Source organism: Sphingopyxis sp. CCNWLW2 (assembly GCF_037095755.1).
Taxonomy (GTDB): Bacteria; Pseudomonadota; Alphaproteobacteria; order Sphingomonadales; family Sphingomonadaceae; genus Sphingopyxis.
This window is the reverse complement of sequence record NZ_JBAWKJ010000001.1, coordinates 2,032,070-2,087,581: the sequence shown is the minus strand read 5'-3', so window position 1 is coordinate 2,087,581 and position 55,512 is coordinate 2,032,070. Positions and strand designations below refer to the sequence as shown.

Below are 55,512 nucleotides of genomic sequence, written 5' to 3'. Positions count from 1 at the left end.
CCGAAGATTTCGATTTCGTCGAGCTTTACAGCTGTTTTCCGTGCGTTCCTAAGATGGCGCGGCGCATCCTCGGCTGGCCGTGGGACCGCCCCGCGACCGTGTTCGGCGGGCTGACGTTCGGCGGCGGGCCGATCGCGAACTATATGAGCCATGCGATCGTCTCGATGGTCGAAAGGCTGCGCACCGAGGGCCGTTACGGCTTTCTCTTCGCCAACGGCGGCTTCGCGACCGACAATCATTGCATCGTTCTGGGCAACCGGCCGATTGCGGCGGCGAGCTTTCCGCAGGATTTCGACTATCAGGCCGAGGCCGAAGCGAAGCGCGGGCCGGTGCCCGAGTTGGTCGAGGATTATGCCGGACCGGCGACGATCGAAAGCTATACGGTGTTTTATGGCCGCGACGGAGCGCCAAAGGCGGGTGTCGTGGTCGCGCGGACACCCGAGGGCAAGCGCACGCTGGCGCATGTGAATGTCGGCGATGCAGCGATGTTGGCGTTTCTCACCAACGGCACGCAGGAGCCGGTCGGCACGGCGGGTCAGGTCGTCGCGCTCGAAGAAGGCTTCGGCTGGCGGGCGTAAGCCTCTGCCCGCCCGCTTGCGGGAGGGGTCGGGGGTGGGCAGCGACGCCGCATTCGCCCACCCCGGTGCGACTAGCGGGCAAGCCCGCAAGTCTCGCTGCCCCTCCCGCAAGCGGGAGGGAAAACATCAAATCTCGAACGAAACCCCCTGCGCTAGCGGCAGCACATCCGAGTAATTCAGCGTATTCGTCGCGCGCCGCATATAGGCCTTCCAGCTGTCCGACCCCGATTCACGCCCGCCGCCGGTGTCCTTCTCGCCGCCGAACGCGCCGCCGATCTCGGCGCCCGAGGTGCCCAGATTGACGTTGGCGATCCCGCAGTCGCTCGCGACCAGGAACCTCTCGGCCTCGCGCATGTCGGTGGTGAAGATCGCCGACGACAGCCCCGCCGCGACATCGTTGTGCAGCTCGATCACCGCATCCAGATCATAATAGCGCATGACATAGAGGATCGGCGCGAACGTCTCTTCGAGCACCGGCCCGACCTGCCCCGGCATCTCGACCAGCGCGGGCTTCACATAGAAGCTCGCGCCCTCGCCGACGCGCTCGCCGCCATGGACGACGCCGCCCACAGCGCGCGCGCCGCCCAGCGCGTCCTGCATCATCTCATGGGCCGCGCGGTCGATCAGCGGCCCGACGAGCACGTCGGCTTCGAGCGGGTTGCCGACGCCGACGCTCGTATAGGCCGCCTTCAGCTTGGCGATGAAACCGTCGTAGATATTGTCGTGCAGAAACAAGCGCCGCGTCGTCGTACAGCGTTGCCCCGCTGTCCCCATCGCCCCGAACGCCACCCCGCGCAGCGCGAGGTCGAGGTCCGCCGACGGCGCGACGATCACGCCATTGTTGCCGCCGAGTTCCAGGATCGCGCGCGCAAAACGCTGCGCGAGCCGCGGTGCGACCGCGCGGCCCATGCGCGTCGAACCGGTGGCCGAAACGAGCGCGACGCGCTTGTCGTCGACCAGCGCCTCGCCCGCCTCGCGCCCGCCGATCAAGAGTTGCGCCAGCCCCGCGGGCGTATCGCCGAACCGCGCGACCGCGCGCGCGAAAATCGCCTGCGTTGCCAAGGCGGTCAACGGCGTCTTTTCCGACGGCTTCCACACGACGCTGTTGCCGCACACCAGCGCGATCGCCGCATTCCATGCCCACACCGCGACCGGGAAGTTGAATGCCGAGATCACCCCGACGACCCCCAGCGGATGCCACACCTCCATCATCCGGTGCCCCGGGCGCTCGGTCGCGATGGTCAGCCCGTAAAGCTGGCGCGACAGCCCGACCGCGAAGTCGCAGATGTCGATCATTTCCTGCACTTCGCCCGCGCCCTCGGACGGAATCTTGCCCGCCTCGATCGTCACCAGCTTCGCCAGATCGTCCTTCGCCGCGCGCAATTCCTCGCCCCACAAACGGACAAGTTCGCCGCGCCGCGGCGCCGGGACATTCCGCCATGCACGGAACGCCGCGCTCGCTTTGTCGAGCGTCTCATCGATCGCCGCGGCATCGACGACCTGCACCATCCCGAGCTGCTCGCCCGTCAACGGCGTCACCGATGGCATCGACCCGTCGGCCCATAGCGCGCGGTCGACGCCCAGCCTGTCGAGGAGTGCCCCTGTCTCCTGGCCCAGTCGAAGCATATAAAGTCCCTTCATCGGCGCGCGAGCGCCTTGCAGTTTGCGGCTCGCGGGTTATCGCTTCGCGCGAACAAAGCAAACCCAATAGGGAGAGTCGCCCGTGTCGTCCGAACTGCACCCCTCCGAACCATTCGTTCCCGTCCCCGCCGACGCGGCTGCCAACACGCATTGCACCGCGGCCGACTACGACCGGCTCTATGCGCAGAGCATCGCCGATCCCGATGCCTTTTGGGCCGAACAGGCGAAGCGCATCGACTGGATCACGTCGCCGACGAAGATCGCGGGCTGGTCCTTCGACCCGGTCGAGATCAAATGGTATGAAGACGGCGTCCTCAACCTCTGCCACAACGCCGTCGACCGCCATGTCGCAGCGGGACATGGCGACCGCACCGCGATCATCTTCGAACCCGACGCCCCCGACGGCGAAACGCGCCATATCAGCTATGCGGCGCTGCTCGCCGACGTCATCCGCTTCGCGAACACGCTGAAGAAGATGGGCGTCCAAAAGGGCGACCGCGTCACCATCTATATGCCGATGATCCCCGAGGGCGCGGTCGCGATGCTCGCCTGCGCGCGGATCGGCGCGGTGCACAGCGTCGTTTTCGGCGGCTTCTCGCCCGAGGCGATCCACGGCCGGATCGAGGATTGCGCGAGCGACTGGGTGATCTGTGCCGACGAAGGGCTGCGCGGCGGCAAGGTGGTTCCGCTCAAGGCCAATGTCGACAAGGCGCTCGAACGCGTCGATGTGAAGGCGGTGCTCGTCATCGCACACACCGGCGGCGACGTCGCGATGAAGGAAGGCCGCGACCATTGGTATGACGCGCTGTCGGCCGACGTCGGCGCCGACTGCCCGTGCGAACCGATGGATGCCGAAGATCCGCTGTTCATCCTCTACACTTCGGGATCGACGGGCAAACCCAAGGGCGTGCTCCACACCGTCGGCGGCTACAGCGTATGGACCGCGAGCACCTTCTATTATGGCTTCGACTATCGCCCCGGCGAGATCTTCTGGTGCAGCGCCGACATCGGTTGGGTCACCGGACACAGCTACGTCGTCTATGGCCCGCTCCAGAACGGCGCAACCACCCTGATGTTCGAGGGCGTGCCCAATTATCCCGGCCATGACCGTTTCTGGCAGGTCGTCGACAAGCATAAGGTGGGCATCCTCTACACCGCGCCGACGGCGATCCGCGCGCTGATGCGCGAGGGCGACGATTATGTGACGCGGCACGACCTGTCCTCGCTCCGCCTGCTCGGCAGCGTCGGCGAGCCGATCAATCCCGAGGCGTGGCGCTGGTATCATCAGGTTGTCGGCAAGGACCGCGTTCCCGTCGTCGACACCTGGTGGCAAACCGAAACCGGCGGCATCATGATCACCACCCTCCCCGGCGCGCATCCGATGCAGCCGGGCAGCGCGGGCCGCCCCTTCTTTGGCATCCGACCGCAACTGGTGGACGCCGAGGGCGGCGTGCTCGTCGATGAGCAGACCGGCGGCGCATCCGAAGGCAATCTTTGCATCACGCACAGCTGGCCGGGACAGGCGCGGACGATTTATGGCGACCATAAGCGCTTCGCCGAAACCTATTTCTCGACCTACAAGGGCAAATATTTCACCGGCGACGGCTGCCGCCGCGACACCGATGGCTATTGGCGGATCACCGGCCGGGTCGACGACGTGATCAACGTGTCGGGGCACCGCATGGGCACCGCCGAAGTCGAAAGCGCGCTCGTCCTCCACGACCTCGTCGCCGAGGCCGCGGTCGTTGGGTTCCCGCACGACATCAAGGGTCAGGGCATCTACGCCTATGTGACGCTGAACGCCGGGGTCGAGCCGACCGATGAAGTCGCCACGGCGCTGAAGCAGCAGGTCCGCACCGAAATCGGCCCGATCGCAACCCCCGACCATATCCACCTGACGCCCGGGCTGCCCAAGACGCGTTCGGGCAAGATCATGCGCCGCATCCTGCGCAAGATCGCCGAGAATGACTTCGGATCGCTGGGGGACACATCGACGCTGGCCGATCCGAGTTTGGTCGACGGGCTGATTGAGGGACGGAAGAACAAATAGCCGGCGGCGTTCCCCGGCGAAAGCCGGGGCCCACGCGATCGAGCGTTCCGCAGTCTGGACCCCGGCTTTCGCCGGGGAACAACTACTTCGCCAGCGCCTCGCACAGACCGTCGGTCGCCAGCGCGATGCGCGATTCCGCCGTTTCGCGATTGGCGGCGCTGTTCTCAACTCCGCGCGTTTCGGTGTTGAACGCCAGCAGGCTGCCGACACGCTGGTCGGGACAGAGGCTCAGATAGGCGCGAAAGCCGTTCTGATCGCCATTATGGCCGACAAAACGCACCGCCGCGCTGCGGTCGATGAAAAAGGACAGGCCGCTCTGCGTCGTCTTGGCCATGCGGCCCTGGGTGAAGTCATCGCCCGCGGCGATTTGCGGCGCCCACATTTCCTCGAGCGAAGACCGCTTCAGCACCAGATCATAGTCGGCTTGGCGCGCCGGATCGCCGAGCAGGAATGCCGCATATTTCGCCATGTCGGGCATCGGCGCGTTGAGCCCGCCGTTCGACACCGTCACCCCGGTATCGACATCGAACGGCGCCGCGACGCGCCGGCCGTCGCGGATATAGTAACTGTGCGACCGATGCGGCAGCAGGTGCGGCGGCGTGCGGTCGAAATAGCTCGCGTGCATCGCCAGCGGCTTCAGAATATTCTTGTCGATATAGACTTCATAGTCCTCGCCCGACAAACGCTCGATGACCTGCCCCAGATAGACGATGCCGGGGTTCGAGTAGCCGAAGCGGCTGCCGGGTTTGAACTCGACCCGCGTATACGGCAGCATCGCGGCCAACTGCGCCCAACCCTTCGGCTCGAACGGCTGCCAGTCGTGGTCGCGCCACGGCCAGGTCCCGCTGCGAAATCCCGCACTATGGCTCATCAACTGGCGCAGCGTGATCGCGTCCGTGTTGCCGTAGGGATTATGGACGGCGGCGAGTTCGGGCACATAGCGGGTGATCGGATCGTCGAGCGACAGCAGCCCGCGATCGCGGAGCTGCATGATCGCAATCCCCGTAATCGTTTTGGTGATCGATGCCCAATGATAGATGGTGTCGGCATCGACGGGGACATGCGCGTCGGCGTCCTGCTCGCCCAGATGGTCGGCAACAACGGACCGGCCGTCACGTACGACGTAGAAGCTGCTTCCCACGATCTTCGCCCGGCCGGTTTCGCTCCGGTGCAGCTCGCGAAAATCGCTGAGCGCCGCTTCAAAGCGCGACTCTTTGGCCGCCACCGGATTGGCTATCAGAACAAGTGCGGCAGCAATCCAACGCGACATGGCAATCCCCTGTGCATTCACGACGGGGCGACGGTGGCCGAAGGCGGTCAGAAATGGAAGTCGGGAAGCTCCGCGAGCGCGATGCCCAATGCCTCGGCCCAGCCGTCGGCGACGCTTTCGAAATAGGGGTCGTTGCGCTCAAACCGCCGTTCGCGCACCGTGGCAAAATCGTCGCGTTCATGCACGCGCAGGTCGATCGGCAGGTCGACGCCGGCATTGGCGCGGATCGTCGAATCGAACGAGACGCAAAGCAGCTTCACCGAGTCCTCGAACGACATCGCCGGGTCGTACGAGCGCACGATGATCGGCCGCCCATATTTCGTCTCGCCGATCTGAAAGAAGGGATTATCCTCGCCCGCCTCGATGAAATTGCCTTCGGGATAGATGAGGAACAGCCGTGGTTCGGACCCTTTGATCTGCCCGCCGACGATCAGCGACGCGCGGAACAGCGATTCGGCCGCGGGTCCCTCATCGCTGTGACGCATCACGATGTTGCGCAGCGTCTCGCCAACGATCGTCGCGACCGCGAACATCGACGGCGCAGCGAGGATCGAGGGTTGCCGATCTTGGGGCGCCTTGGTGCGCTCGTCGAGCAGGCTCACCACCGCCTGCGTCGTCGCGAGATTGCCCGCCGACATCAATGTGATCACGCGCTCGCCCGGCACATGCCAGCTGCGCATCTTGCGGACCTGCGAGATATCGTCGACGCCCGCGTTGGTGCGGGTGTCCGACATGAACACCAGCCCTTTGTTCAAACGCATGCCAACGCAATAGGTCATCGAATCCCGTTTTCCCCGCCCGGAAAGTCCCGATCGTCCAGCCCGCTTATTGCTGGACCTGCAATTGAACAACCAGATTTTCCTGCGCCGCACCATAGCGCATGCCGCGAACCGGGGCAGCGTCGCGATAATCGAGCCCCGTCGCGACGCGGATGTAACGCTGGTCGGGCGAATGGCCGTTGCTGACATCGAAGCCGATCCAGCCGATATGGTCGAAATGCGCCTCGGCCCATGCGTGCGTCGCATCCTGATGCGTGCGGTCGTTCATCATCAGATAGCCCGAGACATAGCGCGCCGGATGGCCGAGGTGGCGCATCGCCGCGATGAAGATGTGCGCATGGTCCTGACACACCCCGCCCTCGCTGCCGAGCGCCTGTTCGGCGGTCGTCTCGGCATCGGTAAAGCCGATCCGGTATGCCAGCCGGTCGATGATCAGCGCCGACAGCGCATGCGCGCGCTCGATATCGTTGCCATAGTCGCGGCCGAGCGTCGCGGTCAGCGAGCGGACATGCCGCCCCGCGCGCGTCAACGGCGTCGGACGCAGAAAGGTCCACAGCGGCATCGCGCCGCGATGCTGACCGATCACGCCGTCCCAGGTTTCCAGCTCGACCTCGCCATGACAGTGGATGACCAGCTCGCTCGATCCGCCCTGCACCGCGATCAGGTCGACGCCATTGCCATGATGGTCGGTGTAGTGAAGCTGCTGCGCGCCGCCCTCAACCTCGATCGTCCAACCGTGGACACGCTGCTGCCCCGGCCGGTCCTTCGGCGTCAGTTTCAGCTGCTGCAGCGCATAGCTGACCGGCGCATCATATTGGTAACGGGTGGTGTGTTCGACGCGCAGTTTCATTCCACAAACCTGTAATCGCGCTCGATCTGGCGCGCGAGCGCCGCATTGGCGCGAAGGAATCCGGTCACATATTGGTGCAGACCGCCGTCAAAAATCGACTGGATCGGCCCGGCGAGCGTTTCGTGGGCGAGCGCATGCGCCAGCCGCCACGCTTCGGTTTCCTCGCCATAATGCCGCTGCAACTGCGCCAGATGGTCCTCCATCCGCTCGCCGCAAAAGGCGAGGCTGCGTGGCATCTGGCGGTAGAGGATCAGGAATTCGGCAATCTTGAGCGCGCTGATCTCGGCCCCGTACAGCCAGCGATAGGCGCGATGCGCCGACACCGACCGCAGGATCGTCTCCCACTGCACATTGTCGATCGAGCTGCCGATATGCGCGACCGAGGGCAGCAGCAGATAATATTTGACGTCGAGGATGCGCGCGGTGTTGTCGGCGCGCTCCAGAAACGTGCCGAGCAGCGCGAAATGATAGCCGTCGTTGCGCAGCATCGTGCCATTCAATGCCCCGCGAACATGCGCGCTCTGCTGGCGGATCGTCGTCAGCACGTCGGGCAGATCGTCCTCGCGCACCGGCCGCTTCAGCAGCGCGACGAGCGTCATCCAGCTCGTATTGACCGCCTCCCACGTCTCGCGGGTCAGCGCGGTGCGCGCGGTGCGGGCATTGTCGCGCGCCTGTCTGATCACCGACATGATGCTCGACGGGTTCGCGGGATCGCGGAGCAGGAAATCGATCACGCGCGCCGAGCTGTAATCGCCGTGCGCCGCCTGGAACGCCTGATTGACCCCCGCGGTCACCAGCACCGACTTCCATTCGGCGGCCGCGGTGCTCGACCGCGTCAGCGCGATGCGGAACCCCGCGTCGATCAGGCGCGCGTTGTTTTCGCTGCGCTCGAGATAGCGCGCCATCCAGAAGAGCGAGCCTGCGGTCTTGCCGAGCATCAGTCTTCCAATACCCAGGTGTCTTTGGTGCCGCCGCCCTGGCTCGAATTGACCACCAGCGATCCCTTGGTCATCGCGACGCGGGTCAGGCCGCCGGGGGTGATCGTGATCCCCTGCGGCGACATCAGCACGAAGGGACGGAGATCAACGTGCCGCGGCGCGAGACCCTTCTTCGTAAAGATCGGCACGGTCGAAAGCGACAGCGTCGGCTGCGCGATATAATTGCCCGGGTTCGCCTCCAGCTTGGCGCGGAAGGCCGCGATTTCCTTCTTGCTCGCGGCGGGGCCGACCAGCATCCCATAACCGCCCGACCCGTGGACCTCTTTGACCACCAGTTCGGGAAGCCGGTCGAGCACTTCGCGCAGATGCTCGGGGTCCGAACAGCGCCACGTCGGCACATTGGGCAGCAGCGCCTTTTCGCCCGTGTAGAATTCGATGATGTCGGGCATATAGCTGTACAGCGCCTTGTCGTCGGCGATGCCCGTGCCCGGCGCGTTGGCGATCGTGATGCGCCCGGCGCGATACACGTCCCAGATGCCCGGAACGCCGAGCATCGAATCGGGGCGGAAATTCAGCGGGTCGAGATAATCATCGTCGACGCGGCGATAGATGACGTCGATCGCCTTATAGCCCTGCGTCGTTCGCATCGCCACGCGCCCCTCGATAACGCGCAGATCGTGCCCCTCGACCAGTTCGGCGCCCATATGGTCGGCGAGGAAGCTGTGCTCATAATAAGCGCTGTTGTGGATGCCGGGGGTCAGCACCGCGACCGTCGGCGTTCCCCCGCACGCGGGCGGCGCGCACGCGGCGAGCGATTTCAGCAGGTTGATCGGATAGTCGCTGACCTCGCGCACCGGCACCTTCGCGAACAGCTCGGGAAACATCTGGAGCATCGTTTCGCGGTTTTCGAGCATGTACGACACGCCCGACGGGGTGCGCGCATTATCCTCGAGCACATAGAATTCGTCGGCGCCGGTGCGCACGATGTCGGTGCCGCTGATATGCGTATAGATGCCGCCTGGCGGATCGAGGCCCATCATCATCGGCAGAAAGGCTTCGTTCCCGGCGATCAGCTCGACCGGGACGCGCCCGGCGCGCAAAATCTCCTGCCGGTGATAAATGTCGTGGAGGAAAGCGTTGAGCGCGCGCACGCGCTGCTCGATCCCGCGCGACAGGCGGCGCCATTCGCTGGCCGAAATGATCCGCGGCACGACGTCGAAGGGGATCAGCCGCTCGTCGCCGTCGGCGGCGCCATAGACGTTGAAGGTGATCCCGGTGGTACGGAACAGCGCCTCGGCCTGCTGCGCTTTGCGCTGGATGCGCGCCGCATCCTCGGCCTCGAACCACCCGCAATAGTCTCGATAGGGCGACCGGGTTCCGCCCTCCTGGCTCGTCATTTCATCGAAAAAGGAAATGCGCCTGCCCTTTCCACGCAACATGCCGTCATCCGCCGCGCGCCCGATGTCTTCGGTGCGCGCAGCCTACCCATGTTCCTGCTGCTGCGTTGCCCGACGGCTACGTGGCCACCGGGCTTGTGAAGGCAATGCTAATCGCGCCCGCTGGCCTTGGCAAGCGGGCGCGTGAGCCGCGGTGTTACCGTAACATCAAACACTTGCCGCGCGTCCAAGGCGCGCGGCGAGCGTGTCAGATCGCGCCGTGGCAGTGCTTGTACTTGCGGCCCGAACCGCAGGGGCACGGCGCGTTGCGGCTGATGTCGAGCGCCGCATAGGGATTTTCGCCCTCGGGCAGGTCCGGGCGCGGCGACTGCATCGGCGGCAGCGTATTTGCGATCACGCCCAGCTGACCGTCGTCGAGATCGGCGCTGTTATCCTCGCCCGTGAACGGATCGATGTGCGTCGTCAGGAAATCGGGCAGGTCGGGCAGCGGCAGCGCCTCGGGCTCTTCGAAGCGCAGGTCGATCCGCGCCACGGTGCGCGTCACATCCTCGCGGATATTCTGCAGCATGCGTTCGAACAGCGCGAAGGCTTCCTGCTTATATTCGTTGATCGGCTGCTTTTGCGCATAGGCGCGCAGGAAGACGACCTGACGCAGCGCGTCGAGCGTCGAGAGATGCTCTTTCCAATGATGGTCGAGCGTCTGGAGCAGCACCGATTTCTCGATCCCCTTCCATGTTTCCTCGTCGACCAGCGCGGCCTTTTCGGCCGCGACCGCATCGGCCGCCGCCTGAATGCGCTCTTCGAAGATTTCGGCGTCGACCGCGTCTTCCTCCATCCAGGCATCGATCGGCGGCGAAAGATCGAGGATATTCTCCACTCGCTCCTTCATCTGCTCGACGTTCCACTGTTCGGGATAGCTGCCCGGGGGGCACGCGTCGGCAACGATCGAATTGACCGTTTCGGCGCGCATCGCGGTCATCACCTCGTCGACGGTCTCGCTGTCGATGATCTCGCCGCGCTGTTCATAGATGACCTTGCGCTGGTCGTTCATCACGTTGTCATATTCGACGACCTGCTTGCGGATGTCGTAGTTGCGCGCCTCAACCTTCTTCTGCGCGGTCTCGATCGCCTTCGACAGCCATTTCGACCCGATCGCCTCGCCGTCCTCCAGATTCTTGTTCATCATCTTGGAGAACAAGGTGTCGGGACCGAAGATGCGCAGCAGGTCATCGTCGAGGCAGAGGTAGAATTTGCTGAGGCCCGGGTCGCCCTGACGCCCCGAACGGCCGCGCAGCTGGTTGTCGATGCGGCGGCTTTCGTGGCGCTCGGTCGCGAGCACGAACAGCCCGCCCGCGGCCAGCACCGCCTCGCGCTCGGCGGCGACCTCTTCGTGGATACGGGCGATCGCGGCGTCGCGCTCGGCGCCTTCGGGCAGGTCCTTGAGCTCGTCGCCGATGCGGAATTCTTCGTTGCCGCCGAGTTTGATGTCGGTGCCGCGGCCCGCCATGTTCGTCGCGATCGTCACCGCACCGGTGCGGCCCGCCTGCGCGACGATATGCGCCTCGCTTTCGTGGAAACGCGCGTTGAGCACGCTGTGCGGCACGCCATCCTTTTCAAGGAAGGACGACAGCAGCTCGGACTTTTCGATCGACACGGTGCCGACGAGCACCGGCTGGCCGCGCTCGTTCGCTTCGCGGATCGTCTTGGCGATCGCGCCGAACTTGTCGGTGATATTCTTGTAGAATTCATCCTCGTCGTCGACGCGCGCGATCGGACGGTTGGTCGGGATGTTGACGACATTCATCTTGTAGATGTCGAAGAATTCGGCGGCTTCGGTCGCCGCGGTGCCGGTCATGCCCGAAAGCTTGGGATACATGCGGAAATAATTCTGGAAGGTGATCGAAGCCAGAGTTTGATTTTCGGGCTCGATCTGCACGCCTTCCTTCGCCTCGACCGCCTGGTGCAGGCCGTCGGACCAGCGGCGCCCGTCCATCATGCGGCCGGTGAACTCGTCGATGATGACGACCTTGCCGTCCTTGACGATATAGTCGGTGTCGATGCGGAACATCTGGATCGCCTTCAGCGCCTGATTGACGTGATGGACGACCTGCGTGTTCTCGATGTCATAGAGGTTGTTGCCCTGGAGCAGGCCGGCGGCTTCGAGCAGGCGCTCGACATGCTCGGTGCCGTCCTCGGTCAGGTTGATCGACTTGGACTTTTCGTCCTTCTCATAATCATCCTCGGTCAGGTTGAGGACGACCTCGTTGACGCGAATATACAGCTCCGACTTGTCGTCGGTCGGGCCCGAGATGATCAGCGGGGTGCGCGCTTCGTCGATCAGGATCGAATCGACCTCGTCGACGATGCCGAAATTGAAGGTGCGGTGGACCATCTGCTGGCGGTCGAACTTCATATTGTCGCGGAGGTAATCGAACCCCAGCTCGTTGTTCGTCGCATAGGTGATGTCGCTGTTATAGGCGTCGCGGCGCTGCGTTTCGTTGAGGTTCGGGACGATGATCCCGGTCGTCAGGCCCAGGAAGCCATAGACGGTGCCCATCCATTCGGCGTCGCGCGTCGCAAGATAGTCGTTGACGGTGACGACATGGACGCCCTTGCCTTCGAGCGCGTTGAGGTAACAGGGCAAAGTCGCCATCAGCGTCTTACCTTCACCCGTCGCCATTTCGGCGATCTCGCCGCGATGGAGCACGACACCGCCGACCATCTGCACGTCGAAATGGCGCATGCCGAGCGTGCGGACCGCGGCCTCACGCACCGTGGCAAAGGCTTCGGGCAGGATGTCGTCGAGCGTCTCGCCGGCGGTCAGACGGTCACGAAACGCCTGCGTCTGCGCCTGCAGTCCGGCGTCATCGAGCGCCTGCATCGCGGGCTCGAACGCGTTGATCTTGTCGACAATCTTGCGGATCGAGGCGACATAACGGTCGTTGGACGAGCCGAACAGGCTCTTGGCAAGGCCAGAAAACATGGATTTTCCTTGGAATTAGAATGAATTGGCGGCGCTTCGACCGCGCGAACATATGAAAAAGGCCCCTTTGCGGGGCGGCGCCTCAAAAAAGGCGCTGAAACGCTGCTCTATTCGAGCGCGCGGTCGCTGCCGGTGAGCAGGCCGGGAAGATGCGGCGGGGCTGCCTTGCGCGGTTTGCCGCTCCCGCTGGAGGTGCGGCGGGTCGGGGCGGTCGTGGTCGGGCGGCGCTCGACGTCGCTCGTTTCGGCCTTGCCCGCGGTTTCGGCGAACATGACCAGCGACCCCATCGCTGCCGGAACGGCAGGCGCGGCAACGGCCCGGTCGGCGGTCGCCAGGCCGGTCAACAATGCCAAAAGGGTCAGCAACAGCCGCAAGAATCGCCCCTAACTACATCCGGAGCCCCGATTATTGCGCCCCGTTCCCTGAACATAGGGTGAAAGCGGCGCGGCGTCTAGGGGGCGGAGGTCGTCGCGGGAACGGCCAGTTCGGAGTTCAATCCGCGCACTTCGATCAGGAAACTCTTCGGCTTCTTGAAAAATTTACTCTTGCGATCGACCTTCAATCCGACCGTCTCGGCAAGCTCCATGACAAAATGGACGCAATTGAACTTATTAAGACTGTAACTCGGCTGCGCACGGTCGCGCCATTCGGCGACTTTCGCCATGATCCGCGCATAGGTCGCATCGTCGACCGTCACGTCGAACTGGCGATCGCTCTTGGCGATATAATCGGGTTCGGACGACTCCACCTTGCCCTTCACCGCCCCGAAGAGGATCGCGGGGCTGACCGAGACCGCGGTGAAACCGTAATTGGCGTCGACCACCTCGCCCGTCGCGTCGACCGTCCCCTTCATCACGATGAAGGCGTGCGGAAAGCGGTCGCCGAAATCATGGCTATAGAAACTCACGACCACCTCGGCGCGCGCCGGGGCGGTGAGGCCCGCGCACAGCATCAGCAACGACAGGAGGAAAAAGCGAAGGCCGCGGGTCATCATCGCCGCCCTCTTAGCGAGCCGTGCTTCGCCTTGCCAAGCCGCGATTGCCGCTTGACGGAAACGTCAACTTCGCATCTTGTCGCGCTGACATCAATGTAAGGAGGGACCCATGGCACGAAAGGCGATTTTCATCACCGGCGGCGGATCGGGGATCGGCCGTGCGGTCGCGCGCCATTTCGCCGGACAGGGCTGGTTCGTCGGCATCGCCGACGTCAACCGCGCCGGGATCGATGAAACCGCCGCGCTGCTTCCCGAAGGCGCGTCGTCGCGCCATGTGATGGACGTCCGCGATCGCGACCAGTGGCAGGCCGCGCTCGACGCTTTCGCCGCGCAGAGCGGCGGCCGCCTCGACGTCCTCTTCAACAACGCCGGCATCGGCACGGGCGGGCAGTTCGCCGATATGCCGCCGGCCGAGGCCGACCGATTGATCTCGATCAATTTCGGCGGCGTCGTCAACGGCATCTATATGGCGCTGCCGCTGCTCCGCGCGACCCCGGGATCGACGATCCTCAACACCGGGTCGGCGTCGGGATTCTATGGCGTCGCGGGCCTCGCGATCTATTCGGCGACCAAGTTCGCGGTGCGCGGCCTCACCGAAGCGCTCGAAATCGAATTCGCCAAACATGGCATCAAGGTGCGGTCGCTGATGCCGGGCTTCATCGACACCCCCCTGCTCGACCAGGTCAGCGCCGACAGCAACGAACCCGCGCGCACCCGCCTGTCCGCCAGCGGCTTCGAAATCGTCCCCGTCGAACGCGTCGCCGAGGCGGCGTGGGAAGCGGTGCATGGAACGAGCGTCCACACGACGGTCGGCAAGATGGCGAAGCGCCTGTCACGCCTCGCGCGCTGGTTCCCCGGGCTGATCGTCCGCCAGTCGAAAAAGATCGACGGGCTGGGCGCGGCGGGGCATTGAGTTAATCGGCATTGGCGTCGGCAGTGGACAATCCCACCTTCGTCATTCCCGCGAAAGCGGGAACCCAGTTGCGACGGCGGCTCGCTGGGTCCCCGCTTTCGCGGGGATGACGAAGTAAGAAGTGGAGCGACCACTTTCGGTCGCTACCGACTGTTACTTCCCCGACCCGCACGTCACCGAGCCGCTGCCGATATTGCGCACCGTACAGACCGGCTTGCCGAGTACGACGGTCTTGCCGATCCCGCGCGCGGTGATCGCGGCGCTCTTGACCGCGCGCAGGATGTGATCGCCGGCGCCCTCGCTGTCGCTGATCAGTTCGTCGACCGACAGCGCCCCCGCATCGACCGCGCCCGCTCCCGACAGCGTCATCTGCGCATTCTTTGTCGCGCCGCCAAGGGTCATCGTGCCGTTTCCGATCATCGCGACCTGCAACCGGTCGGCACTGATCTGGCCGACCACCAGTCGTCCGGGCCCGCGCAGTGCGACCATCGCGCGCTGCCCTTTAAGCCTGTCGATCTGGAGCGATCCCGCACCCGAAAGCGTCGCCGCGCGCAAGTTCGCGGCGTTAACGCGAACCGTCACCGGCCCGCGCGGCGCGCGGCGCTTTTCGTCGCCCGCGAACTGGCGTTCGCTGATCACCAGCTTGCCGTCGCGCGCTTCGACGCTCAGGCGGTCGAGCGCGTCCTGCGGCCCGGTCGCCACAGCGCTCACCGGTGCCCGCGTCACCACCTCGACCGTCACATCGGCGCTGACGTCGATCATCTCGAAACTGGTGAGGCCATAACGCTTTTCGGCGGCCCATGCAGGGCCGGCGGCAAGCAGGGCGGCGGCCGCGATCGCGGCGCATCTTGAGGCAAGCGTCATGGTGCCGCCTTACCCCGTCCGGGCGGGCGGCACCAGCATCGCATCATTCGCAGGTCGCGGTGCCCGAACCCATCTGCCGCGTCGAACAGGTCGCGCCGCCGGCCAGCGTCACATCGCCCGACCCGAGGATGCGAATATCGGCCGTGCCCGTCGCCTGCGCGTCGACATTGCCCGATCCGGTGACCGATACCTCGAGCGTCGTCGCGACCAGCCCGTCGGCGTCGATGTCGCCAGATCCGGTGACGCTGAGCTCGCCCGATCCGATCGTGCCGCCGCCAATCTCGATATCACCCGAACCCGACACGGTGATATCGGCGCGTTTGCCGGTCAGCTTCGCCACCTTGAGGTCGCCCGATCCGGTGACCACGGCTTCGACGGCATCGCCGTCGACATTGTCGGCGTCGATCGATCCCGACCCGGTCACGCGCGCGGCGGTCAGCCGGGGCATGGTAATCGCGATATCGACGTCATCCTCGTCGCGGCTCGAAAAGCTGAAGCCCTCGCGCTTGCGGCCGATCTTCAAATCGGGACCGTCGAGCTTGATCTCGAGCCGGTCGAGCGCCTCCTTGCGGCCCCGCGCGATGATCGAGAAAGCGTCGCCCTCGCGAATGGTGACATCGTCGGGGCCCGCGACTTCAACGCGGCTGAATCCGGTCAGCGCATAGCTCTGCGTCGTGATCGGCCCGGCGCTGGCCGGCGGCCCGCTACGCTCGGCCTGCTTCTCGTCGCTGGGCGCCGAGGCGTTGCAGCCCGTGACGAGCGCCAGCGGCAAAATCGCCATCATCCAGTTCCGCATTGTAAATCTCCTTCGTGTATTGCTTGCATAACACACGATCGCCGACGCTGTCCAGCGGTCTGCCATCTTGTCGCCACCTTCGGCGTCCAGAGGGCAATTTCTCCCCCGAAACCGAAAGCCCGACCATGAGCGTAGCCTTTCGCCGCGAGAGCGACGACGAGCATAAGGAACCCGAATATGAGCTGCCCATCGCGGTCGGCCCGAACCTGGTGACTCCGCGCGGGCTGCGCCTGCTCGGCGAGGAGGTCGCGCGGCTTGAGGGCGAGATCGCGGACACCGCCGACGAGGACGCGCGCAAGAAATTGCAGCGCCGCCTGCGCTATTTCCACACGCGGCAATCGACTGCCGAGGTGCAGGCACCGCCCGCGGACGGCAGTGTCGGCATCGGCAGCCGCGTGACGTACCGGCTGAACAAGGCCGAAAAGACGATCACGATCGTCGGCGGCGACGAAGCCGACCCGGCGCGGGGCCACATCGCCTTTTCCGCCCCGCTCGCTCGCGCGCTGATGGGCGCCGAGGCTGGCGAAAGCGTCGAATATCAGGACCGCGAGGATGCGATCGCGATCCTCGCCGTCGAAGCCGACCCGGAGACGCAGGCATGAAAGACAAGTTCGAACGCCACAAACAGCCGTGGACCCCGGCCGAGATCGACAAGCTCCACACGCTCGCCAAAAAAGGCATGCCGCTGAAGTCGATCGCGAAAGCGCTGACGCGCAGCGAGGAATCGGTGAAAATCCGCGCCAAGGCCGACAGCCTTTCGATCGCAAAGCTGCACTGAGCCACCATGTCCGCAACCGAATTTGACGCCATCGTGCTGGGTGCCGGCGCGGCCGGGCTGATGTGCGCCGCGGTCGCGGGCGCACGCGGCCGCCGCGTGCTGCTGCTCGACCATGCCGACGCGGTGGGCAAGAAGATCCTGATCTCGGGCGGCGGACGCTGCAACTTCACCAATGTGAATAGCGCGCCCGACCGCTTCCTCTCGGCGAACCCGCATTTCGCCAAATCGGCGCTCGCGCGCTACACCCCCGCCGATTTCATCGCGCTCGTCGAGCGCCACGGCATCGCCTATCACGAGAAAACGCTCGGCCAGCTCTTCTGCGACGGGTCGGCGAAACAGATCGTCGCTATGCTGCTCGAAGAAGCGGCGAAAGTCGGTGTCGATGTCCGCACCGGCCAGCCGGTGAGCGACGTGACGCACGCAGACGGCAAGTTCGCCGTCCGCTTCGGCGACCAGACCTTCACCGCCCCGGCACTCGTCATCGCGACCGGTGGCCCGTCGATCCCCAAGATGGGCGCGACGGGCTTCGCCTATGATCTCGCGCGCCAGTTCGGATTGAAGGTGGTCGAACCGCGCCCCGCACTCGTCCCGCTGACACTAGGCGGCGACGATGTCCTGTTCCGCGAGCTGTCGGGAATCGCCGCCCCGGTCGAAGCGCGCGCGGGCAAGGCTGCGTTCCGCGAAGCAGCTCTCTTCACCCACCGCGGCCTGTCGGGGCCCGCGATTCTTCAGGTCAGCAGCTATTGGCGCCACGGCGAACCCGTGACGATCGACCTCCTGCCCGAAGCGCCGCAAGGCTGGCTGCTCGAAGCCAAACGCACCCGCCCCCGCACCACCATGCGCGCCGCCTTGGGCGCCATGCTTCCCGACCGACTCGCTGAAACCCTCGCCGAACGCCTCGCGCTTCCCGGCGAACTCGGCGCCCAGACCGACCGCAAGCTCGCCGATGCAGGGGCGCGGCTCGCGGGCTGGATTTTCCGTCCCAACGGCACCGAAGGCTTCGCCAAAGCCGAGGTCACCGTCGGCGGAATCTCGACTGCAAACCTATCCTCGCAAACAATGATGGCCAAAACCGTCCCGAACCTCTATGCGGTCGGCGAAGCCGTAGATGTCACAGGGTGGTTAGGCGGCTATAATTTTCAATGGGCCTGGGCTAGCGGACACGCTGCCGGACAGGTGATTTAAGCCCATTGAGCCCCTTTTCCGTCGGCCCGTCACCGCACCGGTGACCGCCCATATTATTGAGATAAAAATGCCTTTCGAGAATCTTTCCCCCGTCCTTTCGGACGCCCTTGTCGCGCGCGGCTATGAAGCGCTCACCCCCGTCCAGACGCAAGTCACCGAAGACGAAGCCAAGGGCCGCGACCTGCTCGTCTCCGCCCAGACCGGCTCGGGCAAGACCGTCGCCTTCGGCCTCGCGATGGCCGACGAGCTGATCGAGGACGGCCGCCTGCCCTTCGCAACCTCGCCGCTCGCGCTGATCGTCGCACCGACGCGCGAACTCGCGCTGCAGGTCAGCCGCGAACTCGGCTGGCTCTACGCCAAGGCCGGCGCGCGCATCGCGACCTGCGTCGGCGGCATGGACGCCAGCAAGGAACGCCGTGCGCTCGGTCAGGGCGTGCAGATCGTCGTCGGCACCCCGGGCCGCCTGCGCGATCACCTCGAACGCGGCGCGCTCGACCTCACCGCGCTCCGCGTCGCCGTCCTCGACGAAGCCGACGAAATGCTCGACATGGGCTTTCGCGACGACCTTGAGGAAATCCTCGACGGCACCCCCGCGGCGCGCCGCACGCTTTTGTTCTCGGCGACACTCCCCAAGCCGATCGTCCAGCTCGCCAAGCGTTACCAGCAGGATGCCTTGCGCATCTCGACCGTCGGCGAAGACCGCGGCCATGGCGACATCGCCTATCAGGCGGTAACCGTCGCCCCCGCCGACATCGAAGGCGCGGTCGTCAACCTGCTCCGCCTGCACGACGCCGAAACCGCAATGCTGTTCTGCGCGACGCGCGACAATGTGCGCCGCCTCCACGCCAGCCTCGTCGAGCGCGGTTTTGCCGCGGTCGCGCTGTCGGGCGAGCATAGCCAGAATGAGCGCAACGCCGCATTGCAGGCGCTGCGCGATCGCCGCGCCAAGGTTTGCGTCGCGACCGACGTCGCCGCGCGCGGCATCGACCTTCCGACGCTCAGCCTCGTCATCCACGTCGAAATCCCGCGCGACGCCGAAGCACTCCAGCACCGTTCGGGCCGCACCGGCCGCGCGGGCAAAAAGGGCACCGCGGTCATCATCGTCCCCTATCCGCGGCGCCGCCGCGTCGACGGCATGCTGCGCGGTGCGCGCATCAACGCCGAATGGATGGACGCCCCGACCGCCGCCGACGTGCGCAAGCGCGATCAGGAACGGTTGATGGAAAAATTGCTCACGCCCGTCGAACATGAGCCCGAAGATCTGGAACTCGCGCAGCGCCTGATGGCCGAGCGCACGCCCGAAGACATCGCTGCCTCGCTCGTCCAGGCGCACCGCGCGCTGATGCCGCCGCCCGAGGATCTGCTCGACAACAGCCCGCGCGGCCGCGACGGTGCCGGCCGCCCCGAGCGCGGCGAACGTTTCGAACGTCCGGAGCGTGGTGGCGACCACCGCGAGGGCTTCGAGGACAGCGTCTGGTTCCGCCTCAATATCGGCCGCCACCAGAATGCCGACCCGCGCTGGATCCTGCCTTTGCTCTGCCGCCGTGGCCATGTGAGCAAGAACGAGATCGGCGCGATCCGCATCGGTCCCAAGGAAACGATGTTCAACATCCCGCGTGGCATAGCCGATCGCTTCGCCGAAGCGGTGGTACGCAGCGCCAACGCCGATGGCGAGGACGACAGCGGCGTGTCGATCACGCCCGCGCCCGACGGCCCGACCTATCCGCCGCGCCGCGATAAGGGTCCGCGCGACAACGCGCCCCGCAGCACGCTCGGCCGTGCGCCCGGCGGCGATCGCGGTTTCGGCGATCGTTCGGGTCCGCGCGGCCCGCGTGGCCCCGGCGGTCCCGGCGGCAACGAACGCTACAAGCCCAAGCCCTACGGCCAGCGCAGCCCGCGCCGTCCGTCGAAGTAGGCCATAAACCCCTCCCCCGACGGGGAGGGGCTTTTGTCGCACCGCCCTTGCGCTCCCAGCCGCGGCCCACCAGATGGACCGGACAGCAGGAGAGCGGCGCATGCAAGCGATCGAAGCCTTTATCGAAAGCCAGGGCGGACCCGAGGTCATCGACTGGCGCGAGGTAACGCTCGGCGACCCCGGCCCCGGCCAGGTGCTGCTCCGCCAGACCGCGGTCGGACTCAACTATCTCGACACCTATCACCGCGACGGCACCTACCCCGTGCCGCTGCCGAGCGGGCTCGGCGTCGAATCCGCCGGTGAAGTCATCGCCGTCGGCGCCGACGTCCACGGCCTCCAGCCCGGCGACCGCGTTGCCACCTTCGGCCCCGAGCGCACCGCCTATGCCAGCGCGCGGATTGTCGGCGCGGCGTCGCTGTTCAAGCTTCCCGCCGACATCGACGACGAAACCGCCGCCGCCGCGCTGCTGAAAGCCTGCACGGTGGAGATGCTCGTCGAACGCTGCGCGAAGGTTCAAGCGGGTTCGCCCGTGCTCGTCCACGCCGCCGCGGGCGGCGTCGGGCTGATCCTCGTCCAGTGGCTGAAGGCGATCGGCGCGACCGTCATCGGCACCGTCAGCACCGAAGCCAAGGCGCACACTGCGCGCGAAGCCGGCGCCGACCATGTGCTGATGTACAAGAGCGACGACGTCGCCGCGCATGTCCGCGAAATCACCGACGGCCAAGGCGTCCCCGTCACCTTCGACGGCATCGGCATGGCAACTTGGGAGGTCTCGCTGAAGGCCACCGCACGGCGCGGGCTGATCGTCAGCTATGGCAACGCCGGCGGCCCGGTGACCGGGGTCAATCTCGGCGTGCTGGCGCAGCACGGATCGCAGTTCGTCACCCGCCCGACGCTGTTCGACTATTACCACCTTCCCGGCGAACGCGCCGCGGGCGCCGCGCGCGTGTTCGAGATGATCGCCTCGGGTGCCGTGCAGATCACCGTCGGGCAGCGCTACGGATTGCAGGATGCTGCGCGCGCGCACGCCGATTTGCAGGCGGGGCGTACGATGGGGTCGACCTTGCTGATCCCGGAGCACAACTAAACCCCTCCCGCCTGCGGGAGGGGCAGCGAGACTTGCGAGCTTGCTCGCTAGTCTCAGCAGGGTGGGCAACTTCAACGTTGCCGGCCCACCCCCAACCCCTCCCGCAAGCGGGAGGGGAGCAATTAACTCTTCAACCGCTCCGCATGCCACGCGACATGCTCGGCCAGAAAGGTCGAGATGAAATAATAGCTATGGTCATACCCCGGCTGCATCCGGATTTCGGCCTTCTGCCCCGCGCGCTCGCACGCCGCGACCAGCAACTCGGTCTTGAGCTGCTCCGCGAGGAAATTATCGGCGTCACCCTGATCGACGAGCAGGTCGGGCACGCGCAGCCCCTGATCGAGCAGCGCGCACGCGTCATAGGCGTGCCACTCCTCGCGGTTGTTCCCGAGATAGTTGCCGAGCGCCTTCTCGCCCCACGGACATTGCAATGGCGCGACGATCGGCGAAAAGGCCGACACCGAACGAAAGCGGTCCTGATTGCGTAGCCCGATGGTCAGCGCACCATGCCCGCCCATCGAATGGCCGGTGATCGCCTGCCGCGTCAGGTCGGCGCTCGCAAAATTGCGCAGGACGAACGAAGGCAGCTCATCCTCGATGTACGAGCGCATCCGATAATTCTTCGCCCACGGCTCCTCGGTCGCATCGACATAGAAACCCGCGCCCAGCCCGAAATCCCACGCCGCATCGGGATCGTCGGGAACGCCATCGCCGCGCGGGCTCGTGTCGGGGGCGATGAAGATCACGCCATGCTCGGCGCACGCCGCGCGATATTCGCCCTTCTCCATCACATTGGCGTGGGTGCAGGTCAGCCCCGACAAATACCAGAGCACCGGAAGCTTGGCCCCCGGCGCATGGTCGGGAACGAACACCGCAAAGGTCATGTCGGTGCCGGTGGTCGTGCTCGCATGCCTGTACACGCCCTGCGTGCCGCCATGGCTGCGAACGGTGGAGAGGGTTTCGAGGGTCATGCGGACTCCTGAACGGGGATGGGCGCGACGACGGGCTGATGTCCCCAATGACGCAGAAGGTCGAGGATCGTTGCGCCGGGCAAGCCAAGCGTCGCGGTGTTGCGCAGCGGATGGACGTTGACCGTTTCCGCTATCGCCAGCACTTCGTCGAGCACGATGGTGATGCTCCCCGGCACAGCGTTGATCGCCGCGAGCGGCGTCACCGACCCCGGCGAAATGCCGAGCAATCGTTCCATATCCTCGGCCTTGCCGAAGCTCACATGCTTGCACCCGATCGCGGCGGGCAGCGCCTTCAGCTTGACGCGCGCGTCGGATGGCACGGTGACGAGCCAGAAGGCACCGCCCTTGTCCTTCAGGAACAGATTCTTGGTGTGCGCCCCCGGCATCGCGGCGTGCACCGCATCGCTCTCGGCAACGGTGAACACCGCCTCATGTTCGTGCGCGGCGAAGGGGATCGCGAGCACGCCCAAATCGGCCAGCAATCCCGCTTCGCCTCGCATCATATTATCGGCTCAGACGACGCGGTGGAGCGCGCAGAGCTTGTTGCCCGACGGATCGCGCAGATAGGCGAGGTACATGGCGCCGAAACCGCCTTCGCGAATGCCCGGCGGGTCTTCGATCGAAGTGCCGCCGTTGGCGACGCCGGCGTCGTGCCACGCCTTCGCCTGCTCGGGGCCTTCCATCGCAAAGCCGATCGTGCAGCCGTTGCCCGCGGTCGCGGGTTCGCCGTCGATCGGCGCACCGACGAGGAACAGCCCGCCATTGTACATATAGATCAGACGGCCCTTGTCGTCGGTGATCGCCGGCTTGCCGCCGATCGCCTGAAAGGTCGCGTCATAGAATTTCTTGGCGGCTTCGAGGTCGTTCGCCCCGACCATATTGTGACTGTACATCGCCTTTTGCTCCTCCTGATTCTGGTTGCGAATCGATACCTACTCCGCCCCTCTGACGAGGACCAGCCACGATTCCGTTTCCGGTTTACCGAAAACGATGAATCCTTCCGGGTGACCGGCCTAGCGGAAGACCACCGTCTTGCGGCCGTCGATCAAAACGCGCTGCTCGGCGACCCAGCGCACCGCCCGCGCCAGCACCTGCGCCTCGGTATCGCGGCCGATACGGATCAATTCGTCGACCGAATCGCGATGGTCGACGCGCTCGACCGCCTGTTCGATGATCGGCCCTTCGTCGAGGTCGCTCGTCACGAAATGCGCAGTCGCGCCGATCAGCTTGACGCCGCGTTCGTGCGCGCGGTGATAGGGTTTGGCGCCCTTGAAGCCGGGCAGGAAGCTGTGATGGATATTGATGCAGCGCCCCGAAAGCTTTGCCGACAGGTCCTGCGACAGAACCTGCATATAGCGCGCGAGCACCAGATGCTCGGCGCCCGCATCGGCCATGATCTGCAGGATCGCCGCTTCCTGTTCGGCACGATTGGCGTCGCTGACCGGCAGGTGATGAAAGGGCACGCCGTGCCATTCGGTCAGCCGCCGCTGATGCTCATGGTTCGACACCACCGCGGCGATGTCGATCGCGAGGTTGCCGGTCGACCAGCGGTGGAGCAGGTCATTGAGGCAATGGCTGCCCTGCGACACCGCGATGACAAAGCGCGGCTTGACGCGGCGGTCGCTGATCCGCGCGTCCATCGCGAAACGATCGACGATCGGCGCGAACGCGTCCTGTACGGCGGCGAGCTCGCCCGGAAAACGCGGCCCCGCACCGCGGAACTCGACGCGCATGAAAAAGCGCCCCGAATCGAGATCGGCATATTGCTGGCTGTCGAGGATGAAGCCGTCGCGTTCCGCGAGCAGCCCCGTCACCGCGGCAACGATACCGACCGCATCGGCGCAGCTGAAGGTCAGGACAAAGGCGGGCTGGTCCATTTCGGTCATGCCAGCCGGTGCGTCGCGCACAGCTTGTTGCCGGCGGGATCGCGCAGATAGGCGAGATAGACCGTCCGTCCTGCGGTGACCTGACGGATGCCGGGCGGGTCCTCGATCGCCGTACCCCCGTTCGCCACGCCCGCGGTGTGCCACGCATCGACGGCCTCGGTCGACGCCGCGGCGAAACCCAGCGTTCCGCCATTGGCTCCGCTCGCGGCCGCGCCGTTGAGCGGCTTCGTCAGCAAAAAGCGCCCACCGGCGTGCGAATAGATGAGCCGCCCCCATTCGTCGACGACCCCCGGCGGCACCCCGAGCGCGCCAAGTGCGGCGTCATAGAAACGACGCGCGGCTTCGATATCGTCGGCGCCCAGCGCCACATGACTGAACATGCCGGCCTCAGAACACCACGACGCTGCGAATGCTCTCGCCCGCGTGCATCAGGTCGAAGCCCTTGTTGATCTCCTCGAGCCCCATGACGTGGGTGATCATCGGATCGATCTCGATCTTTCCGGTCATATACATGTCGACGATCTTCGGCACATCGGTGCGGCCCTTGGCGCCGCCGAACGCGGTGCCGCGCCAGTTGCGCCCGGTGACGAGCTGGAACGGGCGCGTCGCGATTTCCTTGCCGGCCTCAGCGACACCGATGATGATCGAGGTGCCCCAGCCGCGATGACAGGCCTCGAGCGCGGTGCGCATCACCTCGGTGTTGCCCGTGGCGTCGAAGGTGTAGTCGGCGCCGCCGTCGGTCATCTGGACGATCGCCGCGACAACCTCCTCGCGGCTCATGCCCTTCGAATTGAGGAACTCGGTCATACCGAACTTGCGGCCCCATTCCTCGCGCGCGGGGTTGATGTCGACGCCAATGATCTTGTCGGCACCGGCGAGGCGCGCGCCCTGGATCACGTTGAGCCCGATGCCGCCAAGCCCGAACACGACGACATTGTCACCGACCTGCACTTTTGCCGTATTGATAACGGCTCCCACCCCGGTGGTCACGCCGCAGCCGATGTAACAGCTCGACTGGAACGGCGCATCTTCGCGAATCTTCGCGACCGCGATCTCGGGCAGCACGGTGAAGTTCGAAAAGGTCGAGCAGCCCATATAATGGAAGATCGGCTGGCCCTTGTACGAAAAGCGTGTCGTGCCGTCGGGCATCAGCCCCTTGCCCTGCGTCGCGCGGATCGCGGTGCAGAGGTTGGTCTTGCCCGAAAGGCAGCTTTTGCACTGGCGGCATTCGGGCGTGTAGAGCGGGATCACATGGTCGCCGGGCTTCACCGACGTCACGCCCGCGCCGACCTCGCGCACCACCCCCGCGCCTTCGTGACCAAGCACGCTCGGGAAGATGCCCTCGCTGTCGAAGCCGTCGAGCGTGTAGGCGTCGGTGTGGCAGATGCCCGTCGCCATGATTTCGACCAGCACTTCGCCCGCCTTCGGGCCTTCGAGGTCGAGTTCGACGATCTCCAGCGGCTTCTTCGCTTCAAAAGCTACGGCGGCGCGGGTCTTCATGGGCGATCTCCTTCTCGCCCGGCTATCAGCACTCCACGACGCTGACCGCAAGACCCCCTTTGGATGTTTCCTTATATTTGTCGCGCATGTCGCGGCCCGTTTGCAGCATCGTCGCGATCACCGTGTCGAGGCTGACGACGTGGGTGCCGTCGCCGATCATCGCGATGCGGCTCGCGTCGATCGCCTTGATCGAACCCATCGCGTTGCGTTCGATGCACGGAATCTGCACCAGCCCGCCGATCGGATCGCAGGTGAGGCCGAGATTATGTTCCATGCCGATTTCGGCGGCATTTTCGACCTGCGCGTTGGTGCCGCCGAGCGCGGCGGTCAGCCCCGCCGCCGCCATCGAGCAGGCGACGCCGACCTCGCCCTGGCAGCCGACCTCGGCGCCCGAGATGCTGGCGTTGCGCTTGTAGAGCGCGCCGACCGCGCCCGCGGCGAGCAGGAAGGTACGCACCCCGGCATCGTCGCCGCGATAGCCGCGCCGGTAGAAACGGATCACCGCGGGGATGATCCCCGCCGCGCCGTTCGTGGGCGCGGTGACGACCTTGCCGCCGGCGGCATTTTCCTCGTTCACCGCCATCGCCCACAGGTTGATCCAGTCCATCATCGCGAGCGGATCGGTCAGATTCGCCTCGTGGCGGTTGCGGATGTCGTCGGCGATCTGCGGCGCGCGGCGCTTGACCTTGAGCCCGCCGGGCAGGACACCCGTGCTGCAGCAACCCGCGTCGATCGACGCGTCCATCGCGCCGGCGATCGCGTCGAGCCCTGCCTCGACCTCTTCGAGGCTGCGGTGCGCGAGCTCGTTTTCGAGCATCATTTCGGCGAAGCTCTTGCCCGACGCCGCGCCCATTTCGAGCAGGTCGGCGCCCGAGGTGAAGGCGAAGGGCAGTTCGACCTCGTCCTCGGCGCCGCGGCTGTTGCGCCCCGCCTCATCCTCATCGACTACAAAGCCGCCGCCGATCGAGAAATACATGCGCTTGGCGAGGATCTCGCCATCGCCGTCGCGCGCGGTGAAGCTCACGGCATTGCTGTGAAACGGCTGGCGCTGGCGCATCTGGAAATGCAGGTCGCTTTTCGGTTGAAAGCGAGCGCGCTGGCGGCCGAGCAGGTAGATAAAGCCTTCGCTCTCGGCGCGGTCCCAATGCGCGCGGATCGCGGCAAGACTGGTGCTCGCGGGAATTTCGCCGGCGAGGCCCGCGACGATCGCGGTGTCGGCGGCGTGGCCCTTGCCGGTCAGCGCGAGCGAGCCATAGAGGTCGGCTTCGACATGCGCGACCTTGGCAAGCAGCGCCTGCTCGTCGAGCCAGACGGTGAAGCGCCGCGCCGCAACCATCGGGCCCACGGTATGTGAGCTCGACGGTCCGACACCGATTTTGAAGAGTTCGAAGAGGCTGATCGTCATGGCGGCGCTATAGAAGACGCGCCGCCATGAAGATAGGACATCAGGGCCAGATTATTTATGCCTCAGGCCGGATAGGTCCAGGTCGCGTCGCGCGCGAAATTCTCCGCCGCGAAGTCCCAGTTGAGCAGTTCGTCTACCACCGCGTCGACATAGGCCGGACGCAGGTTCTTGCGGTCGATGTAATAGGCATGCTCCCACACGTCGATCACGAGCAAAGGCTTGATACCCAGGGTCAGCTCGGTGCCGGCGTCGTGCGTGTCGGTGACCGACAGCGTGCCGTCGCGCGAGACGAGCCACGCCCAGCCCGACGCGAAATGGTTGACCGCGGTTTCCTTGAGCTTCTTCTTGAGGTCGTCGAGCGAACCGAAATCGCGTTCGATCGCGGCGAGCAGGTCGTCCTTGGGCGCGGTCTTGGTCGGGCTCAGGCTTTCCCAATAGAAAGCATGGTTCCACGCCTGCGCGGCGTTGTTGAACAGGCCCTTGTTGCCCGATCCTTCGGCATGGTGGACGATTTCCTCGAGCGGTTTCGACGCGAGGTCGGTGCCTTCGATCGCGGCGTTCGTCTTGTCGACATAGGCTTTGTGATGCTTGCCATGGTGCGTCGCCAGCGTGTCGGCCGAGATATGCGGCTCGAGCGCGTCCTGAGCGTAAGGGAGGGGAGGATGGGCGATCGTCATGGCAGTCTCCATTTTATTATTGAGGGGTTTGCGGCCTTAAACTCGGTATCGGACCCGCGGGTTGCAACCCTGTGACCGCAAATTTTGCGGTTATTTTTCAGGTCACCATTGCCTGCAAGGTCGCGATCCGGTCGGCCTCTTCGGCGGGCTTGTCGCGGCGGATGCGCGAAATGCGCGGAAAGCGCATCGCGAGCCCCGACTTGTGGCGCTTGCTGCTGTGGATCGAATCGAACGCGACCTCGAGCACGAGCGATTTCTCGACTTCGCGCACCGGGCCGAAACGGTTCAGCGTGTTGTCGCGCACGAACTTGTCGAGCCACTTCAATTCCTCGTCGGTGAAGCCCGAATAGGCTTTGCCAACGGGCAGCAACTCGCCCGCGTCGGACCAGCATCCGAAGGTATAGTCCGAATAGAAGCTGGCGCGGCGTCCATTGCCCCTTTGGGCGTACATCATCACGCAATCGGCGGTGAGCGGATCGCGCTTCCATTTATACCAGAGACCCGCGCGGCGCCCCGCCACGTAAGGGGCGTCGCGGCGCTTGAGCATCACCCCCTCGATCGCCGCATCGCGCGCGCCGGCGCGGCGCCCGGCGAGGTCGTCGAAATCCTCGGCGTCGATTACCTGCGACAGGTCGAAATGGCTGTCGGCGAGGCGTGGGACAAAGGCCTCCAGCCGCCGCCGCCGTTCGGTCCACGGCAGCCCGCGCAGGTCTTCGCCGTCGACCGCGAGCAGGTCGTACACGCGCACGAAGGCGGGATAGTCGGCGAGCATCTTCTTCGACACGACCTTGCGTCCGAGCCGCTGTTGCAGCGCATTGAAGCTCGCCGCCTCACCCCCCTGCACCTCGCCGCGCACGAGCAATTCGCCGTCGATCACGGCGTCCTGATCGAACGCCGCGACGAGCTCGGGGAACGCCCCGCTGATTTCCTCGCCGCCGCGGCTGTAGATGCGCGTCTCGCTGCCGCCATGGACGATCTGGACACGGATTCCGTCCCATTTCCATTCGGCAGCATAATCGGCGAGGTCGACGCTTTCTTCTTCCAAGGGATGCGCGAGCATGAAGGGACGAAAGAAGGCGACGTCGGCAAGGTCGGGCCGCTCCGCCCTTCCCTCGCCCCATGCGAACAGCGGCGCATAGGGCGGCGGGATCGCGTGCCACAACTCCTCGACATCGTCGACGGGCACATCGAACGCCTGCGCGAACGCCTGTTTCGCGAGCCGCGCCGACACTCCGACGCGCATCCCACCGAGCGCGAGCTTGAGCAGCGCATAACGCCCGTCGGCATCGAGCCGGTCGAGCAGCGACGCGACGATGGCGGGGGCATCGCTGCGGCTGGCGGCGGAGAGGGCGTCGACGGCTTGGGATACGGACAATTCTCCCTCCCCTTTAGGGGAGGGGCGGGGTGGGGCCTGTTCCGGTTCCGCACGATCGACATGCCCCACCCCAACCCCTCCCCTGAAGGGGAGGGGCTTATTTTCCGGCCAGAGCAGCGCCGCCGTCTCCGCCGTGTCGCCGACGAAATGCCGCGACAGGCGAAATAATTCCTCGTCCACCCGTGTCGCCAACAACGTCCGCACCGTCCCCGCCTTTACTGCGGGAAAGTCGAGGCTCTCGGTCAGCGCCGCGATCGCCCAGCCGCGGTCGGGATCGGGGGTATGTCGCAGATAATCGACAATCAGCGCGAGCTTCGTATTGCGCGAGCGCGTGTAGATCAGCCGGTCGATCAGGGCCGCGAAGCGCTTCACACTTCCTCCTCCAGATCGCGGCCGACGAGGTGCAGCGCGCGCGCCTTGCGCTGATGCAGTTCGCACCAGCGCAGCAGCCCATCCTCGCTGCCGTGGGTGATCCAGCTCTCCTTCGGGTTCACCTCTGAGATCGTCGTCGTCAGCTCGTCCCAATCGGCATGGTCCGAAATCACCAGCGGCAATTCGACCATCCGCTGCCGCGCGCGTTGGCGCACGCGCATCCAGCCCGACGCCATCGCGGTCACCGGATCGGGCAACCGCCGCGACCAGCGATCACCCAGCGCCGAGGGCGGTGCGAGGACGATCTGCCCCGCCATCTCGGCCTTGTCCGTCTCGCTAACCAGCCGCAGTTCGCCCAGGTCGACACCATGCACGGCGTATAGCTCGCACATCTTCTCGAGCGCGCCGTGGATATAGATCGGCGCATCCCATCCCGCCCCGCGCAGCTCTGCAATCACGCGCTGCGCCTTGCCGAGCGCATAGGCGCCGACGAGCACCGAGCGGTCGGGCTCGGCGCGCACCGCGCCGATCAGCTTGGAGATCTCGCCCTCGGTCGGCGGATGGCGGAAGACCGGCAAGCCAAAGGTCGCCTCGGTGATGAAAATATCGCACGGCACGACCTCAAACGGCGCGCAGGTCGGGTCGGGCCGCCGCTTGTAATCGCCGGTGACGACGATCCGCTCGCCCGCATATTCCATCAATATCTGCGCGCTGCCGAGCACATGCCCCGCCGGGTGAAAGGAAAAGCGCACCCCGCCGCGTTCGAACCCGTCGCCATAGTCAAACGCCTGATTGTGGCTCGCCTCGACGTCGACGCCATAGCGCAGCGCCATAATCGCCAGCGTCTCCGGCGTCGCGAACACCGCGCCATGACCGCTGCGCGCATGGTCGGCGTGACCGTGCGTCACCGCAGCGCGCTCGACCGGGCGCGAGGGATCGATCCACAGGTCGGCGGGCTTCACATAAAGCCCGCCCGAATGCGGTTCGAGCCAATGCTTGGCCTTCACCATCAGCACCCACCTGCCGGAATCGGAATCGCCGCCTTGTTCATATCGCCTGCATAGCACAACGAACAAAGAAGGAACAAATCCGGGCCCGCGCTAAGCCTCGCGCCACTTTGCGGGCAGCGCGATGTCGACCACCAGCCCGGTCGGCTCCCAGTGGCGCGCGATCGAGCCGCCCAGATTGTTGCGCACGCTGCGTTCCATCAGCAGCGTGCCGAAACTGGTGCGATCGGGCGGCCCGACCAGCCCCTGCGTCCCGGTTTCGGTCCAGGTCAGGCGAAACATCCGCGACTCGCTGCCCTCCGGATCCTGCGACCAGTGGATCTCGACACGGCCCGCGTCGGTCGCCAGCGCGCCATGCTTGACCGCATTGGTCGCAAGCTCGTTGAACACCAGCGCCATTGCGACCAGGGCATTTTCGGGGAGCAGCAGGTCGGGCCCCGACCAGCGGATCCGCGGAAAAGCCGCCTCGACCTCGCGCATCAGCGCGTGCATCGACCCGGTCATGAAATTGGCGCCGAGCAGGACATTCTGCGCGCGGTTGAGCGCGTCGAGCCGGCTGCTGATCCGTTCGACATAATCGTCGACGTCGCGCGCGGCGTGGCGGGTGAGCGAGATGATCGCGCTGACCGTCGCGAACAGGTTGCGCATCCGGTGGTGCAATTCGCGCATCAACAGATTGGCATTCTCCTGCCGGCTTTTCTGTTCGGTGATGTCGATGCTCACCCCGGTCAGCATCGCATCATCCGACCGCACGTCCCAGTCGCCGCGCACGGCATTCCAGCGCACCCCGCGCTCGGGATTGAGGACGCGATATTCGGCCGCATAGGGCGTGCCGTTCGCGATCGCTTCCTTCAGTATCTCGCGCAACGCGGCGCGGTCGTCGGGATGGACAAGGTCGAAAAATCCGTTGCCGGTCGCCAGCATCGCCTGGAATTCAGAGCCCCATAGTTCGGCGCCGGCGCCCTGCGTGCGCAGCCGGTCGGTCCGCGGATCATATTGCCAGGTCGCGATCCCCGAAAAATCGAGCGCGCGCTCGAGCGTCCGGCGTGCTTCGTCGCGCTCGGCGCCGATCCGGCGAAGGTCGGCCTCGGCCATGATGATCCCGGCGAAATCCCCGAGCCGATCGAGCTCGACATCGGTCAACGGTCCGCGCTCGTCGCGATCGATCAGGCACAGGCTGCCGAGGATCGCGCCGTTATAAGCGCGCAGCGGCACCCCCGCATAGAAGCGGATGTGCAGGTCGCCGGTCACCAGCGGATTGTCGCGAAAGCGCGGATCGCCCAGCACATCGGTCACCATCACCGGCCGCTCCTCGGCGATGACATATTGGCAAAAGCTTATCTCGCGCGGCGTTTCGGGGGTATCGAGGCCATAGGCCGATTTGAACCATTGGCGGCAATCGTCGACGAGCGAGACCAGCGCGATCGGCACACCGTACAGTTCGGCGACCATTTTCGTGACGCGGTCGAACGCCTGCTCGGGCGGGGTGTCCATGATGCGATATTCGCGAAGCGTGTCGAGACGCAGCCTTTCGGCACGTGCTGCAGCTTCGTCTCCCCCGTCCGCCAAACCTCGTCCCTCGCTGCCTCGCGATGCCGATGACCCGGCATCGCTCATGTCCCCGGGGCGCCGCTCTGCCATGAATATGGTCCCTACAAAAGCATGCTCGCGCCGCAACCGGAAAAGTAATTAAATTCCACTTACTTACGTCGCATTTTCATCGCGTCCCGGCTGACTCTACGCATTAGGGCGCGACAAGTTGCAACGGCCGGCGCCGCTCTTTCGGCGGCCAGGCGGAACCGACCCGCGCCGGGACGCGTATGACTTCACTCAAGAGGGAGCAATTTTGATGACATTGGGTGAGGAACTTCGCGGGCATCTCCCCTTCCTGCGCCGCTACGCGCGGGCTTTGACGGGCAGCCAGCAGCATGGCGACAATTTCGTCCACACGACGCTCGAAGTCATCGTCGCCGCCCCCGACGAATTCCACAGCGGCGACGGCACCCGGATCGACCTCTACCGCAATTTCCACCGCATCTGGGAAAGCGCCTATATCGACGAGGGCGAAGACAGCGATGAGGGCGAGCACCCGCTCGTCCGCGCCGCGCATCGGCGCCTCGTCCAGATCACCCCGCTCGGCCGGCAGATCCTGCTGCTCACCGCGCTCGAGGGATTTTCGGTCGAGGAAGCCGGTCTGATCACCGGTACCGACGGGCCGACGGTCGAAACATTGCTCGCCGATGCGGTCGGCGAACTCGACCGCGAATCGCAAACCTCGGTGCTGATCATCGAAGACGAGCCGCTGATCGCGATGGAGCTCGAACAGATCGTGCGCGATCTGGGCCACCGCGTCGCGGGCGTCGCGACCACCCACGAAGATGCGGTTGCCGCCTTCGAGGAAACCGACGCGGGGCTCGTCCTCGCCGACATCCAGCTTGCCGACGGATCGTCGGGGATCGACGCGGTGCAGGATATCTTGGCGATCGCGCCGGTCCCGGCGATCTTCATCACCGCCTTTCCCGAACAATTGCTCACGGGCGGCCGCGTCGAGCCGACCTTCCTGATTTCGAAGCCGTTCCGCGAAAATACCGTGCGCGCGGCGATCAGCCAGAGCTTGCTATTCACGCCGCAACTCGCGGCGTAACTGCCCGACTTCTCTCAATTCGTCATTCCCGCGAAGGCGGGAATCCCGCTTTATGCGTTTGCGATACGGGTATCCGTCCCACCAGGCGCGGTACAAAGAGCGGGATTCCCGCCTTCGCGGGAATGACGCAATATTGATCAGTCCCCGCCGGGACCGTTCGCGGTCAGCTGATCGACATTGTCCATGATCGTGCGGAACGCCTCGCTCGATGGCATCGCGTCGGTGCTGCGCCGCGGCATTTCGCCGCTCTCCAATATCGCCTGCAGCGCGGTACGGCCGCGCGACACGCGGCTTTTCATCGTGCCCACCGCGCAGCCGCAGATCGCCGCACCCTCCTCATAAGATAATTGCCCGGCGCCGATCAGCACCAGCGCCTCGCGCTGGTCGACGGGCAGCAGCATCAACGCGCGCTGAACATCGGCGAGGTTCAGGCTGTCGCCCTGATCATCGGGCGCGACGAGCAGCCGCTCGGCGGCGAGCTCGTCATATTCGGCGGTGAATTTCTTCCGCCGCATCTGCGACAGGAAACAATTGCGCAGGATGACAAAGGCCCAGCTCTTCATGCTGGCGGGGCCCGGCACATATTGCGCGCGCGCCTTCCACGCCTTCAGCATCGTTTCCTGCACCAGATCGTCGGCGAGGTCGGCGTTGCCGGTCAGGCTACGCCCGAACGCGCGCAGATGCGGCAGCATGGCCGCCAATTCGCGCTTGAAGCTGGCATCGTCGAGCGGCTGAGGCGTTTCGTCGCTAGTCACACAATCCTGATCGCTTGGGCGCACTGAAGCACCGCTGAATAGACCAAGGGCTTAGCGGGTTGAATCCATTATGGGAACCAAAAGCGCACCCAAAGAGGCAGTAACCGAAACCGGCCGGATCAGACATTGTGCTTTTATCGCAACACCGTTCGTCGAAAAAACAAGCAAGCGGGGAACCCCGGGCCGTTTTCGTCGTTGCTCCCGCATGGCTACGCAAGGCAACAATAGGATGAACGGCAAGGGCCCCCTCCCCCCGGGCGCCGATGCGCGCCGCACGCTGGGAAGCTTTCCCGGCACGACCGGCGACCAGTGGCATCGCACGCTGACCGGGCGGCAAGCGCCCGAGCCGGTCAGCGCGAAGCTGCGCATGATCTATGGTAATGTCGTCGCCGAAAAGCTGCCCGACAATATGCTCGACCTTCTTTCCCAGCTCGATCAGAAAAGTCCGAAGCAATAATGACCGGAACCACCGCCGCTGCTTCGCAGCCGCAGGCCGAAACCCTGTCCGACAGCGAATTCAAGACGCTGCTCGCTGGCGTCATTCCGCACCTTCGCGCCTATGGCCGCAGCCTGTCGGGCAACCCCGACCTCGCCGACGATCTGACGCAGGACACGATGGTCAAGGCGTGGGCGTCGCGCGAGCGGTTCGAACGCGGCACCTCGATCAAGGCGTGGACCTTCGTCATCCTGCGCAACACCTTCCTGTCACAGATGCGCCGCAACAAATTCGTCGGCGAATATGACGAGACCGCGGTCGAGCGCACGATGTCGACCCCCGCTGCCCAAGAAGACAGCGGCGAGATGGCCGACCTGCAGCGCGGGCTGATGGAATTGCCGCAGGACCAGCGCGAGGCGCTGATCCTCGTCGGCGCCGGCGGGCTGTCCTATGAAGAGGCAGCGAGCATCTGCGACTGCGCGCTCGGCACGATGAAAAGCCGCGTCTCGCGCGCCCGCGCCGCGCTCGAAGAGATTATGAACAGTGGCCAATTCTCGCAGAAGCGCGCCGACGCGCCGCCGTCGAGCGAAGCGGTCGACGCGATCATGGACAGCGTCGAGGCGATCACCGCACGGCGCGAAGCGGCGAACCGCTAAGCCCTATCGACTTTGCGATACGGGCGCGTCAGAACGACGCATCCGTCCCCAGCGAAGCGAGCCCCTTTCGATGAAAAACCTGCCGCATCTTGCCCTGATTTCCGCGCTGGCCGTCGCCGCCTGCTCGGCCGCCCCCGCGTCGACCGAAGCCGCGCCCGCGGACACCGCCAAGCTCGACGCCTCGGGCGCGCAGCCCGCGACGCCGCTCGCCGATGCACCCTTCACGGTGAAGGAGGTCGCGAGCTTCAACGAACCCTGGGCGATGACTTTTGTCCCCGGGACGCGCGCGGCGCTGATCACCGAACGATCGGGCAAGCTCAAACTGTGGCAGGAAAGCGGCCCGACGCTCGACGTCGCGGGTGTCCCCGCGGTCGCCTATGGCGGTCAGGGCGGGTTCGGCGACGTGATCGTCGCGCCCGACTTTGCGACCAGCGGCACGATTTACCTGAGCTGGGCCGAGCCCGGCCCCGGCAACACCTATGGCGCGGTGGTCGGCAAGGCGAAGCTGAAGCAAGGCGCCGCGCCCGCGCTCGAAGGGCTCCAGATCATCTGGAAACAGAACCCCAAGGTCACCGGGCAAGGCCATTATTCGCACCGCCTTCTCTTCTCGCCCGACGGCAAATATCTCTTCATCGGATCGGGCGAGCGCCAGAAATTCACACCCGCGCAGGATATGACGGGCAATCTCGGCAAGGTCCTTCGCCTCAATCCCGACGGCAGCATCCCGGCGGATAACCCCTTCGTCAGTGAAGGCGGCGTGACCGCGCAAATCTGGTCGCTCGGCCATCGCAACATCCTTGGCCTCGCCTTCGACGGCACCGGCAAGCTCTGGAACCAGGAAATGGGGCCGAAGGGCGGCGACGAGGTCAATCTGGTCGAGGCGAAGGCCAATTATGGCTATCCGATCGTGTCGAACGGCGACCATTATGACGGCAAGGATATTCCCGACCACCCGACGCGCCCCGAATTCGCGGCGCCGAAACTCTGGTGGAACCCGTCGGTCTCGCCGGGCGGGCTCGTCTGGTATGACGGCGATCTCTATCCGGGCTGGAAGAACAGCCTCTTGATGGGGGCGCTGTCGGGCGAAGGGCTGATCCGCATGCAGGTCGATGGCGACAAGCTCCACAAGTCCGACCGCTGGAATTTCGGCCAGCGCATCCGCGAGGTCGAGGTACGCGACGACGGCTCGGTCTGGCTGCTCACCGACGGCGAGGGCGGCAAGTTGGTGAGGCTGGTTCCGAAAAAGTGATATTTCTCCATCGTCACAAATTGTCGTGTCCCCGCGAAGGCGGGGACCCATCTCCGTTGGGTGCAACCTAGAGCCGGCGGGAGATGGACCCCTGCCTTCGCAGGGGTACAAATTCTGCTATAGGCCCGAACCATGATCCGCGGCTTCCTCACCCGGCGCGCCGAATGGCCCGCGCGCATCCCCGATCCCGACGCGCTGCCGCCGCTGACGTTGCTCTGGCGCGAGATTGGATCGCTGGCGCGCGCCATCGGAGCGCGCATCCGGCCGATGCCGCCCGAGCCCAATCCCGACAGCGAGCATCCGCCGGTGATGGTGCTCCCGGGCTTCCTGTCGGGCGACTGGGCCACCAAGGGGCTGCGCGCCGACCTCCGCCGCTCGGGTTTCCGCTGTTACGCCTGGGGTCTCGGCTTCAACCGCGGCGCGACCCCCGATATCATCGATCGCATCGACACCCGCGTCCAGTGGATCATCGACCGCACCGGCTATGCCCCCGCGCTCGTCGGCTGGAGCCTCGGCGGCATCTATGCGCGCGAATATGCCAAGCATCACCCGGACAAGGTCGCGCGCGTCGTTACGCTCGGTTCGCCCTTTTCGGGCAGCCGCCGCGCCAACCGCGCCTGGCGCCTCTATCACCTCGTCGCGCGCCACCCGGTCGACAATCCGCCGATCGACTTCCACCCCGCCCCGCGCCCCGAAATGCCGACCTTCGCGCTCTGGTCGAAGCATGACGGCGTCGTCGCGGTGAGCAGCGCGCGCGGGCTTCCGCATGAGAGTGATCGGCAGGTCGAGGTCGACTGCGGCCATATGGGCTTCGCCTATGCGCCCACATCGGTCGCGGCGATCGTCAAGGCGCTGACCGAAGAGGTGAGCGACGAAACACCCGATCAGCAGACGTCGATGCGATAGGCGGGCGCCGCGCGCCACGCCATCAGCATCCGCCCCGGCCTTTTCCCCGCGCGCCCCGTCGATACGAAACCGATCCGGCGCAGCAGCGCGTGCGAGCGCTCATTATCGGGGTGGCATTCGGCGACGATCGAGCAGCCCGGCCGCGACGTGGCGAGCGCCCCGACGACCGCGCGCACCGCCTCGGTCGCGATGCCCTTCCCCCGCACCCGCGCCGCGAACCAGTAGCCGATCTCATATTCCTGCCCCACGCGGCGGTGGACGCCGATCACGCCGCTCAAATCGAGGCCGCTTTCGTCGCGCACCGCATGAAAGACATCGCCGCCTCCTGATTTGGCGATCAGCGCGCGCGCGTCGGCCTCGGTGAAGGGTGCGGGCAGGAAATGAACCTGCGAGGTCACCGTCTCGTCGGTGATCGCGGACAAGGCGCGCGCATCGTCGGCAAACAGCGGCGTGATGCGGCAATGGTCGGTCGACAGGGCAAGCAAGGTATCGGTCATGTCGCGTCTTCTTCAAAAAGCGCACGCCGTGACCGGGGGTTGGTGGTGTGATGATGACCATTCGCCTTGTCCGAACACGGCGGCGATGGTCACAGGTGATGCCATGCCGCTCCTATGTAAAGGAGCGCCAATACGCCTTGAATCGGAGAGATTGGTCGTTGGTCATCGCGAGCGTGGCTAACCGCTCCGCCGTCGGCGGTCAATCCCGCGTCTTGACGATCACATTTCACGCACTATTTAAAGTTACATGAAACGCGACAGCCGACTCTCGGGCGTGCTCCACGTCCTCCTCCATATGGCCGAACAGGGCTCTCCGATGACCTCGGACCAGCTCGCGAAGGCGATGCAGACGCACCCGGTCGTGATCCGCCGCATCCTCGGCGGGTTGCGCGATGCGGGCTTCGTCCACAGCGAAAAGGGCCATGGCGGCGGCTGGACGATCGCGAAGGACCTTAGGCAAATCACGATGCGCGACGTCTATGGCGCGATCGGCCGGCCCAGCCTGATGGCGATGGGCAACCGCACCGAGGCGCCCGGCTGCCTCGTCGAACAGGCGGTCAACGCCGCGCTCGACACCAGCTTTCGCGATGCCGAAGCGCTGCTGCTCGCGCGCTTCGGCGAAGTGACGCTCGCGGCGCTCGCCGCCGATTTCCACGCGCGCATGGCCGCGCGATCCCCCCAAACGCAGGAGCATATCCATGGCTGAAGGCGCCCAGCATTTCCTCGACAGCTTCAAGGACCCCGCCGCGGTCGCGCGCTATACCGAAGGGCCGCGGCGCTTCGTCCCCGGGCTCGACGGCCTCCACCGCATGACCGGGCTGTTGCTGGCCGAGCGCGTCCCCGACGACGCGCATATCCTCGTGCTCGGCGCGGGCGGCGGCAGCGAGATGAAGGCGATGGCCGAGGCGCATCCGGGCTGGCGTTTCACCGGTGTCGACCCCGCCGGACCGATGCTCGACCTCGCGGCTGAGGTGCTCGGGCCAAACGCCCACCGCGCGGAATTGATCGAAGGCTATATCGACGACGCCCCGGCCGGCCCGTTCGACGGCGCGACCTGCCTCCTGACCCTTCACTTCCTCGCGACCGAAGAACGCATCCGCACCGCCGCAGAAATCCGTCGCCGCCTCAAGCCCGGCGCACCCTTTGTGGCCGCGCACGGCAGCTTCCCACAGGGTGCTGACGAACGCGATCGCTGGCTCGATCGCTACGCCGCCTATGCCATCGCCTCGGGCGGCGATCCGGATCAGGTCGCCAAGGGCCGCGAGGCCGTCGCCACCCATGTCGCGATGCTGAGCCCAGAAGCCGACGAAGACGTGCTTCGCGCCGCGGGCTTCGCCAACGTCGAGCAATTCTACGCCGCCTTCACCTGGCGCGGCTGGGTGGGTTATGCGTAAGCGAAGTGGGCGCGCCTAACTCGCGCCCGGCGCAGGCAGTCGCGCGAGCAGCGCGACGAGTTGCGCCTGCGTCGTTGCCCCGGTCTTGCGGAATATCCCTTTCAGAAGGAAGCGGGCCGCGTTCACGCTGACCGCCCGCAGCGCCGCATAGTCCTTCAGCGTGTCGCCCGCGGCGAGCGCGACGGCGAGGCGGGCTTCGGCGGGGGTCAGCCCGAACCATTGCGCGACGCGGTCGATTTCGACCACGGGGGTTTCGCCCGGCGCGCTGCCGAGCGTGACGATCAGCGACGCGCCGAGGCGCACGCCGCCGAGTTGCTGCGCCGACTGGCGCGTGACGCGCGCGACGAGCACGGGGCACTCGGCGCCCGCGTCGCCGACCGTCTGGAAGGCGAGACCGGCGGGGTCCGAACTTTTGACGAGGTCGAGCAATCGTTTCTGGCTGGCGGGATGGGTGAAGGCGAAGCGGTCCTGCGCGATGCGGATGAAGCCCGCCTGTTCGTAGCGCGCGGCGCGGCTGTTCGCGGCAAGGATACCCAGCTGATCGTCGAGGCTGAAGATCGCGAAGGGCGCGGCGTCGGCGGCGGCGCGCGCGGCGCCCGCAGCAAGGTCGAGCGAGGCGATGCGGTCGCTGATCCGCATGGCGCGCTGGATATGCGGCGCGAGGACGCGGAGGCCGCGCTTCAGCCGCTCGACGTCGCGGTCGCCGGGGCCGGGGATCATCAACCCGAGCCGGTCGCCGTCGCGCCGGTCGAGCAACACCCCGACAAGCCGGTCGATGCCATAGGGTTTCAGGAAATTGCGGAAGAACTCACTCTCATAGAATTCCTCGCGCGTCATAATGTCATAGCTATCGATGACGCTGCCGTTGCCATAGCGCTGGAACTTGCGCGACCATGGATGGCTGCCGGCATAGACCGCGGTGTAGATCTCCTGGATTCCCGCGGCGAGGCCCGTCGCGGCGACGAAGCGCGCGCTCGGCGGATTGCTGCTTTCCCAGAGGATGAAGGCGGCTTCCCAACTTAACGGGCAGAGGGTGCCGGTGATGCGGGCGAGGGTTTCGTTCCAGCTTTCGGGATGGAGCACCGAATCATAGATTTCGCCGATCAGCGTGTTGAGCACCTCCCATTCGGCCGGCGCATTATGGTCGGACGGAAAGGTCGATAGCTGGTCGCTCTGCATGCACTTCCCCCCAGAAGACCCGCAGCGATCTCATTTGAGAGGAGCAGAGGCGCGAAGGCAAGCGCAATGCGATAAAATGAAAATATTCTGTCCCCTACCCACGTGGGTAGTGAAACAATCGACCGAATCGGCCATTGAACGGGTGCGACCCGAGGAAGGTGGAACCAAGGCCATCTTGCTCTCTTGAAGTCCGTCGGCTTGCCGGCGGACTTCATTTTTATGCGCCGAGACGGGCTGAGCGGGCGCGATGGCCGGGGCGCCTCGCCATTCCAAACCTGCATCAACCTTCGAAGCGGATCTCCACCGACGCCGCGCTGCGCTGATGCGCACCATGATAGACCGCCTCGATATTGTTGCCATCGGGATCGAGCAGGAAAGCCGCATAATAGCCCGGATGATAAGGCCGCTCGCCCGGTGCGCCATTGTCGCGCCCGCCCGCGGCGAGGCCCGCCTTGTAAAAGGCGTCGACCGCACCGCGGTCCGCCGCCTGAAACGCCAGATGATGCCGCCCGGTCAGCTTGCCGAGCGCCGCCTGACTGTCCTTCGTCGACACGAACAACTCGTCGGCCCAGAAATAATCCTCGGCCTCACCGCCGATCGGTACGCCGAAGACATCGAAGATCGCGCCGTAAAAGGCGCGGCTCGCCGTCAGGTCGGCGACGACAAGCTGGATATGATCGATCAACCGCCCGCGGTGCAGCAATTGCGTTTCCATGGATGACTCCTCTCCTGCCCGCGCCGCACACGCAAAACATCTTCGCCGAATGATGGTTCCCGCGGCTTCGCGTCGCCTCAATCGATAGCCGGGCTTGCGCCGATGATAATTACAACATATTGCGCAATATATTGCATGAATCGCATAACGGACGGGAAAACGCATGAATATTCGGCATTGGACTGCAATTCTGATCGCCACCACCGCAGGGATGGGAAGCACCGCCGCAGCGCAAGACGCGCCGCTCACGGCCGCCGACAAGCGCGCGGTCGTCGAACAGCTCGGCCAGACGCTTGAGGCGAACTATGTCTTTCCCGACAAGGCGAAAACCATTGCCGCGACGCTCCGCAGCCACCTCGACGCCGGTGATTATGATAAAGCGACCGACCGGCGCTCGCTCGCGAGCGAGCTGACCGACGACCTGATCGCCACAAGCAACGACCTGCATTTCTCGGTCGGAGTCGATCCGGCATGGGTCGCCGACTATGCCGCACGGCAGGACCCCGCGCGCGCCGAGGCAGTGCGCGAGGCGGAACGGCGCGAAGAGGCGCGGAAGAATTTCGGCTTTGCCGGCCTCCGCTATCTGGGCGGCAATATCGCCTATGTCGACCTGACGCATTTCGCCGACCCCGAACCCGGCTATGACGCCGCCGCGGCGGCGATGCGCTTTATCGAAAATGGCGACGCGGTGATTTATGACCTGCGCTACAATAATGGCGGCTATCTTGAGATGGCGCAATTGCTCGCGAGCCAGCTGTTCCGCGGCGACAAGGATCAGGAACTCTTCGATTATTATTATAATCTCGACGGCCGCCGCGTCGAACGCGGCCAATGGGTGCTCCCTGCGCTGCCCGCAAAGCGGCTGACCGGCAAACCCGTCTATGTCCTTACCGGCTCGACCAGCTTCTCCGCCGCCGAATGGTTCGCCTACACGCTCAAGAAACTCGGCCGCGCGACGCTGGTCGGCGAACGCACCGCGGGCGGCGCGCATCCGGTCGACCGCAAGCCCGTCGGCACCGACTTTTTTGTGCAGGTGCCGATCGGTCAGATCCGCGACCCTATCGACCGCGGCGATTTCGAAGGTCAGGGCGTCACGCCCGACCATCTGGTTCCGTCGGCCGACGCCCTCGCCGTCGCGCATCGCCTTGCGCTGACCGACCTTGCCAAGACCGATCCGGCCAAACGCGCCGACGCCGACTGGCTCGCGCCCGAACTCGCCGCGCGCCCGCAGCCGACCACGACCGCGCTCAAGGCCATCGCCGGCCGCTACGAAGGACGGCGCGTCGATCTCGTCGAGGGCAAATTGCTCTACACCTGGCGCGAACGCCTCCGCCTGACGCTCGAGCCGCTCGCCGGCGACCTGCTCGCGATCGAAGGCGTGCGCGACTTCCGCTTCCGTATTGTACGCAAAGGCGGCAAGGTCACCGCGCTCGAACGCCTCAACCGCGATGGAACAACCCAGACCTATGCCCGCCTCGACTGATCTCGACGACCTCACCTTCCTCGGCCGCCTCAGCGAAGCACTGAGCCAGCGGATCGAGGAACAGACGCGTCCCTTGTTCGACGAAGCCGGCATCACCGTCCCCGTCCGCTCCTGCTCGCTGCTCACCGCGCTCGTCGAGGCCGGCGAAGCCTCGGCCGCCGACCTTGCACGCGCGCTCGGTCAGTCGCACCAGCTGGTGATCCAGAAATGCCCCGCGCTGCTCCGCCTTGGCCTGATCACCCAGCACGCCGACCCCGCCGACGCGCGGCGCAAGATTTTCCGGCTGACCGATGCGGGTCACGACCAGCTCGCCCGCATCGACGCCTATAGCGTGCGGATAAGCGAGGTCTATCGCGCGCTCTTCGAAGAGGTCGGCGATGTTCACGGCGCGATACTGAAGGCGCTCAAGGCCCTGGCCGACAAGCCACTGAGCGAACGCATCGCGAATAGTCAGAGCGTCCGGAACATCACCAGCGCATCGACGAAACCCTCGACCGGATGATCGAACGCGCCCGGCAAGCGGCCGACGTTTTCGAACCCCAGCGACTGCCACAGCCCGACCGCGCGCACGTTCGCACTCACCACAAAATTGAACTGCATCGCGCGAAAGCCACGCGCCTTCGCATGCGCGATCGAATGTAGGCCCATCGCCCGCGCGACCCCGCGCCCGGTCGCTGCCGCGCCGGTCACATAACCCGCGTTGGCGACATGCGCGCCGCCACCCGTCTGGTTCGCGCGAAGATAATAGGTGCCAAGGATGACGCCGCCCTCCTCCGCCACGAAGCTCTCCTTATCGCCGCCGAACCAATAGGAGAGCGCATCCTCCTCTGCCATGTCGCGATCGAGCGTCAGCGTCTCGCCGGCACGGATCACCGGCTCGATGATCGTCCAGATCGCGGCGGCGTCTTCGGGCGTGGCGGAACGGATCAGCATCGCGAACGCCTATGCCCGCACAGGCGCGCTGGCAACCACGCTACGCCACGCAGGCTTCCGCAATCGCCGTCACATGACGCAGGTCGGTGCCGCAACAGCCGCCGACGACCTTGATCTGCGGAAAGCGGTCGAGCAACGCGCGGTGGCGCGCCGCGAGGTCCGCCGGATCGCCGATATCGAGTTCGGTCATCGCGTCGAGCTCGGTATGGCTGAGGCACGATGCATTCGCACGCACTCCGCCGATCCGCGCCGTCCACGCCGCACCATCATCCAAGACCGCGTCGAAATGCGTCGGATGCGCACAGTTGATCATATAATAGGCCGGGTAACCACCGGTCGCCGCATCGACCGCTGCGACAGCAGCGCCCAGCGCATCCCCCGTCGGCAGCCGCCCGTCGGTCTCGACCGTGAAACTGATCGCGACCGGAAGCCCCAGCGCCCTCGCGGCATTCGCCACGCCCACCGCCTCGGGGACATTGGTCATCGTGATCGCCGCGAGCATCTCGGCCCCCGCCACCGCGAGCACCCCCGCCTGATGCGCGTGATAGGCCTGAGCCTCCTCCGCGCGCATAACCGTCCCCGGATCATAGCCGTCGCCGCGCGGGCCGAGGCAGCCGCTGATAACGACCGGCACATCGGCATATTCGGCGCGCAGCCGGGTCAGCAGATCGATCGCCGCGCCGTTCAACGCATCGAGTTCGGCCAGTGAAAAGCCCAGCGGTTCGGCCCAGTCGGGACTCGCGCGCCAGGTCGCGCTTTCGAGGATCAGGCCGGTGCCCTTACGCCGCGCGAGATCGAGGAAGTCGCGGTAATAGGCTTCGAGCACGTCGAGACCTTCGTCGGACGTGAACAAGGTCACCGACGAAAAGAGCGGCAAGTCGATGCCCTTGTTGAATAAAATATCGGTTTCGAGACCCGCATCGGTCAGGAAAAATCGTTCCAGTTGCGGTAGTGAAGAGATCGCCATCGCCAGCCCCTCCTTCAAATATCCGCCGCGAATATTATAAGGGAAGCGGTCTATTGTCTATCAGACCAACTTTCAGCTACTCATCAGAAAAGGCGCAACAATTTCGTCAGTCACCCGAAGCGGCCGCCCGCTCGCCTTGTCGAGCAGCGCCCACACCGTCCGCGCGCGGACATGCACCTTGCCGTCCGTGCCGGTGAATTCCATGAAGCGGTCGAACTTCGCACCCTGCGGCTTGTCGGCGACCCACGTCCGCGCGGTCACCGTCTCGCCGGGGCCCAGCGCGCGCAGATAATCGATCTCGTGCCGCACCACGACCCAGATATAGGCGTCCTTGTGGCTCTGCGGCGCGGCGGCGTCCCAATGCCCCGTCGCGACCTGCTGGATCCACTGGACCCAGACGGCATTGTTGACATGCCCCAGCTCGTCGATGCTCTCGGGCGTCGCAGTAAGTTCGAGAGTATATTCTTTCATCGGCCGCCCAGACTATGTCGAGATTCAGTTCGTGGTGGAGCGAGAATGGCCGGCTCCGAGAACCGGAGCGCAGCGTACTTTTGTACGTGAGCACCGGAAGCGCAGGAGACGGCCGTTCGCAGCCCGCCACGGGCTGAATATCGACATAGTCTATGCCAGTTCGACGGTGGTCACCATATAGCCCGCATCGCGGAGCGCCGCGACGAGGCTGTCGAGATGCTCGCGGTCGCGCGCTTCGCACTCGATGTCGGTGATCAGCCCCTTGGCGGGCAGCGTCGTGAAGATGCGCTGGTGATAGATTTCGATGATGTTGACCTGCTTCTCGTCGAACAGCTTCATCACCTTGAACAGCGCGCCCGGACGATCCTGAAGCCGGATGCGCAGGCGCGCGATGCGGCCCGAGCGCGCGAGGTCGCGCAGCAGCACGTTCGCGAGCAGGCGGGTGTCGATATTGCCGCCGGTCAGCACCAGCCCGACCTTGCGTCCGGCGAATTCTTCCGGGTGCGCGAGCAGCGCCGCGAGCCCCGCCGCGCCCGCGCCCTCGACCACCGTCTTTTCGATCTGGAGCAGCAAGCTGACCGCGCGCTCGAGGTGGCGCTCGGCGACGAGCACGATATCGTCGTTGAGTTCGGCGACGAGCTTGCGCGTGTAGCTGCCCGGCTCCTTGACCGCGATACCCTCGGCAAGCGTATCGCCCTCGCACGCCATGTCGACGCCGTTGAGTTCGGCGTACATCGACGGATAGAGTTCGGCCTGCACGCCGATCAGGCGCATGTCATTCTTGATCCCGCGCGCCGCGGTGCCCATGCCCGCGAGCAGCCCGCCGCCGCCGATCGGCACGATCAGCGTGTCGAGATCGGGCACGTCCTCGAGCATTTCCAATGCGACCGTGCCCTGCCCCGCCGCGACGTGCGGATGGTCGAAGGGATGGACGAAGGTCAGCCCGCGCTCGACTTCCAGCTCGCGCGCATGCGCATAAGCATCGTCGAACTTCTCGCCGAACAGCACGATCGTCGCGCCATGGCTCGCGGTCTGCGAGACTTTCACTTGCGGCGTCGTGCTCGGCATCACGATGGTAACGGGAACGCCGAGACGCTTGCCATGATAGGCGAGCCCCTGCGCATGATTGCCCGCCGACGCGGCGATCACACCGCGTGCGCGTGCTTCCTCGTCCATCAGCAACAGCGCGTTCAGCGCACCGCGCTCCTTGTACGCCGCGGTGAACTGCAGATTTTCGAACTTCAGCCACACTTCGGCGCCGACCATTTCGGACAGGGTCTGCGAATGGAGCGTCGGGGTGCGGACCACCGCGCCGTTAATTCGCCCCGCCGCCGCGCGCACATCGTCCAATGTGATCGCCGGTAAATCGGCGGCGGAGGTCAGGGTGAGTTGATCTGTCATAACGGCAAGCGCACTAGCCTATCTGGCGCGCCGCGCAAACTATGCTTATGGACTTGGCCATGAGCGAACAAAAATTGCGCATCAGCTTCATCGGAACCGGCGTCATGGGCGGACCGATGGCAGGCCACCTCGTCAAGGCGGGCCACCACCTCACCGTTTACAACCGGACGCGCGCCAAGGCCGATGCCTGGGTCGCGCAGCACGGCGGCATCGCTGTGGCAACGCCGGCCGAGGCGGCGCAGGGCGCCGATGTCGTCCTCACCTGCGTCGGCAACGACGACGATCTCGCGCAGGTGACGCTCGGCCGCGACGGCGCGTTCAAGGCGATGCGAAAGGGCGCGCTGTTCGTCGACCACACCACCGTCTCCGCCCGCATCGCGCGCCAGCTGTCGGTCGAGGCCGAAGGGCTCGGCCTCCTCTGCGTCGACGCCCCGGTCTCGGGCGGCGAGGCCGGCGCGCAGAACGGCACGCTCTCGATCATGTGCGGTGGCACCAAGGCAGCCTTCGACGCCGCCGCGCCGGTGATGCAGGCCTATGCCGCACGCATGGTGCATATCGGCGGGCCCGGCGCGGGGCAGACGACGAAGATGGTCAACCAGATCGCGATCGCCGGGGTGGTTCAGGGACTCTCCGAAGCGCTGCGTTTCGCGCAGGCGTCGAAGCTCGACACCGACAAGGTGTTCGAGGCCGTCTCGGGCGGCGCCGCGGCGAGCTGGCAGATGCTCAACCGCTGGGGCACGATGGCGAAGGATGAATTCGACTTCGGTTTCGCAGTCGACTGGATGCGCAAGGATTTGGGCCTCGCGCTCGACGAAGCACGCGTCAACGGCGCGACCTTGCCGGTCGCGAGCCTCGTCGACCAATTCTACGCCGACGTGCAAAAGGCCGGTGGCGGGCGAAAGGACACCAGCTCGCTCGTGACGAGGATTCCCAAGTGAGCGGCGGGCTCGTGCAAAACACTCCCCTCCCGCTTGCGGGAGGGGCAGCGAAACTTGGTCCGGCAAGGCCGGGCCTAGTTGCAGCGGGGAGGGCTAGCCGACCCCGCACCATGCCCTCCCCGCTACGACTAACGAGCAAGCTCGCAAGTCTCGCTGCCCCTCCCGCAAGCGGGAGGGGATTGCTGGTGCTCGCGGCGCTGCTAGTCACCACCCCTGCGCACGCCGACACCCTCGTTGACAATGTCAACGGCATCACGCTCGACAAGGACGGCAAGCTCGTGCGCTTCACCGGCCTCGTCATCGACACGCAAGGCAAGGTCAAGCAGCTGCTCGACCGCAAGGACAAACGCCCCGAACGTCCCGATTTCAAGGAAGACGGCAAGGGCCGTACGCTGATTCCGGGCCTGATCGACGCGCACGGCCATGTCATGGGTTTGGGCTTCCAGCTCATGCTGCTCGACCTCAGCGCCACCAATAGCCTCGCCGAAGCGCAGGCGGCGATCCGCAAATATGCCGCCGAAAATCCTGAAATGCCGTGGATCATCGGCTCGGGCTGGAATCAGGAAAAATGGGGGCTCGGCCGCTTCCCGACTGCCGCCGATCTCGACGCCGCGGTGCCGAACCGCCCCGTCTGGCTCGAACGCGTCGACGGCCACGCCGGCTGGGCGAACACGGCGGCGATGACCGCCGCAAAGATCACTCCCGCGAGCAAGTCACCCGAAGGTGGGCGCATCGAAATGGAGGGCGGCAAGCCGAGCGGGGTCTTCGTCGACGCCGCGATGAGCCTGATCGAGAGCGCCAAGCCTAGACCGCTCGCACGCGACCTCGACCGCGCGCTGTATCTCGCGCAGCAGAAATTGCTCGAACAGGGGATCACGACGATCGCCGACATGGGCACCAGCATCGCCGACTGGCAGGCGTATCGCCGCGCCGGCGACAAGAAACAGCTTTCGGTGCGCATCCTCAGCTACGGCGCCGACATCGACAATATGGCGATCATCGCGGGGCCCGAACCGACGCCCTGGCTCTACGACGATCGGCTCCGCATGGTCGGGGTGAAGCTCTTGCTCGACGGCGCCTTGGGGTCGCGCGGCGCCTGGCTGAAGGCGCCGTACAGCGACGCGCCGGGGCAAAAGGGCCTGCCCCTCCTCACCCCCGCGCAGCTCCGCAACAAGATGGTGCGCGCGTCGATGGACAAGTTCCAGGTCGCGATCCACGCGATCGGCGACGCCGCCAATGCCGAGGCGCTCGACGCCATTACCGACCTCACCGCCGACCTGCCCGGCGAGCGCCGCTGGCGCATCGAGCATGCGCAGATCATCGATCCCGTCGACATTCCGCGCTTCGCAACGCTCAAGGTCATTGCCTCGACGCAGCCCGTCCACCAGACCAGCGACCGCGTGATGGCCGAAGCCCGCCTTGGCCCCGATCGGCTCAAGGGCGCCTATGCCTGGCGCAGCCTCGAAAATGCGGGCGCCCGCCTTGCCTTCGGCTCCGACGTCCCGGTCGAAAGCGCCAACCCCTTCCCCGGCATCGCCGCCGCGATCTCGCGCACCGATGCGAAGGGCGAGCCGTTCGGCGGCTGGCGTCCCGAGGAGATCGTGACGCGCGAAGCCGCGCTCGACGGCTTCACGCGCACCGCCGCCTTCGCCGGGTTCGCCGAGGACCGCATCGGCACGCTGATGCCCGGGATGCGCGCCGACTTCCTGATCGTCGAGGCCGATCCGATGCTCGCGAGTCCCGACGAAATTCGTAAAATGACCCCGCTCGAAACATGGATCGGCGGCTATCGCTATTACAAGAAGAAGGAGGGCGCGACCGTTGGCCGCTGACGTGCCGACCCGGCGGGCGCTGCTCACCGGCCTCGCCGCGCTGCCTGTCGCCGCGGCGGCCGCCGCGGCCGCCGAGCGCAAGGAACGCAAGCCGAAGAAGCGCAAACCCGCGAAGCCCAAGGTCCAGCATGTCGATGTCGCGATCATCGGCGCGGGCGTGTTCGGCGCCTGGACCGCGTGGCATCTGCTGCGCGCGGGCAAGACGGTCCGGCTGTTCGACGCCTATGGTGCGGGCAACGCACGCGCCTCGTCGGGGGGCGAAAGCCGCGTCATCCGCATGGGGTACGGCGCCGACACCATCTATTCGGAGATGGCACGCGACTCGCTCAAATATTGGAAAGATCTTTCCGACAGCGCGAGCGCACCGATCTTCCACAACACCGGCGTGCTGTGGTTCGCGCCACAGGGCGACGCCTACACCGCGCAGTCGCTCGCGTGGCTGCAGGCGAACCGCGTCGGCCACGAGCATGGCGACGTCCGCTGGCTGCAGGACAAATATCGCCAGATCCAATTCTATCAGGGCGAAACCGGCATCCTCGAAACCGAGGCGGGCGCGCTGATCGCGGCGCGCGGGGTGCAGGAGGTGATCGCCGATGCGCAGATCGAGGTCGAGCGCGTCGTCATGCCCGCGCCGCTCTTTTCGAAGCGGATCAGGAAGCACACGCTTCCCGACGGCGGCACCGCCGACCATCTCGTCTATGCCGCGGGCCCGTGGATCGCCGAACTTTTCCCGCAGCAATTGGGCGGCAAGATCGTCGCGACGCGGCAGGAAGTCTATCATTTCGGCGCGCCGCAAGGCGACAGCCGCTTCGCGCCGCCCGAGCTGCCCGTGTGGGCCGATTTCAACAACGGCCGCATCGTCTATGGCATCCCCGACCTCGAGGGCGCGGGGTTCAAGATCGCGATCGACGTCCATGGTCCGGCGGTCGATCCCGACACGATGGAACGCCAGCTCTCCCCGGCAGGGATCGCCGAGGCGCGCGCATACATGCAGCGCCGCTTTCCCGGACTCGCCAATGCACCGCTGATCGGCGGGCGCGTCTGCCAATATGAGAATAGCTCGAACGGCGATTATCTGATCGACCGTTTCCCGGGGCAGGAACGCGTCTGGCTCGTCGGCGGCGGCTCGGGCCACGGGTTCAAGAACGGCCCCGCGGTCGGCAAACGCGTCGCTGCGCACATCCTCGACAGGAATCTCGCCGTCGAACCGCGTTTCAGCTTTGCGACCAAGGGGACGGTCGCGGCGCGGACGGTGTTTTAAGGAGCCTGTGCCCCTGCGAAGGCAGGGGCCCATCTCCGGTGCTGGAATTTTGCGCGGCGGCAGGTGATGGCCCCCTGCCTTCGCAGAGGTACAACGGGGAAATTAGGTGCGCCTGACCGACTGCCACAATATCGACGACTTCCGCGCGCTCGCGAAGCGCCGCCTGCCCTGGCCGGTGTTCGACTATATCGACGGCGCCGCCGACGACGAGGTCACCCGCCGCCGCAACCGCGCGGCGTTCGACGATTGCGACCTGATCCCGCGCGTCCTCGCCGGGGTCGAAAGCGTCGACATGCGCACCACGCTCTTCGGGCGCGAAATGGCGATGCCGCTCTTCCTGTCGCCGACCGCGCTCCAGCGCCTGTTCCACTGGCAGGGCGAGCGCGCCGTCCTCCGCGCCGCCGCCAATGCGGGCACCGTCGCGGGCATCTCGAGCCTCGCGACGATCAGCCTCGCCGAAGCCGGCGCGCTGACGAACGGCCCCAAGCTGTTCCAGCTCTACGTCCACCATGACGAAGGGCTCAATCAGGCGATGCTCGACGCTGCACGCGATGCGAAATTCGATGCCGTGGCGCTCACCGTCGACACGATCGTCGGCGGCAACCGCGAACGCTGCCTGCGCTCGGGCTTCACCTCGCCGCCGCGTTTCACGGCGCGCAACATGTTGAGCTATGCCGCCAAGCCCGGCTGGGGTCTCAACTATGTCCTCCGCGAAAAATTCAGCCTGCCGAACCTTGCGACGCATGTTTCCGAAGGGTCGAGCGTCCCCAAATCGGTCGCCGAATATTTCACCTCGATGCTCGACCAAAGCCTCGACTGGAAACGCGCCGAGGCGATCCGCAAGAAATGGGACGGCCCCTTCTGCCTTAAGGGCATCGTCGCGGTCGAGGATGCGAAGCGCGCCGCCGACATCGGCGCCACCGCGATCATGGTCTCCAACCATGGCGGACGCCAGCTCGACGGCAGCATCTCCCCCTTCGACGCGCTCGCCGACATCGTCGAGGCGGTGGGGGACAAGGTCGAGGTGATCTGCGACGGCGGCATCACGCGCGGCACGCATGTGCTGAAAGCGCTGTCGGTCGGCGCCAAGGCCTGCTCGGGCGGCCGCCTCTATCTCTACGCGCTCGCCGCGGCGGGCGAGGATGGCGTCGCGCGCGCGATCGCGCTGCTGCGCGCCGAGATGGAACGCGGCATGAAATTGATGGGGGCCAGGACCCTCGCCGATCTCGGCTCCCATAATCTGCGCTGGCGGTAACCCGGCATTCGCGCACGAAAAAGGGGACGGCCTCCCCCGAAGCCGTCCCCTTAGCGCGTGGTCGCTGACCCGCTAGGCGATCAGAAAGATGCGCCCAGCGTAAAGACCACGGTTGGATCGTAAAGCGTGTCGAGCGCCTTGATGCCCGATTTTTTGACGTCGGTGTCGATATATTGGACCGAGAAGGTCAGCGGGCCCGCAACCGCCGAAGCGCCGATTGACCAGTCGATATATTTGCCGTCCGGCGACACAAGGCCCAGCGAACCGTCGTTGTAACCGACGCCCGCGGTCAGCGTCAGCGGCGTATTGGGCACGCCAAAGCCGGCACCGAGGTTCAGGTAGATATTGTCGTCGTCGCCGAGCGAATTCTGCTTGGGCGCATAGGCGACCATGCCGGTGACCGAGACCGGACCGATGTCGTGCGACAGCTTGCCGATGCCTTCGAAATAGTCGGTCGGCGCGCCGCCGTCATGGCTGCCCGGATAGGTGTAATAGGTCACGCCGATATCGGCCGTCGTGCCCGAGGCGATTTCGGTGTTGAAGCCCGCGTAGAGGTCGAGTTCGAACTTGCCATAGGCATCGCTGTCGGGGAGCGAGGAGCCCCAGACGCCCGCATAGAGGCCGCTTTCATGGCTGAGCGTCAGCGTCGGCTGCACGGCGACCTTTTCGTTCGACAGCGAAATTCCGCGGAAACGATAGTCCGAGGTGACCGCAATGCCGCCCGAAAGCGTGAACGGACCGCTGGCCGCTTCTTCTTCCTGGGCGAAGGCGGGCGTCGACATGGACGACGCGGCGAGCAGCATGCCGAAACACGCTTTGGTAAGAAATTTCATGGGTGATCCCCCTAAATAAAAAACGGATCGTCCCAGCCTGCCGTTGCGTGTTCACGCCTCTTCGTACGGGCCTGTAACGTCGAACGCGTTCGAAATTGCCGATTTTGCTGCGACGCACAAACGAAAATTGCGCAAAGTGACGAATCGGCGTCAGACTGTGTCTTTCGCGCAACAGGCGCCGCGGAACACACCGGGCTTTGCCAAGCGCCCCCCGGGCGGCTAAAGAGCGGCGCATATCTCCCTTTCTTATCGAGCCCGCACCATGAGCGATCACAACCCCGGCCTGCGCCCCTGGCGCGACATCGCGCGGCGCGAATGCCGCCAGATCATGGTCGGCAATGTCCCCGTCGGCGGCGGCGCGCCGATCAGCGTGCAGACGATGACGAACACGCTGACCAGCGATCCGGTCGCGACGATCGACCAGATCCGCCGCTGCGAGGAGGCAGGCGCCGACCTCATCCGCGTGTCGTGCCCCGATACCGAATCGACCGCGGCGCTCGGCAAGATCGTCCGCGCGTCGCGCATCCCGATCATCGCCGACATCCATTTCCATTATAAACGTGCCCTCGAAGCCGCCGACGCCGGCGCCGCGTGCCTGCGCATCAACCCCGGCAATATCGGTTCGTCCGAGCGCGTCGGCGAAGTCGTCCGCGCCGCAAAGGCCAACGGGTGCGCGATCCGCATCGGGGTCAACGCCGGTAGCCTCGAAAAAGACCTGCTCGAAAAATATGGCGAGCCCTGCCCCGAGGCGCTCGTCGAAAGCGCACTCGACCATATCAAGCTGCTGCAGGATCACGACTTCCACGAATATAAGGTCGCGGTGAAGGCGAGCGACGTCTTCCTCGCGGTCGCCGCTTACGCGCAGCTCGCCGACGCGGTCGACTGCCCGCTGCACCTCGGCATCACCGAAGCCGGCGGGCTGATCGGCGGCACCGTCAAATCGGCGCTCGGCATCGGCAACCTCCTCTGGGCCGGCATCGGCGACACGATCCGCGTATCACTCTCGGCCGAACCCGAAGAGGAAGTGCGCGTCGGCTATGAAATCCTCAAATCCTTGGGCCTCCGCACCCGCGGCGTCCGCGTCGTCTCCTGCCCCAGCTGCGCGCGGCAGGGCTTCGACGTCATCCGCACCGTGCAGGCGCTCGAAGACGCGCTCAGCCACATCAAGACCCCGATGTCGCTCTCGGTATTAGGGTGCGTCGTCAACGGCCCCGGCGAAGCGCGCGAAACCGACATCGGCATCACCGGTGGCGGCAATGGCAAGCATATGGTGTTCCTGTCGGGCGTCACCGACCATCATGTCGAGGACGCCGACATGATCAGCCATATCGTCAAGCTCGTCGAAGCGAAGGCGGCCGAGATCGACGCGGGCAGTTCGGTGAGCATGGACACGCTGCACGGCAAGGCGGCGTAACCCCCGCAAGCGACATTCCCGTGGCGGCTCAGTCCGTCCGCCGGTCGACCGCGACCCAGTTCACTTCCCATGTCGCGCCGCTATCGGCCGAAAAGGCCTGCTCGAAACGCGCCTCGTCGGCCGAAACCTGCGTGATGACGAACCGCACGCGGACGGGCCGCTCGCCCAGCTTGTCGTCGCCATAAAAGACGCCGCGTCCATCGGCGCCAAAACCGCCGATCACTGGCGGGGTCAACGCCCCGTCGCGCAGGCTGGCGAAGTTGAGGCTCCACCGGCGGGCGCCGGGATCGTAAAGCCGCAACGAGATGCCCTCGATCTTCCCCGCGGGCCCCGCGACCGACAGCTCGACGCTGTTCGCCCTGCCATCCATCAGGCTGCGGACGAGGCTCGTGCCGCGATATTCGGCCCAGACCGGCGGCTTGCCCGACAAGGGATTGCGCAGCACGCGCACCTCGGTTGCCCAGGTCCCGATTTCGAAATCGAAATCGCGCAGACCGTCGCGGACGGTCTCCGCGGGCGGAGCGACTGGCGCCGATTGCGCCATGGCGGAAACACCCGCGCTCCCCGCCAGCAACGCCAGCACCAGCAATCGCGCGCTCACCATCGGCATCGGCATCGGCATCTCCCGTCGTTCGCGCACTCTGTCGCCGGTCCTGATTACAGGGTGCCGGCGTGGCGGCAAGGGCGCACCTTCTCGCTGACCGGATAAGCGCACCATTGCCCCCCGCCGCGCGCGCGTTAAAAGCGCCGCAACCTCCCTCTCAGCAGGATAGCCCGGTGACCCTCTCGATCCGCCCCGCCACCCCCGTCGACCTGCCGCTGATCGCGCAGTTCATCCGCGACCTCGCCGATTATGAAAAGCTCGCGCACGAAGTCCGCTTCGACGAGGCGAAGCTCGGCGAGAAACTCTTCGGCCCGCGGCCTTATGCGGAAGTCCTGATCGGCGAAATCGATGGCGCGGCACAGGGCTTCGCGCTCTTCTTCCACAATTTCTCGACCTTCGAGGGCAAGCCCGGCATTTATCTCGAGGATCTGTTCGTCCGCCCCGAAGCGCGCGGATCGGGGCTCGGCAAGGCGCTGCTCGCGCATCTCGCCAAGCTCTGCGTCGAACGCGACTGCGCGCGCCTCGAATGGTGGGTGCTCGACTGGAACACGCCGTCGATCGGTTTCTACCAGAGCCTCGGCGCCAGGCTGATGGACGAATGGACCGTGATGCGCGTCGACGGCGAGGCCCTGACGGCTCTCGCGAACGCCTAGCCATCAAATCCCGTTCGCATCGAGCGAAGTCGAGATGCTCATCGGTTGTACCTGCCTTCAGGGTATCTCGACTTCGCTCGACACGAACGGAATTGGGAAGCTGTTTACTTCCGCGGCTTGCGCCGCTCCATCGGCCACTTGGGCATATGCGCATCGGACAGCGTCTTCGCCTCCGCCGGCGCCACACCCAGTTCGGTGAGCACGCGCACCAGCGCGTCGGCGGGTGCCACCGCGATGTCGGGCTGGACGCCATCGCCTTCCCAATCCTTGCCGGTCGCGGGGTCATAGGTGCGCCCGACCGGGATGAAGGCGCCATAGCCGCCGCCCAGATCCTCGCCGCGCCCGAAATGATTGGCACCGCCGGTCGCGCTACCCACCAGCACGCCGCGCCCGGTATGCTTCATCGCAAGCGAGAAATGCTCGGCCGCCGATCCCGTCGCGCCCGACGTCAGCACATAGATTTTCGCATCCCTCAGCCGTTTGTCGGCATTCGGCGTGATCCAATGTTCGCGCGTCACCATGCCGGCGTCGCCCTTCACCACGTGCAGCGAGGGAATGCCGGCGATCGGCGAGCCGCCCTCGGCGTCGACCGACGCGCGTGTCGCCATCGTGACGAGGCGCGTCTTCTTGTCGAAAATCCACGGGAACATGACGTCCATCTGTTCGAGCCCGCCACCGCCATGCGAGCGAATGTCAAAGATGATGGCTTTCGCGTCGGCATGGTCCGCCATGAACTTCGCCGCCTGCTCGGTCACGCTCGCATCGTTGGGAAAGACGTTGAAGCGGACAAAAGCAATCCCCGGCGCGATCCAGCCCGCCTGCTCG

Annotated in this window: 56 protein-coding genes (2 of these 56 only partly in view); 23 read left to right on the top strand and 33 right to left on the bottom strand. The window is 65.6% G+C overall.

Annotated features, from left to right (window positions below; all coding sequences use genetic code 11):
* Window positions 1–578, top strand: partial view of an acetyl-CoA acetyltransferase gene (locus V8J55_RS09970; RefSeq protein WP_336445452.1) — the end only. 925 nt of this gene lie to the left of the window's left edge; 578 of the gene's 1,503 nt are visible here — the last part of the coding sequence; its start codon lies beyond the left edge, outside the window; its stop codon occupies window positions 576–578.
* Between the two features lie 126 nt (window positions 579–704).
* On the opposite strand, the gene amaB is transcribed toward V8J55_RS09970, so the two are convergent.
* The gene (amaB, locus tag V8J55_RS09965; RefSeq protein ID WP_336445451.1) at window positions 705–2,204 is read right to left on the bottom strand and encodes an L-piperidine-6-carboxylate dehydrogenase; all 1,500 of its coding nucleotides are present in this window, start codon (window positions 2,202–2,204) and stop codon (window positions 705–707) included.
* 97 nt (window positions 2,205–2,301) lie between these two features.
* On the opposite strand from amaB, the gene acs reads away from it, so the two are divergent.
* A complete protein-coding gene (gene acs / locus V8J55_RS09960) occupies window positions 2,302–4,269 on the top strand; it encodes an acetate--CoA ligase (protein WP_336445450.1) in 1,968 nt (655 codons plus the stop codon).
* Window positions 4,270–4,351: 82 nt separating this feature from the next.
* On the opposite strand, the gene V8J55_RS09955 is transcribed toward acs, so the two are convergent.
* The 8 genes from V8J55_RS09955 to V8J55_RS09920 all read right to left on the bottom strand — a co-directional run bounded on the left by V8J55_RS09955 (window position 4,352) and on the right by V8J55_RS09920 (window position 13,477).
* On the bottom strand, window positions 4,352–5,539 hold the full coding sequence (locus V8J55_RS09955) for a serine hydrolase domain-containing protein (RefSeq protein WP_336445449.1): 1,188 nt from the start codon (window positions 5,537–5,539) through the stop codon (window positions 4,352–4,354).
* A gap of 47 nt (window positions 5,540–5,586) precedes the next feature.
* On the bottom strand, window positions 5,587–6,318 hold the full coding sequence (locus V8J55_RS09950; RefSeq protein ID WP_336445448.1) for a peptidase: 732 nt from the start codon (window positions 6,316–6,318) through the stop codon (window positions 5,587–5,589).
* Window positions 6,319–6,364: 46 nt separating this feature from the next.
* Entirely contained in the window at window positions 6,365–7,168 is an 804-nt protein-coding gene (locus V8J55_RS09945; RefSeq protein ID WP_336445447.1) for a transglutaminase family protein, read from the bottom strand.
* On the bottom strand, window positions 7,165–8,106 hold the full coding sequence (locus V8J55_RS09940; protein WP_037518400.1) for an alpha-E domain-containing protein: 942 nt from the start codon (window positions 8,104–8,106) through the stop codon (window positions 7,165–7,167). Before V8J55_RS09940 ends, V8J55_RS09945 begins: the two co-directional genes overlap by 4 nt.
* Window positions 8,106–9,545: a circularly permuted type 2 ATP-grasp protein gene (locus V8J55_RS09935; protein ID WP_336445446.1), complete on the bottom strand. Its 1,440-nt coding sequence runs from the start codon at window positions 9,543–9,545 to the stop codon at window positions 8,106–8,108. The genes V8J55_RS09940 and V8J55_RS09935 overlap by 1 nt, the downstream gene beginning before the upstream one ends.
* 205 nt (window positions 9,546–9,750) lie before the next feature.
* Complete coding sequence (gene secA, locus V8J55_RS09930; RefSeq protein WP_336445445.1) at window positions 9,751–12,486, bottom strand: preprotein translocase subunit SecA; 2,736 nt, start codon at window positions 12,484–12,486, stop codon at window positions 9,751–9,753.
* 107 nt (window positions 12,487–12,593) lie between these two features.
* Window positions 12,594–12,860 (bottom strand): hypothetical protein, encoded by a 267-nt coding sequence (locus V8J55_RS09925; protein WP_336445444.1) that lies wholly within the window; start codon window positions 12,858–12,860, stop codon window positions 12,594–12,596.
* 77 nt (window positions 12,861–12,937) lie between these two features.
* The gene (locus tag V8J55_RS09920; protein WP_336445443.1) at window positions 12,938–13,477 is read right to left on the bottom strand and encodes a hypothetical protein; all 540 of its coding nucleotides are present in this window, start codon (window positions 13,475–13,477) and stop codon (window positions 12,938–12,940) included.
* Window positions 13,478–13,589: 112 nt separating this feature from the next.
* On the opposite strand from V8J55_RS09920, the gene V8J55_RS09915 reads away from it, so the two are divergent.
* On the top strand, window positions 13,590–14,393 hold the full coding sequence (locus tag V8J55_RS09915; RefSeq protein WP_336445442.1) for an SDR family oxidoreductase: 804 nt from the start codon (window positions 13,590–13,592) through the stop codon (window positions 14,391–14,393).
* Window positions 14,394–14,546: 153 nt separating this feature from the next.
* Here the strand turns inward: V8J55_RS09915 and V8J55_RS09910 are convergent, their stop codons facing one another.
* Entirely contained in the window at window positions 14,547–15,257 is a 711-nt protein-coding gene (locus V8J55_RS09910; protein WP_336445441.1) for a head GIN domain-containing protein, read from the bottom strand.
* Window positions 15,258–15,300: 43 nt separating this feature from the next.
* Window positions 15,301–16,053, bottom strand: a complete 753-nt coding sequence (locus V8J55_RS09905) for a head GIN domain-containing protein (protein ID WP_336445440.1) — start codon at window positions 16,051–16,053, stop codon at window positions 15,301–15,303.
* A gap of 125 nt (window positions 16,054–16,178) precedes the next feature.
* Between V8J55_RS09905 and V8J55_RS09900 the strand changes: the two genes are divergently transcribed.
* From V8J55_RS09900 to V8J55_RS09880, 5 genes are all read left to right on the top strand, one after another.
* Complete coding sequence (locus V8J55_RS09900) at window positions 16,179–16,655, top strand: GreA/GreB family elongation factor (protein WP_336445439.1); 477 nt, start codon at window positions 16,179–16,181, stop codon at window positions 16,653–16,655.
* Window positions 16,652–16,831: a hypothetical protein gene (locus V8J55_RS09895; RefSeq protein ID WP_037518413.1), complete on the top strand. Its 180-nt coding sequence runs from the start codon at window positions 16,652–16,654 to the stop codon at window positions 16,829–16,831. The genes V8J55_RS09900 and V8J55_RS09895 overlap by 4 nt, the downstream gene beginning before the upstream one ends.
* Window positions 16,832–16,837: 6 nt before the next feature.
* Window positions 16,838–18,016: an NAD(P)/FAD-dependent oxidoreductase gene (locus tag V8J55_RS09890; protein WP_336445438.1), complete on the top strand. Its 1,179-nt coding sequence runs from the start codon at window positions 16,838–16,840 to the stop codon at window positions 18,014–18,016.
* A 67-nt stretch (window positions 18,017–18,083) separates the two neighbouring features.
* Window positions 18,084–19,931: a DEAD/DEAH box helicase gene (locus tag V8J55_RS09885; protein WP_336445437.1), complete on the top strand. Its 1,848-nt coding sequence runs from the start codon at window positions 18,084–18,086 to the stop codon at window positions 19,929–19,931.
* A 100-nt stretch (window positions 19,932–20,031) separates the two neighbouring features.
* Entirely contained in the window at window positions 20,032–21,018 is a 987-nt protein-coding gene (locus V8J55_RS09880; RefSeq protein ID WP_336445436.1) for a quinone oxidoreductase family protein, read from the top strand.
* Window positions 21,019–21,140: 122 nt separating this feature from the next.
* Here the strand turns inward: V8J55_RS09880 and fghA are convergent, their stop codons facing one another.
* The 11 genes from fghA to V8J55_RS09825 form a co-directional block, all read right to left on the bottom strand.
* Window positions 21,141–21,989 (bottom strand): S-formylglutathione hydrolase, encoded by an 849-nt coding sequence (fghA, locus tag V8J55_RS09875; RefSeq protein WP_336445435.1) that lies wholly within the window; start codon window positions 21,987–21,989, stop codon window positions 21,141–21,143.
* Window positions 21,986–22,492, bottom strand: coding sequence for a prolyl-tRNA synthetase associated domain-containing protein (locus tag V8J55_RS09870; RefSeq protein ID WP_443030800.1), 507 nt, complete (start codon window positions 22,490–22,492; stop codon window positions 21,986–21,988). Before V8J55_RS09870 ends, fghA begins: the two co-directional genes overlap by 4 nt.
* 9 nt (window positions 22,493–22,501) lie before the next feature.
* The gene (locus V8J55_RS09865) at window positions 22,502–22,882 is read right to left on the bottom strand and encodes a VOC family protein (protein WP_037518429.1); all 381 of its coding nucleotides are present in this window, start codon (window positions 22,880–22,882) and stop codon (window positions 22,502–22,504) included.
* Between the two features lie 120 nt (window positions 22,883–23,002).
* Window positions 23,003–23,875, bottom strand: a complete 873-nt coding sequence (gene purU, locus V8J55_RS09860) for a formyltetrahydrofolate deformylase (RefSeq protein ID WP_336445434.1) — start codon at window positions 23,873–23,875, stop codon at window positions 23,003–23,005.
* Window positions 23,872–24,255, bottom strand: a complete 384-nt coding sequence (locus V8J55_RS09855; RefSeq protein ID WP_336445433.1) for a VOC family protein — start codon at window positions 24,253–24,255, stop codon at window positions 23,872–23,874. The genes purU and V8J55_RS09855 overlap by 4 nt, the downstream gene beginning before the upstream one ends.
* Before the next feature lie 7 nt (window positions 24,256–24,262).
* Window positions 24,263–25,375 (bottom strand): S-(hydroxymethyl)glutathione dehydrogenase/class III alcohol dehydrogenase, encoded by a 1,113-nt coding sequence (locus V8J55_RS09850; protein ID WP_336445430.1) that lies wholly within the window; start codon window positions 25,373–25,375, stop codon window positions 24,263–24,265.
* A 25-nt stretch (window positions 25,376–25,400) separates the two neighbouring features.
* Entirely contained in the window at window positions 25,401–26,780 is a 1,380-nt protein-coding gene (locus tag V8J55_RS09845; protein WP_336445429.1) for an L-serine ammonia-lyase, read from the bottom strand.
* A 62-nt stretch (window positions 26,781–26,842) separates the two neighbouring features.
* Window positions 26,843–27,457, bottom strand: coding sequence for a superoxide dismutase (locus V8J55_RS09840; RefSeq protein ID WP_336445428.1), 615 nt, complete (start codon window positions 27,455–27,457; stop codon window positions 26,843–26,845).
* A 97-nt stretch (window positions 27,458–27,554) separates the two neighbouring features.
* Window positions 27,555–29,204 carry a cisplatin damage response ATP-dependent DNA ligase gene (locus V8J55_RS09835; protein WP_336445427.1) on the bottom strand — a complete coding sequence of 550 codons (1,650 nt, stop codon included), beginning with the start codon at window positions 29,202–29,204 and terminating at the stop codon, window positions 27,555–27,557.
* Complete coding sequence (locus V8J55_RS09830; protein ID WP_336445426.1) at window positions 29,201–30,214, bottom strand: ligase-associated DNA damage response exonuclease; 1,014 nt, start codon at window positions 30,212–30,214, stop codon at window positions 29,201–29,203. The genes V8J55_RS09835 and V8J55_RS09830 overlap by 4 nt, the downstream gene beginning before the upstream one ends.
* 90 nt (window positions 30,215–30,304) lie before the next feature.
* Window positions 30,305–31,780, bottom strand: coding sequence for a sensor histidine kinase (locus V8J55_RS09825; RefSeq protein WP_336445425.1), 1,476 nt, complete (start codon window positions 31,778–31,780; stop codon window positions 30,305–30,307).
* Window positions 31,781–32,060: 280 nt separating this feature from the next.
* On the opposite strand from V8J55_RS09825, the gene V8J55_RS09820 reads away from it, so the two are divergent.
* Complete coding sequence (locus V8J55_RS09820) at window positions 32,061–32,855, top strand: response regulator (protein ID WP_336445424.1); 795 nt, start codon at window positions 32,061–32,063, stop codon at window positions 32,853–32,855.
* A 137-nt stretch (window positions 32,856–32,992) separates the two neighbouring features.
* On the opposite strand, the gene V8J55_RS09815 is transcribed toward V8J55_RS09820, so the two are convergent.
* Window positions 32,993–33,547 carry a sigma-70 family RNA polymerase sigma factor gene (locus V8J55_RS09815; RefSeq protein WP_336445727.1) on the bottom strand — a complete coding sequence of 185 codons (555 nt, stop codon included), beginning with the start codon at window positions 33,545–33,547 and terminating at the stop codon, window positions 32,993–32,995.
* Between the two features lie 292 nt (window positions 33,548–33,839).
* On the opposite strand from V8J55_RS09815, the gene V8J55_RS09810 reads away from it, so the two are divergent.
* From V8J55_RS09810 to V8J55_RS09795, 4 genes are all read left to right on the top strand, one after another.
* Entirely contained in the window at window positions 33,840–34,067 is a 228-nt protein-coding gene (locus tag V8J55_RS09810) for a NepR family anti-sigma factor (RefSeq protein ID WP_037518448.1), read from the top strand.
* Complete coding sequence (locus V8J55_RS09805) at window positions 34,067–34,702, top strand: sigma-70 family RNA polymerase sigma factor (protein ID WP_336445423.1); 636 nt, start codon at window positions 34,067–34,069, stop codon at window positions 34,700–34,702. The genes V8J55_RS09810 and V8J55_RS09805 overlap by 1 nt, the downstream gene beginning before the upstream one ends.
* Before the next feature lie 70 nt (window positions 34,703–34,772).
* Complete coding sequence (locus tag V8J55_RS09800) at window positions 34,773–35,951, top strand: PQQ-dependent sugar dehydrogenase (RefSeq protein WP_336445422.1); 1,179 nt, start codon at window positions 34,773–34,775, stop codon at window positions 35,949–35,951.
* Window positions 35,952–36,083: 132 nt separating this feature from the next.
* The gene (locus V8J55_RS09795; protein WP_052187941.1) at window positions 36,084–36,857 is read left to right on the top strand and encodes an esterase/lipase family protein; all 774 of its coding nucleotides are present in this window, start codon (window positions 36,084–36,086) and stop codon (window positions 36,855–36,857) included.
* On the opposite strand, the gene V8J55_RS09790 is transcribed toward V8J55_RS09795, so the two are convergent.
* Window positions 36,836–37,354: a GNAT family N-acetyltransferase gene (locus V8J55_RS09790; RefSeq protein ID WP_336445421.1), complete on the bottom strand. Its 519-nt coding sequence runs from the start codon at window positions 37,352–37,354 to the stop codon at window positions 36,836–36,838. The two genes, V8J55_RS09795 and V8J55_RS09790, sit on opposite strands and share 22 nt — an antisense overlap.
* A 247-nt stretch (window positions 37,355–37,601) precedes the next feature.
* Between V8J55_RS09790 and V8J55_RS09785 the strand changes: the two genes are divergently transcribed.
* Both V8J55_RS09785 and V8J55_RS09780 read left to right on the top strand, forming a co-directional pair.
* Window positions 37,602–38,060 (top strand): Rrf2 family transcriptional regulator, encoded by a 459-nt coding sequence (locus V8J55_RS09785; protein ID WP_336445420.1) that lies wholly within the window; start codon window positions 37,602–37,604, stop codon window positions 38,058–38,060.
* Window positions 38,053–38,748 carry a class I SAM-dependent methyltransferase gene (locus V8J55_RS09780; RefSeq protein ID WP_336445419.1) on the top strand — a complete coding sequence of 232 codons (696 nt, stop codon included), beginning with the start codon at window positions 38,053–38,055 and terminating at the stop codon, window positions 38,746–38,748. The genes V8J55_RS09785 and V8J55_RS09780 overlap by 8 nt, the downstream gene beginning before the upstream one ends.
* Before the next feature lie 15 nt (window positions 38,749–38,763).
* On the opposite strand, the gene V8J55_RS09775 is transcribed toward V8J55_RS09780, so the two are convergent.
* Both V8J55_RS09775 and V8J55_RS09770 read right to left on the bottom strand, forming a co-directional pair.
* Complete coding sequence (locus tag V8J55_RS09775; RefSeq protein ID WP_336445418.1) at window positions 38,764–39,927, bottom strand: helix-turn-helix transcriptional regulator; 1,164 nt, start codon at window positions 39,925–39,927, stop codon at window positions 38,764–38,766.
* A 280-nt stretch (window positions 39,928–40,207) separates the two neighbouring features.
* Entirely contained in the window at window positions 40,208–40,642 is a 435-nt protein-coding gene (locus V8J55_RS09770; protein ID WP_336445417.1) for a VOC family protein, read from the bottom strand.
* Window positions 40,643–40,805: 163 nt separating this feature from the next.
* Between V8J55_RS09770 and V8J55_RS09765 the strand changes: the two genes are divergently transcribed.
* Complete coding sequence (locus V8J55_RS09765; RefSeq protein ID WP_336445416.1) at window positions 40,806–42,125, top strand: S41 family peptidase; 1,320 nt, start codon at window positions 40,806–40,808, stop codon at window positions 42,123–42,125.
* A complete protein-coding gene (locus V8J55_RS09760; protein WP_336445415.1) occupies window positions 42,109–42,627 on the top strand; it encodes a MarR family winged helix-turn-helix transcriptional regulator in 519 nt (172 codons plus the stop codon). The genes V8J55_RS09765 and V8J55_RS09760 overlap by 17 nt, the downstream gene beginning before the upstream one ends.
* Here V8J55_RS09760 and V8J55_RS09755 read toward each other — a convergent pair.
* The 4 genes from V8J55_RS09755 to V8J55_RS09740 form a co-directional block, all read right to left on the bottom strand.
* Window positions 42,576–43,058: a GNAT family N-acetyltransferase gene (locus tag V8J55_RS09755; protein ID WP_336445414.1), complete on the bottom strand. Its 483-nt coding sequence runs from the start codon at window positions 43,056–43,058 to the stop codon at window positions 42,576–42,578. The genes V8J55_RS09760 and V8J55_RS09755 overlap by 52 nt on opposite strands.
* A 40-nt stretch (window positions 43,059–43,098) precedes the next feature.
* Window positions 43,099–44,025, bottom strand: a complete 927-nt coding sequence (locus tag V8J55_RS09750; protein WP_336445413.1) for a homocysteine S-methyltransferase family protein — start codon at window positions 44,023–44,025, stop codon at window positions 43,099–43,101.
* Window positions 44,026–44,097: 72 nt separating this feature from the next.
* On the bottom strand, window positions 44,098–44,496 hold the full coding sequence (locus V8J55_RS09745) for an acyl-CoA thioesterase (RefSeq protein ID WP_336445412.1): 399 nt from the start codon (window positions 44,494–44,496) through the stop codon (window positions 44,098–44,100).
* A 150-nt stretch (window positions 44,497–44,646) separates the two neighbouring features.
* Window positions 44,647–45,897, bottom strand: a complete 1,251-nt coding sequence (locus tag V8J55_RS09740; protein WP_336445411.1) for a threonine ammonia-lyase — start codon at window positions 45,895–45,897, stop codon at window positions 44,647–44,649.
* A gap of 59 nt (window positions 45,898–45,956) precedes the next feature.
* Between V8J55_RS09740 and V8J55_RS09735 the strand changes: the two genes are divergently transcribed.
* The 4 genes from V8J55_RS09735 (at window position 45,957) to V8J55_RS09720 (ending at window position 51,183) form a co-directional block, all read left to right on the top strand.
* Complete coding sequence (locus tag V8J55_RS09735; protein ID WP_336445410.1) at window positions 45,957–46,835, top strand: NAD(P)-dependent oxidoreductase; 879 nt, start codon at window positions 45,957–45,959, stop codon at window positions 46,833–46,835.
* Window positions 46,836–46,945: 110 nt separating this feature from the next.
* Complete coding sequence (locus tag V8J55_RS09730; RefSeq protein WP_443030799.1) at window positions 46,946–48,667, top strand: amidohydrolase; 1,722 nt, start codon at window positions 46,946–46,948, stop codon at window positions 48,665–48,667.
* Entirely contained in the window at window positions 48,657–49,928 is a 1,272-nt protein-coding gene (locus V8J55_RS09725; RefSeq protein WP_336445408.1) for an FAD-dependent oxidoreductase, read from the top strand. The genes V8J55_RS09730 and V8J55_RS09725 overlap by 11 nt, the downstream gene beginning before the upstream one ends.
* Window positions 49,929–50,034: 106 nt before the next feature.
* On the top strand, window positions 50,035–51,183 hold the full coding sequence (locus V8J55_RS09720) for an alpha-hydroxy acid oxidase (protein WP_336445407.1): 1,149 nt from the start codon (window positions 50,035–50,037) through the stop codon (window positions 51,181–51,183).
* A gap of 80 nt (window positions 51,184–51,263) precedes the next feature.
* Here V8J55_RS09720 and V8J55_RS09715 read toward each other — a convergent pair whose 3' ends face one another.
* Window positions 51,264–52,016: a TorF family putative porin gene (locus V8J55_RS09715; protein ID WP_336445406.1), complete on the bottom strand. Its 753-nt coding sequence runs from the start codon at window positions 52,014–52,016 to the stop codon at window positions 51,264–51,266.
* Window positions 52,017–52,278: 262 nt separating this feature from the next.
* On the opposite strand from V8J55_RS09715, the gene ispG reads away from it, so the two are divergent.
* Window positions 52,279–53,430: a flavodoxin-dependent (E)-4-hydroxy-3-methylbut-2-enyl-diphosphate synthase gene (ispG, locus tag V8J55_RS09710; RefSeq protein WP_062177309.1), complete on the top strand. Its 1,152-nt coding sequence runs from the start codon at window positions 52,279–52,281 to the stop codon at window positions 53,428–53,430.
* A gap of 28 nt (window positions 53,431–53,458) precedes the next feature.
* On the opposite strand, the gene V8J55_RS09705 is transcribed toward ispG, so the two are convergent.
* On the bottom strand, window positions 53,459–54,046 hold the full coding sequence (locus V8J55_RS09705; RefSeq protein ID WP_336445405.1) for a hypothetical protein: 588 nt from the start codon (window positions 54,044–54,046) through the stop codon (window positions 53,459–53,461).
* A 161-nt stretch (window positions 54,047–54,207) separates the two neighbouring features.
* Here V8J55_RS09705 and V8J55_RS09700 point away from each other — a divergent pair, with 161 nt between their 5' ends.
* Window positions 54,208–54,687 carry a GNAT family N-acetyltransferase gene (locus tag V8J55_RS09700; RefSeq protein WP_336445404.1) on the top strand — a complete coding sequence of 160 codons (480 nt, stop codon included), beginning with the start codon at window positions 54,208–54,210 and terminating at the stop codon, window positions 54,685–54,687.
* Between the two features lie 104 nt (window positions 54,688–54,791).
* Here V8J55_RS09700 and V8J55_RS09695 read toward each other — a convergent pair whose 3' ends face one another.
* On the bottom strand, window positions 54,792–55,512 hold the 3' portion of the coding sequence (locus V8J55_RS09695) for a S41 family peptidase (protein WP_336445403.1). It continues 377 nt past the right edge of the window; 721 of the gene's 1,098 nt are visible here — the last part of the coding sequence; its start codon lies beyond the right edge, outside the window — the gene reads right to left on this strand; it ends in the stop codon at window positions 54,792–54,794.

Bases quoted from the DNA above. Each gene is read 5' to 3' on its own strand.
- V8J55_RS09745 (WP_336445412.1), bottom strand. From the start codon at position 44,496: ATGAAAGAATATACTCTCGAACTTACTGCGACGCCCGAGAGCATCGAC.
- V8J55_RS09915 (WP_336445442.1), top strand. From the start codon at position 13,590: ATGGCACGAAAGGCGATTTTCATCACCGGCGGCGGATCGGGGATCGGC.
- V8J55_RS09845 (WP_336445429.1), bottom strand. From the start codon at position 26,780: ATGACGATCAGCCTCTTCGAACTCTTCAAAATCGGTGTCGGACCGTCG.
- V8J55_RS09785 (WP_336445420.1), top strand. From the start codon at position 37,602: ATGAAACGCGACAGCCGACTCTCGGGCGTGCTCCACGTCCTCCTCCAT.
- V8J55_RS09715 (WP_336445406.1), bottom strand. From the start codon at position 52,016: ATGAAATTTCTTACCAAAGCGTGTTTCGGCATGCTGCTCGCCGCGTCG.
- V8J55_RS09755 (WP_336445414.1), bottom strand. From the start codon at position 43,058: ATGCTGATCCGTTCCGCCACGCCCGAAGACGCCGCCGCGATCTGGACG.
- V8J55_RS09895 (WP_037518413.1), top strand. From the start codon at position 16,652: ATGAAAGACAAGTTCGAACGCCACAAACAGCCGTGGACCCCGGCCGAG.
- ispG (WP_062177309.1), top strand. From the start codon at position 52,279: ATGAGCGATCACAACCCCGGCCTGCGCCCCTGGCGCGACATCGCGCGG.
- V8J55_RS09880 (WP_336445436.1), top strand. From the start codon at position 20,032: ATGCAAGCGATCGAAGCCTTTATCGAAAGCCAGGGCGGACCCGAGGTC.
- V8J55_RS09865 (WP_037518429.1), bottom strand. From the start codon at position 22,882: ATGTACAGTCACAATATGGTCGGGGCGAACGACCTCGAAGCCGCCAAG.
- V8J55_RS09920 (WP_336445443.1), bottom strand. From the start codon at position 13,477: ATGACCCGCGGCCTTCGCTTTTTCCTCCTGTCGTTGCTGATGCTGTGC.
- V8J55_RS09805 (WP_336445423.1), top strand. From the start codon at position 34,067: ATGACCGGAACCACCGCCGCTGCTTCGCAGCCGCAGGCCGAAACCCTG.
- V8J55_RS09735 (WP_336445410.1), top strand. From the start codon at position 45,957: ATGAGCGAACAAAAATTGCGCATCAGCTTCATCGGAACCGGCGTCATG.
- V8J55_RS09795 (WP_052187941.1), top strand. From the start codon at position 36,084: ATGATCCGCGGCTTCCTCACCCGGCGCGCCGAATGGCCCGCGCGCATC.
- V8J55_RS09935 (WP_336445446.1), bottom strand. From the start codon at position 9,545: ATGTTGCGTGGAAAGGGCAGGCGCATTTCCTTTTTCGATGAAATGACG.
- fghA (WP_336445435.1), bottom strand. From the start codon at position 21,989: ATGACCCTCGAAACCCTCTCCACCGTTCGCAGCCATGGCGGCACGCAG.
- V8J55_RS09780 (WP_336445419.1), top strand. From the start codon at position 38,053: ATGGCTGAAGGCGCCCAGCATTTCCTCGACAGCTTCAAGGACCCCGCC.
- V8J55_RS09890 (WP_336445438.1), top strand. From the start codon at position 16,838: ATGTCCGCAACCGAATTTGACGCCATCGTGCTGGGTGCCGGCGCGGCC.
- V8J55_RS09905 (WP_336445440.1), bottom strand. From the start codon at position 16,053: ATGCGGAACTGGATGATGGCGATTTTGCCGCTGGCGCTCGTCACGGGC.
- V8J55_RS09810 (WP_037518448.1), top strand. From the start codon at position 33,840: ATGAACGGCAAGGGCCCCCTCCCCCCGGGCGCCGATGCGCGCCGCACG.
- V8J55_RS09820 (WP_336445424.1), top strand. From the start codon at position 32,061: ATGACATTGGGTGAGGAACTTCGCGGGCATCTCCCCTTCCTGCGCCGC.
- V8J55_RS09900 (WP_336445439.1), top strand. From the start codon at position 16,179: ATGAGCGTAGCCTTTCGCCGCGAGAGCGACGACGAGCATAAGGAACCC.
- V8J55_RS09855 (WP_336445433.1), bottom strand. From the start codon at position 24,255: ATGTTCAGTCATGTGGCGCTGGGCGCCGACGATATCGAAGCCGCGCGT.
- secA (WP_336445445.1), bottom strand. From the start codon at position 12,486: ATGTTTTCTGGCCTTGCCAAGAGCCTGTTCGGCTCGTCCAACGACCGT.
- V8J55_RS09955 (WP_336445449.1), bottom strand. From the start codon at position 5,539: ATGTCGCGTTGGATTGCTGCCGCACTTGTTCTGATAGCCAATCCGGTG.
- V8J55_RS09940 (WP_037518400.1), bottom strand. From the start codon at position 8,106: ATGCTCGGCAAGACCGCAGGCTCGCTCTTCTGGATGGCGCGCTATCTC.
- purU (WP_336445434.1), bottom strand. From the start codon at position 23,875: ATGACCGAAATGGACCAGCCCGCCTTTGTCCTGACCTTCAGCTGCGCC.
- V8J55_RS09950 (WP_336445448.1), bottom strand. From the start codon at position 6,318: ATGACCTATTGCGTTGGCATGCGTTTGAACAAAGGGCTGGTGTTCATG.
- V8J55_RS09740 (WP_336445411.1), bottom strand. From the start codon at position 45,897: ATGACAGATCAACTCACCCTGACCTCCGCCGCCGATTTACCGGCGATC.
- V8J55_RS09800 (WP_336445422.1), top strand. From the start codon at position 34,773: ATGAAAAACCTGCCGCATCTTGCCCTGATTTCCGCGCTGGCCGTCGCC.
- V8J55_RS09885 (WP_336445437.1), top strand. From the start codon at position 18,084: ATGCCTTTCGAGAATCTTTCCCCCGTCCTTTCGGACGCCCTTGTCGCG.
- V8J55_RS09770 (WP_336445417.1), bottom strand. From the start codon at position 40,642: ATGGAAACGCAATTGCTGCACCGCGGGCGGTTGATCGATCATATCCAG.
- V8J55_RS09945 (WP_336445447.1), bottom strand. From the start codon at position 7,168: ATGAAACTGCGCGTCGAACACACCACCCGTTACCAATATGATGCGCCG.
- V8J55_RS09765 (WP_336445416.1), top strand. From the start codon at position 40,806: ATGAATATTCGGCATTGGACTGCAATTCTGATCGCCACCACCGCAGGG.
- V8J55_RS09830 (WP_336445426.1), bottom strand. From the start codon at position 30,214: ATGGTGAAGGCCAAGCATTGGCTCGAACCGCATTCGGGCGGGCTTTAT.
- V8J55_RS09840 (WP_336445428.1), bottom strand. From the start codon at position 27,457: ATGACGATCGCCCATCCTCCCCTCCCTTACGCTCAGGACGCGCTCGAG.
- V8J55_RS09870 (WP_443030800.1), bottom strand. From the start codon at position 22,492: ATGATGCGAGGCGAAGCGGGATTGCTGGCCGATTTGGGCGTGCTCGCG.
- V8J55_RS09730 (WP_443030799.1), top strand. From the start codon at position 46,946: ATGCCCTCCCCGCTACGACTAACGAGCAAGCTCGCAAGTCTCGCTGCC.
- V8J55_RS09815 (WP_336445727.1), bottom strand. From the start codon at position 33,547: ATGCTGCCGCATCTGCGCGCGTTCGGGCGTAGCCTGACCGGCAACGCC.
- V8J55_RS09775 (WP_336445418.1), bottom strand. From the start codon at position 39,927: ATGCAGAGCGACCAGCTATCGACCTTTCCGTCCGACCATAATGCGCCG.
- amaB (WP_336445451.1), bottom strand. From the start codon at position 2,204: ATGCTTCGACTGGGCCAGGAGACAGGGGCACTCCTCGACAGGCTGGGC.
- V8J55_RS09705 (WP_336445405.1), bottom strand. From the start codon at position 54,046: ATGCCGATGCCGATGGTGAGCGCGCGATTGCTGGTGCTGGCGTTGCTG.
- V8J55_RS09790 (WP_336445421.1), bottom strand. From the start codon at position 37,354: ATGACCGATACCTTGCTTGCCCTGTCGACCGACCATTGCCGCATCACG.
- V8J55_RS09750 (WP_336445413.1), bottom strand. From the start codon at position 44,025: ATGGCGATCTCTTCACTACCGCAACTGGAACGATTTTTCCTGACCGAT.
- V8J55_RS09910 (WP_336445441.1), bottom strand. From the start codon at position 15,257: ATGACGCTTGCCTCAAGATGCGCCGCGATCGCGGCCGCCGCCCTGCTT.
- V8J55_RS09850 (WP_336445430.1), bottom strand. From the start codon at position 25,375: ATGAAGACCCGCGCCGCCGTAGCTTTTGAAGCGAAGAAGCCGCTGGAG.
- V8J55_RS09760 (WP_336445415.1), top strand. From the start codon at position 42,109: ATGCCCGCCTCGACTGATCTCGACGACCTCACCTTCCTCGGCCGCCTC.